General features: G+C 34.8%; 63 protein-coding genes and 1 pseudogene (1 of these 64 running past the window's edge). 16 read left to right on the forward strand and 48 right to left on the reverse strand.

What is annotated here, in order from left to right:
* Positions 1 to 176 precede the first annotated feature (176 nt).
* From DN408_RS00005 to DN408_RS00025, 5 genes and pseudogenes are all read right to left on the reverse strand, one after another.
* Positions 177 to 1214 (reverse strand): LCP family protein, encoded by a 1038-nt coding sequence (locus tag DN408_RS00005; RefSeq protein WP_002142691.1) that lies wholly within the window; start codon positions 1212 to 1214, stop codon positions 177 to 179.
* A 17-nt stretch (positions 1215 to 1231) separates the two neighbouring features.
* A complete protein-coding gene (locus tag DN408_RS00010) occupies positions 1232 to 2230 on the reverse strand; it encodes an anti-sigma factor (RefSeq protein WP_078178699.1) in 999 nt (332 codons plus the stop codon).
* A 12-nt stretch (positions 2231 to 2242) separates the two neighbouring features.
* A pseudogene (locus DN408_RS00015) lies at positions 2243 to 2775 on the reverse strand (RNA polymerase sigma factor).
* A gap of 209 nt (positions 2776 to 2984) precedes the next feature.
* Positions 2985 to 3791: an ABC transporter permease subunit gene (locus DN408_RS00020; protein WP_002087759.1), complete on the reverse strand. Its 807-nt coding sequence runs from the start codon at positions 3789 to 3791 to the stop codon at positions 2985 to 2987.
* A complete protein-coding gene (locus DN408_RS00025; protein WP_016120619.1) occupies positions 3784 to 4677 on the reverse strand; it encodes an ABC transporter ATP-binding protein in 894 nt (297 codons plus the stop codon). The genes DN408_RS00020 and DN408_RS00025 overlap by 8 nt, the downstream gene beginning before the upstream one ends.
* A gap of 164 nt (positions 4678 to 4841) precedes the next feature.
* Between DN408_RS00025 and DN408_RS00030 the strand changes: the two genes are divergently transcribed.
* Positions 4842 to 5435: a TetR/AcrR family transcriptional regulator gene (locus DN408_RS00030; protein WP_147739907.1), complete on the forward strand. Its 594-nt coding sequence runs from the start codon at positions 4842 to 4844 to the stop codon at positions 5433 to 5435.
* A gap of 95 nt (positions 5436 to 5530) precedes the next feature.
* On the opposite strand, the gene DN408_RS00035 is transcribed toward DN408_RS00030, so the two are convergent.
* Complete coding sequence (locus DN408_RS00035; RefSeq protein WP_050000648.1) at positions 5531 to 6499, reverse strand: helix-turn-helix transcriptional regulator; 969 nt, start codon at positions 6497 to 6499, stop codon at positions 5531 to 5533.
* A 59-nt stretch (positions 6500 to 6558) separates the two neighbouring features.
* Between DN408_RS00035 and DN408_RS00040 the strand changes: the two genes are divergently transcribed.
* Positions 6559 to 7002, forward strand: a complete 444-nt coding sequence (locus DN408_RS00040) for a VOC family protein (protein WP_002128490.1) — start codon at positions 6559 to 6561, stop codon at positions 7000 to 7002.
* Positions 7003 to 7058: 56 nt separating this feature from the next.
* On the opposite strand, the gene DN408_RS00045 is transcribed toward DN408_RS00040, so the two are convergent.
* The 8 genes from DN408_RS00045 to DN408_RS00080 all read right to left on the reverse strand — a co-directional run bounded on the left by DN408_RS00045 (position 7059) and on the right by DN408_RS00080 (position 18233).
* Positions 7059 to 8090, reverse strand: a complete 1032-nt coding sequence (locus DN408_RS00045; protein WP_147739908.1) for an oxidoreductase — start codon at positions 8088 to 8090, stop codon at positions 7059 to 7061.
* Positions 8091 to 8525: 435 nt separating this feature from the next.
* Positions 8526 to 10949 (reverse strand): DNA topoisomerase IV subunit A, encoded by a 2424-nt coding sequence (gene parC / locus DN408_RS00050; protein WP_002014315.1) that lies wholly within the window; start codon positions 10947 to 10949, stop codon positions 8526 to 8528.
* 1 nt (position 10950) lies between these two features.
* The gene (gene parE, locus DN408_RS00055; RefSeq protein ID WP_002014314.1) at positions 10951 to 12915 is read right to left on the reverse strand and encodes a DNA topoisomerase IV subunit B; all 1965 of its coding nucleotides are present in this window, start codon (positions 12913 to 12915) and stop codon (positions 10951 to 10953) included.
* A gap of 378 nt (positions 12916 to 13293) precedes the next feature.
* Positions 13294 to 13707 carry a CoA-binding protein gene (locus tag DN408_RS00060; protein ID WP_002014313.1) on the reverse strand — a complete coding sequence of 138 codons (414 nt, stop codon included), beginning with the start codon at positions 13705 to 13707 and terminating at the stop codon, positions 13294 to 13296.
* A 79-nt stretch (positions 13708 to 13786) separates the two neighbouring features.
* Positions 13787 to 15028: a S1C family serine protease gene (locus DN408_RS00065; RefSeq protein WP_002185182.1), complete on the reverse strand. Its 1242-nt coding sequence runs from the start codon at positions 15026 to 15028 to the stop codon at positions 13787 to 13789.
* 203 nt (positions 15029 to 15231) lie between these two features.
* Positions 15232 to 15909, reverse strand: coding sequence for a response regulator transcription factor (locus DN408_RS00070; RefSeq protein ID WP_002087776.1), 678 nt, complete (start codon positions 15907 to 15909; stop codon positions 15232 to 15234).
* Between the two features lie 18 nt (positions 15910 to 15927).
* Positions 15928 to 16380 carry an anaerobic ribonucleoside-triphosphate reductase activating protein gene (gene nrdG, locus DN408_RS00075; protein ID WP_002128495.1) on the reverse strand — a complete coding sequence of 151 codons (453 nt, stop codon included), beginning with the start codon at positions 16378 to 16380 and terminating at the stop codon, positions 15928 to 15930.
* A complete protein-coding gene (locus DN408_RS00080) occupies positions 16377 to 18233 on the reverse strand; it encodes an anaerobic ribonucleoside triphosphate reductase (protein ID WP_002167839.1) in 1857 nt (618 codons plus the stop codon). The genes nrdG and DN408_RS00080 overlap by 4 nt, the downstream gene beginning before the upstream one ends.
* Before the next feature lie 225 nt (positions 18234 to 18458).
* Here DN408_RS00080 and plsY point away from each other — a divergent pair, with 225 nt between their 5' ends.
* Positions 18459 to 19055: a glycerol-3-phosphate 1-O-acyltransferase PlsY gene (gene plsY / locus DN408_RS00085; RefSeq protein WP_002014306.1), complete on the forward strand. Its 597-nt coding sequence runs from the start codon at positions 18459 to 18461 to the stop codon at positions 19053 to 19055.
* A gap of 109 nt (positions 19056 to 19164) precedes the next feature.
* The gene (locus DN408_RS00090; protein ID WP_002033558.1) at positions 19165 to 19455 is read left to right on the forward strand and encodes a HesB/YadR/YfhF family protein; all 291 of its coding nucleotides are present in this window, start codon (positions 19165 to 19167) and stop codon (positions 19453 to 19455) included.
* 77 nt (positions 19456 to 19532) lie between these two features.
* Here DN408_RS00090 and DN408_RS00095 read toward each other — a convergent pair whose 3' ends face one another.
* Positions 19533 to 19952: an acyl-CoA thioesterase gene (locus DN408_RS00095; protein WP_002128497.1), complete on the reverse strand. Its 420-nt coding sequence runs from the start codon at positions 19950 to 19952 to the stop codon at positions 19533 to 19535.
* A 109-nt stretch (positions 19953 to 20061) separates the two neighbouring features.
* Between DN408_RS00095 and DN408_RS00100 the strand changes: the two genes are divergently transcribed.
* Entirely contained in the window at positions 20062 to 21354 is a 1293-nt protein-coding gene (locus DN408_RS00100; RefSeq protein ID WP_002066644.1) for a glycoside hydrolase family 18 protein, read from the forward strand.
* A 76-nt stretch (positions 21355 to 21430) separates the two neighbouring features.
* Here DN408_RS00100 and sspN read toward each other — a convergent pair whose 3' ends face one another.
* The 4 genes from sspN to DN408_RS00120 all read right to left on the reverse strand — a co-directional run bounded on the left by sspN (position 21431) and on the right by DN408_RS00120 (position 23522).
* Complete coding sequence (gene sspN / locus DN408_RS00105; RefSeq protein ID WP_000527988.1) at positions 21431 to 21565, reverse strand: acid-soluble spore protein SspN; 135 nt, start codon at positions 21563 to 21565, stop codon at positions 21431 to 21433.
* Between the two features lie 43 nt (positions 21566 to 21608).
* Positions 21609 to 21752 carry an FbpB family small basic protein gene (locus DN408_RS00110; RefSeq protein ID WP_002014298.1) on the reverse strand — a complete coding sequence of 48 codons (144 nt, stop codon included), beginning with the start codon at positions 21750 to 21752 and terminating at the stop codon, positions 21609 to 21611.
* A gap of 131 nt (positions 21753 to 21883) precedes the next feature.
* Positions 21884 to 22831 (reverse strand): 3'-5' exonuclease, encoded by a 948-nt coding sequence (locus tag DN408_RS00115; protein ID WP_016100849.1) that lies wholly within the window; start codon positions 22829 to 22831, stop codon positions 21884 to 21886.
* Between the two features lie 115 nt (positions 22832 to 22946).
* The gene (locus tag DN408_RS00120) at positions 22947 to 23522 is read right to left on the reverse strand and encodes a TlpA family protein disulfide reductase (RefSeq protein WP_002128499.1); all 576 of its coding nucleotides are present in this window, start codon (positions 23520 to 23522) and stop codon (positions 22947 to 22949) included.
* A gap of 481 nt (positions 23523 to 24003) precedes the next feature.
* On the opposite strand from DN408_RS00120, the gene DN408_RS00130 reads away from it, so the two are divergent.
* On the forward strand, positions 24004 to 24219 hold the full coding sequence (locus DN408_RS00130; protein WP_002121369.1) for a hypothetical protein: 216 nt from the start codon (positions 24004 to 24006) through the stop codon (positions 24217 to 24219).
* 11 nt (positions 24220 to 24230) lie between these two features.
* Positions 24231 to 24563 (forward strand): YmzC family protein, encoded by a 333-nt coding sequence (locus tag DN408_RS00135; protein ID WP_080017234.1) that lies wholly within the window; start codon positions 24231 to 24233, stop codon positions 24561 to 24563.
* Between the two features lie 22 nt (positions 24564 to 24585).
* On the opposite strand, the gene DN408_RS00140 is transcribed toward DN408_RS00135, so the two are convergent.
* Positions 24586 to 26301, reverse strand: a complete 1716-nt coding sequence (locus tag DN408_RS00140; protein WP_078178553.1) for an ABC transporter ATP-binding protein — start codon at positions 26299 to 26301, stop codon at positions 24586 to 24588.
* A gap of 69 nt (positions 26302 to 26370) precedes the next feature.
* The gene (acnA, locus tag DN408_RS00145; protein WP_002014285.1) at positions 26371 to 29094 is read right to left on the reverse strand and encodes an aconitate hydratase AcnA; all 2724 of its coding nucleotides are present in this window, start codon (positions 29092 to 29094) and stop codon (positions 26371 to 26373) included.
* A 289-nt stretch (positions 29095 to 29383) separates the two neighbouring features.
* On the opposite strand from acnA, the gene sspO reads away from it, so the two are divergent.
* Complete coding sequence (sspO, locus tag DN408_RS00150; protein ID WP_002033549.1) at positions 29384 to 29533, forward strand: small acid-soluble spore protein O; 150 nt, start codon at positions 29384 to 29386, stop codon at positions 29531 to 29533.
* A 37-nt stretch (positions 29534 to 29570) separates the two neighbouring features.
* Here sspO and pdaB read toward each other — a convergent pair whose 3' ends face one another.
* Positions 29571 to 30296 carry a polysaccharide deacetylase family sporulation protein PdaB gene (gene pdaB / locus DN408_RS00155; protein ID WP_002066634.1) on the reverse strand — a complete coding sequence of 242 codons (726 nt, stop codon included), beginning with the start codon at positions 30294 to 30296 and terminating at the stop codon, positions 29571 to 29573.
* Positions 30297 to 30342: 46 nt separating this feature from the next.
* Entirely contained in the window at positions 30343 to 30606 is a 264-nt protein-coding gene (locus tag DN408_RS00160) for a hypothetical protein (RefSeq protein WP_002014282.1), read from the reverse strand.
* A 121-nt stretch (positions 30607 to 30727) separates the two neighbouring features.
* Between DN408_RS00160 and DN408_RS00165 the strand changes: the two genes are divergently transcribed.
* The gene (locus DN408_RS00165) at positions 30728 to 30871 is read left to right on the forward strand and encodes a small acid-soluble spore protein P (protein ID WP_002128508.1); all 144 of its coding nucleotides are present in this window, start codon (positions 30728 to 30730) and stop codon (positions 30869 to 30871) included.
* A 125-nt stretch (positions 30872 to 30996) separates the two neighbouring features.
* The gene (locus tag DN408_RS00170) at positions 30997 to 31383 is read left to right on the forward strand and encodes an Hsp20/alpha crystallin family protein (protein ID WP_002066632.1); all 387 of its coding nucleotides are present in this window, start codon (positions 30997 to 30999) and stop codon (positions 31381 to 31383) included.
* Positions 31384 to 31434: 51 nt separating this feature from the next.
* Here the strand turns inward: DN408_RS00170 and DN408_RS00175 are convergent, their stop codons facing one another.
* Entirely contained in the window at positions 31435 to 32673 is a 1239-nt protein-coding gene (locus tag DN408_RS00175; protein ID WP_078178552.1) for an MDR family MFS transporter, read from the reverse strand.
* Between the two features lie 84 nt (positions 32674 to 32757).
* Positions 32758 to 33150, reverse strand: a complete 393-nt coding sequence (locus DN408_RS00180; protein ID WP_002137716.1) for a hypothetical protein — start codon at positions 33148 to 33150, stop codon at positions 32758 to 32760.
* 133 nt (positions 33151 to 33283) lie between these two features.
* Between DN408_RS00180 and DN408_RS00185 the strand changes: the two genes are divergently transcribed.
* A complete protein-coding gene (locus DN408_RS00185; RefSeq protein WP_147739909.1) occupies positions 33284 to 34486 on the forward strand; it encodes an alanyl-tRNA editing protein in 1203 nt (400 codons plus the stop codon).
* Positions 34487 to 34528: 42 nt separating this feature from the next.
* Here the strand turns inward: DN408_RS00185 and DN408_RS00190 are convergent, their stop codons facing one another.
* Entirely contained in the window at positions 34529 to 34972 is a 444-nt protein-coding gene (locus tag DN408_RS00190) for an NUDIX hydrolase (RefSeq protein ID WP_002128512.1), read from the reverse strand.
* A 104-nt stretch (positions 34973 to 35076) separates the two neighbouring features.
* Here DN408_RS00190 and DN408_RS00195 point away from each other — a divergent pair, with 104 nt between their 5' ends.
* Positions 35077 to 35658 (forward strand): DUF6434 domain-containing protein, encoded by a 582-nt coding sequence (locus tag DN408_RS00195; RefSeq protein ID WP_002128513.1) that lies wholly within the window; start codon positions 35077 to 35079, stop codon positions 35656 to 35658.
* A 7-nt stretch (positions 35659 to 35665) separates the two neighbouring features.
* On the opposite strand, the gene DN408_RS00200 is transcribed toward DN408_RS00195, so the two are convergent.
* The 6 genes from DN408_RS00200 to DN408_RS00225 form a co-directional block, all read right to left on the reverse strand.
* Positions 35666 to 36763: an acetyl-CoA C-acyltransferase gene (locus DN408_RS00200; protein ID WP_078178550.1), complete on the reverse strand. Its 1098-nt coding sequence runs from the start codon at positions 36761 to 36763 to the stop codon at positions 35666 to 35668.
* Positions 36756 to 38219 carry an acyl-CoA synthetase gene (locus DN408_RS00205; protein WP_147739910.1) on the reverse strand — a complete coding sequence of 488 codons (1464 nt, stop codon included), beginning with the start codon at positions 38217 to 38219 and terminating at the stop codon, positions 36756 to 36758. The genes DN408_RS00200 and DN408_RS00205 overlap by 8 nt, the downstream gene beginning before the upstream one ends.
* Before the next feature lie 65 nt (positions 38220 to 38284).
* Positions 38285 to 38860: a biotin transporter BioY gene (locus DN408_RS00210; RefSeq protein WP_002014265.1), complete on the reverse strand. Its 576-nt coding sequence runs from the start codon at positions 38858 to 38860 to the stop codon at positions 38285 to 38287.
* Positions 38861 to 38983: 123 nt separating this feature from the next.
* A complete protein-coding gene (locus DN408_RS00215; protein WP_002185168.1) occupies positions 38984 to 40597 on the reverse strand; it encodes a long-chain fatty acid--CoA ligase in 1614 nt (537 codons plus the stop codon).
* 169 nt (positions 40598 to 40766) lie between these two features.
* The gene (locus DN408_RS00220; protein ID WP_002185167.1) at positions 40767 to 41555 is read right to left on the reverse strand and encodes a helix-turn-helix domain-containing protein; all 789 of its coding nucleotides are present in this window, start codon (positions 41553 to 41555) and stop codon (positions 40767 to 40769) included.
* Between the two features lie 456 nt (positions 41556 to 42011).
* Positions 42012 to 42215, reverse strand: coding sequence for a hypothetical protein (locus DN408_RS00225; protein WP_002185166.1), 204 nt, complete (start codon positions 42213 to 42215; stop codon positions 42012 to 42014).
* Between the two features lie 152 nt (positions 42216 to 42367).
* Here DN408_RS00225 and DN408_RS00230 point away from each other — a divergent pair, with 152 nt between their 5' ends.
* Both DN408_RS00230 and DN408_RS00235 read left to right on the forward strand, forming a co-directional pair.
* Entirely contained in the window at positions 42368 to 43180 is an 813-nt protein-coding gene (locus tag DN408_RS00230; RefSeq protein ID WP_147739911.1) for a GNAT family N-acetyltransferase, read from the forward strand.
* A 171-nt stretch (positions 43181 to 43351) separates the two neighbouring features.
* Positions 43352 to 43555, forward strand: coding sequence for a CsbD family protein (locus DN408_RS00235; protein WP_016120632.1), 204 nt, complete (start codon positions 43352 to 43354; stop codon positions 43553 to 43555).
* Between the two features lie 88 nt (positions 43556 to 43643).
* On the opposite strand, the gene DN408_RS00240 is transcribed toward DN408_RS00235, so the two are convergent.
* From DN408_RS00240 to DN408_RS00295, 12 genes are all read right to left on the reverse strand, one after another.
* A complete protein-coding gene (locus tag DN408_RS00240; protein ID WP_002128522.1) occupies positions 43644 to 44630 on the reverse strand; it encodes a HoxN/HupN/NixA family nickel/cobalt transporter in 987 nt (328 codons plus the stop codon).
* Entirely contained in the window at positions 44617 to 45249 is a 633-nt protein-coding gene (locus DN408_RS00245) for an AmiS/UreI family transporter (RefSeq protein WP_147739912.1), read from the reverse strand. The genes DN408_RS00240 and DN408_RS00245 overlap by 14 nt, the downstream gene beginning before the upstream one ends.
* Positions 45250 to 45267: 18 nt before the next feature.
* Positions 45268 to 46089: an urease accessory protein UreD gene (locus DN408_RS00250; RefSeq protein WP_016120633.1), complete on the reverse strand. Its 822-nt coding sequence runs from the start codon at positions 46087 to 46089 to the stop codon at positions 45268 to 45270.
* On the reverse strand, positions 46086 to 46703 hold the full coding sequence (gene ureG, locus DN408_RS00255; RefSeq protein WP_000594929.1) for an urease accessory protein UreG: 618 nt from the start codon (positions 46701 to 46703) through the stop codon (positions 46086 to 46088). The genes DN408_RS00250 and ureG overlap by 4 nt, the downstream gene beginning before the upstream one ends.
* A 14-nt stretch (positions 46704 to 46717) precedes the next feature.
* Entirely contained in the window at positions 46718 to 47416 is a 699-nt protein-coding gene (locus tag DN408_RS00260) for an urease accessory protein UreF (RefSeq protein ID WP_002128524.1), read from the reverse strand.
* Positions 47394 to 47849, reverse strand: coding sequence for an urease accessory protein UreE (locus DN408_RS00265; protein WP_000582803.1), 456 nt, complete (start codon positions 47847 to 47849; stop codon positions 47394 to 47396). The genes DN408_RS00260 and DN408_RS00265 overlap by 23 nt, the downstream gene beginning before the upstream one ends.
* A gap of 18 nt (positions 47850 to 47867) precedes the next feature.
* Positions 47868 to 49580 carry an urease subunit alpha gene (ureC, locus tag DN408_RS00270; protein WP_002128526.1) on the reverse strand — a complete coding sequence of 571 codons (1713 nt, stop codon included), beginning with the start codon at positions 49578 to 49580 and terminating at the stop codon, positions 47868 to 47870.
* Between the two features lies 1 nt (position 49581).
* A complete protein-coding gene (locus tag DN408_RS00275; RefSeq protein ID WP_002128527.1) occupies positions 49582 to 49911 on the reverse strand; it encodes an urease subunit beta in 330 nt (109 codons plus the stop codon).
* Positions 49912 to 49925: 14 nt separating this feature from the next.
* The gene (locus DN408_RS00280) at positions 49926 to 50228 is read right to left on the reverse strand and encodes an urease subunit gamma (RefSeq protein WP_001241327.1); all 303 of its coding nucleotides are present in this window, start codon (positions 50226 to 50228) and stop codon (positions 49926 to 49928) included.
* A 139-nt stretch (positions 50229 to 50367) separates the two neighbouring features.
* Positions 50368 to 50619 (reverse strand): DUF2164 domain-containing protein, encoded by a 252-nt coding sequence (locus tag DN408_RS00285; protein ID WP_002087817.1) that lies wholly within the window; start codon positions 50617 to 50619, stop codon positions 50368 to 50370.
* A gap of 17 nt (positions 50620 to 50636) precedes the next feature.
* A complete protein-coding gene (locus DN408_RS00290; protein WP_002146292.1) occupies positions 50637 to 51089 on the reverse strand; it encodes a peptidoglycan recognition protein family protein in 453 nt (150 codons plus the stop codon).
* A gap of 15 nt (positions 51090 to 51104) precedes the next feature.
* Positions 51105 to 51908, reverse strand: a complete 804-nt coding sequence (locus DN408_RS00295) for a protein phosphatase 2C domain-containing protein (protein WP_078178570.1) — start codon at positions 51906 to 51908, stop codon at positions 51105 to 51107.
* Between the two features lie 143 nt (positions 51909 to 52051).
* Between DN408_RS00295 and DN408_RS00300 the strand changes: the two genes are divergently transcribed.
* A complete protein-coding gene (locus DN408_RS00300) occupies positions 52052 to 52861 on the forward strand; it encodes a YitT family protein (RefSeq protein WP_000251329.1) in 810 nt (269 codons plus the stop codon).
* Between the two features lie 21 nt (positions 52862 to 52882).
* On the opposite strand, the gene DN408_RS00305 is transcribed toward DN408_RS00300, so the two are convergent.
* Positions 52883 to 53254, reverse strand: a complete 372-nt coding sequence (locus DN408_RS00305; RefSeq protein ID WP_002128532.1) for a VOC family protein — start codon at positions 53252 to 53254, stop codon at positions 52883 to 52885.
* A gap of 236 nt (positions 53255 to 53490) precedes the next feature.
* On the opposite strand from DN408_RS00305, the gene DN408_RS00315 reads away from it, so the two are divergent.
* Positions 53491 to 55023: a BA3702 family sensor histidine kinase gene (locus DN408_RS00315; RefSeq protein WP_078178571.1), complete on the forward strand. Its 1533-nt coding sequence runs from the start codon at positions 53491 to 53493 to the stop codon at positions 55021 to 55023.
* 136 nt (positions 55024 to 55159) lie between these two features.
* On the opposite strand, the gene DN408_RS00320 is transcribed toward DN408_RS00315, so the two are convergent.
* The 3 genes from DN408_RS00320 to DN408_RS00330 form a co-directional block, all read right to left on the reverse strand.
* Complete coding sequence (locus DN408_RS00320; protein WP_033729858.1) at positions 55160 to 55954, reverse strand: phosphotransferase; 795 nt, start codon at positions 55952 to 55954, stop codon at positions 55160 to 55162.
* A 137-nt stretch (positions 55955 to 56091) separates the two neighbouring features.
* A complete protein-coding gene (locus DN408_RS00325) occupies positions 56092 to 56706 on the reverse strand; it encodes an alpha/beta hydrolase (protein ID WP_002128536.1) in 615 nt (204 codons plus the stop codon).
* A 27-nt stretch (positions 56707 to 56733) separates the two neighbouring features.
* A protein-coding gene (locus tag DN408_RS00330) for a ring-cleaving dioxygenase (protein ID WP_002167825.1) crosses the window boundary here: on the reverse strand, positions 56734 to 57671 show its 3' portion. Its footprint extends 1 nt past the window's final position; 938 of the gene's 939 nt are visible here — the last part of the coding sequence; its start codon straddles the right edge of the window (only 2 of its three bases are visible, at positions 57670 to 57671); it ends in the stop codon at positions 56734 to 56736.

Genomic DNA, 57671 nt, shown 5'->3' on the forward strand with positions numbered 1-57671 from the left:
ATTCATAAAAATTCCATATAGTTTTTTAACATCATTTATTATCGTTACATATACACTAATTTAATAGTGTTAATGATACTTTCCAATAAATAGACTGTAGATTGTCGTTAATAAATAATGTATATTCTAGAGATCTCTTTCCTACAAAAACAAAAAAAGCAGATATAACATCCGCTTTAATTTCCCTCAATTTGCTTCTCACTTAATCCAAGATGTGTTCTGAGTGTATTACTCAAATTTTGCAAGTCTTTTTTATTAGGATTATAATAATATACACGCTTCCCATTTGGGCCATTTGGTAAATATAAATCATCACCGTTCAGTTGAATCTTCTCAACTGAACAATCTAAACCATATTTATAAAAAGATAAAATATCATCCAATGCTAAATTTGTTTTAAAATCGCCATCGACGGCCTCAACCATTTTCTCCAGTTTTGTAATAGACCCTACACTTTTTAATTTACTTAAAATCGCCTCAATAACAAGTTGTTGGCGCTGTCCCCTCATTGCATCACTATCAATATGACGAGTTCTCGCCAAAGCAAGTGCTTCTTCTCCCGTTAATTTTTGAACCCCTTTTTTCAAGTGAATCGTATCAGGTTCATCTTTACTATTTTGTTCAGTAAATTCAACCGGGACATCTACCTCAACACCATCGAGCCCATCGACAATTTTAATAAATGACCCAAAATTAAATTTCACAAAATAATCTACCGGTACTTGCAGCAACTTTTCTACTGCCTCAACAGAAGCTTGTGGCCCTCCATCCTTTCCGTTTTTAACGAAACCACTTCCATATGCGTGTGTTATTTTATCTTTTTTCTTTTCGATTGGAACATATGTATAAGTATCTCTTGGTATACTGGTTAATTTCACTGTCTTATCTTCTTTATTAAACGTAGCTAACAATAATGCATCCGTATGAAATGCACCATTATAGCCCTTTTGCCGTTCTTGATTTTCATCAATCCCCATAATTAACATTGAAACGTTGTGTGTAATTGGCTTTACAGCTTTCTCACGTAAATTTGATTTTTCACCACGCGATAAGTTCAAATTAGATTTTTGTACGAGATTAGAAGTTTTCATATATACATAAGCACCATACCCCACTCCGCCAAATAGTAATACTCCTAACAATACACTTATGATCGTTGTCTTTTTATATTTTCGTTTATTTTTCTTTTCTCTTGAAGGAGAGGTATTCTCCATATAGTTCCCTCCGTTTTCTATTCATCTAATATGTTTTTCAATTTTTCATAATTAGTGCTATCCTTTTGAAATACATTCTCTTTCAATCCTTTGTTTATTTGTATCCATTCAGTCGTAATCGAATATTGAATCATACCTTCATGGAAACTAAGGAACTTCAACATAATCCCCGTATTTTTCTCTACAACCATTTCAAATTTCCCACTCAAATCTTCAGATGTACTTACAGGCATTTCTATGTTTATTACCCCTTCTATTTTGTAGCAATCGAGTCCAAGATACTTCGTTTCTTTATAACTCCAATCTTTATATCGAATTAATAGATCAGCAAATTCTGATTGAATACTGTACTTAGCGAATCCCACATATTCGTCATCATACCGTTTCTTCTCACCTGATTTTCTCAACAACCTTTCCATAGGGCTTAATTTTAATAGTTCATTATTTCTTTTTTTAGGGATCCATCTCGTCTCTTTATACGTATTATTCTTATCATTAAACTCTTTTTTTCCGTCCTCGTTATAAATAATCGTGCTTTTTTTCGATAGTTTGTCTTCTTTAGATGAAATACCACTTTGTTTCTCCGTATCAATCACATATTTATATGCTGTAGCAATTCTTGTAGAGCTAGAATATTCTTCGAATTGCCCTGAAACATTTTGGAAATGATCAATTGAATCAAGCATCTTTTGATGAATCTTCTCCTTATCTGGATAATTGACGTTCGACTTTATTTCTTCTTCATTCTCATAATCAGAAAACGCATTCTTCTTTACGTAATTAAACATCCCTCCATTTTGTGCAAAGCTCTGTATAGAAAACTCAGACATAGATACAATTGATAGCGTTAGAACAGCGGCACTAATAAACATCATATGTACTCTATAACTCTTTCTTTTTACAGGAAGATTATGAAGTGTATCATTAATTTTTTCATTTAGTGCCTGTGGCAATACGGTATTATCCTTTTCTATTCTCTTTTTTAATTTTTCATCAAATGATTTTTCTTTATCCATTTTAACCACCTCCTACTCCATCTTTAATCGCTCTTCTAATTGTTCCCTTGCACGTGACAATCTTGATTTAACCGTGCCTTTTGGAATTTCTAAAAGCGTTGCAATACTTTCTTGATTCATATCTTCATAATAATAAAGTACAGTTACAGCTCTTAGTTCTTCCGTTAAAGACTGAATAGCATTACAAAGATCAATATCTTCATATCGATCGAACGCCACCATATTACTATCATGATCCTCAATTACAATTACTTTTTTATAAGAGCGAATTATATTGTTACACTCATTTATTAAAATTCTAATTAGCCACGTTTGAAAAAACTCTTCCTTTTTCAGTTTTTTTATATTTTCATAAGCTTTTAAAATTGTTGCCTGCATTGCATCCTCTATATTCGTCTCATCACGTAACATCGCCTTCGCAATGCGATACATCTTTACTTTTTCTGTATGTATAAGTGTCATAAAGCCTCATGATTACCCTTTTTTGCTAAAGAAACATCCGTTTCTTCTTTTACAATCATCTTATATAAAGGAATTACTTTCACAATTGGTCCTCCTGTTTCAGCCTCTCTATTAATTAAACTTTACACATATTAGACGGAGTATCCTAGAAAAAGGTTCACTTCTTTTTGAATATTTCTACAAGAAAAAATGTAAACATTCCATTTTGACTATCTACTTAAATGTTTCTCTAAAAGATATCCCTTCGAATTTACAAACGAAAAAAGCCCACTAATTAAGTGGACTTTCTAATTTACAACGGTAAATCCCTCTTCCTAAACACTACAATTGCTACTATGAAGATACAAAGCGCTCCAGCAGTTAAGCCTATACTTACTGGCCATATATTATATGTTCCTTCAGCAATTTCTTTCGGACGAAACAATGTAAATAAAGATATATTTCTCATCCACTCTAACTTATCACTTAATTTCCCTACCATATCTAATACGAAAAATAAGATTGTTAAACTGGCTGAGTAGCTAAGTGCCTTTCTTTCATCATTACATATACAAGAAAAGAAAAATGAATAGGCACTAACTACTAAAAATATAAGCCCTCCGACTATGTTTATTTTCAAAAATAATTCTCGATTTAAGTTATTATCTTTTAAAAACCATTCTGCACCTAATATACCAGCTACATAAGTAACAATTACAATTATTAGTAGCCCCAATATGAGAACAGCAGCTTGTGTAATTGCAATTTGCACCCTTGATACAGGTGTTGCTAATAAATATGCCATCGCCCCTTTATCTACATGACGAGCAATTAAATGCGTTGCAACCGTGACACAAAAAATTGTTAAAATGATAATAAACAACAGGCTATAATATTCACCAGCTAAAAAATCCATTACATTTTGAATTGGGCTTTCCATTCCAACAATTTTTTTCACACTATCAGGCATGGCACTTATTAATTCATTTAAACCTTTGGCTGAAACCATCGATGGGAATATCCAAATTAATAACCATAAATAAAGAGCTGCACCAGTAGCATAGCTCAATATACTTTTTTTCGTTTCTTTCAAACTAGCTAAAAATAGTTGTTTATTCATGCTTTACCCCTTCTTTCTTCTCGTAATAATGCATAAATAAATGTTCTAAATCCGTCGCTCTCGTTTGAAGTGCAGTTACATTATAGTTTGAAAGTATTTGTAAAACAGTTTGATAGTTTCCTTGCACAATAATTGACGCCTCTCTAGCTTTCACTCCTTCAAATTGCAAATCACATTGTTTAAGAGACTCAATTTCTTCTTGAGATGATACGGTTACATCTATTACCTGTCGTCTCAAGCTTTGTAAATCATGAATATTTTCAACCGTTACAAGGCGACCATCTTTAATTATAGCCACTCTGTCACAAGTTCTCTCAATCTCAGTAAAAATGTGCGATGACATAAGGATTGTTTTTCCTCTTTGCTTTTCTTCTAATATTAAATCTATAAATACTTGCTGCATAAGTGGATCGAGTCCTGATGTCGGTTCATCTAAAATTAACACTTCTGGATCATGCATAAATGCCGCAACTATACCTACTTTTTGTTTCATTCCTTTAGACATTTTTCGAATTGGTGTTTTCACATCGAACTGCAAACGTTCTATCAATTCATCTCGTCTTTTTATATTTTTTAACCCACGCATTCCTTGCATCAAATTTAAAAACTCTAATCCATTCATTCCTTCAATAAAAGAAATCTCTCCTGGTAAATAGCCAACTTCTCTTTGAATTTTCGCAGCATCTTCCCAACAATCTAATCCGAAAATTGTCGCTTTACCAGCCGTCGGTTTTATAAATCCCATTAAATTACGAATCGTTGTTGATTTCCCAGCACCATTTGGTCCTAAGTAGCCAAAAACTTCTCCTTCTTTCACTTCAAATGTAATATCAAACAAGCCTTTTCCATTTGAAAACTGTTTTGTGACATTTTGAACTGAAATCATAAACCCACCTCATTTTTTGAAATATTTAACATGTGATATTTCAAAATTATTGTACTCCTCATCTTTCATATTCGCAACAACTTTTTGAAATATTTATACGTCCATATTTCAAAAATATTGTTTTCAATTATTTTTTCTTGTATATTTTAAATGAGGTGATTGTATTGAACGGCTTTGAAAAAGTGAAAGAAAAGAAAAAACGTGCCATTAAGGATGCGGCCTTTAAATTATTTTCAGAACGTGGATTTAATGAAGTGAAAATAGAACATATTGCAAAAAAAGCAAACGTTTCTCAAGTGACAATTTATAATCATTTCGGAAGTAAAGATGCGTTATTTAGGGAACTTATACAAGAATTTATAATATCTGAATTTCAATATTATAAAGAGCTTGCAGAAGAAAAATTAACTTTTCATGATATGATGCAAAAAATGATTGTAAGAAAAATGAATACTGGGGGGGTATTTCAGCCTGATATGTTACTACAAATGATGCAAAGAGACGAAGCGCTCCGAGAATTTATTTATAGTTATCAAAACGAAAAAATCTTGCCTTGGTATTTAGAAATATTAGAACAAGCACAGCGCAAAAATGAAATTAATCCACACCTTTCAAAAGAAATGATGTTACTTTACATTCAAATGTTCACTAAATTAGGTGATGATTTCGGGGCACAGCTTCTTGAAGGAGATCGAGAAAAACATATACAAGATGTAGTTACGATGTTTTTTTATGGACTTTCCGTCCCAGAAAAATAATTTTTTCTAAAGAACAAACAAAATCATAAAAAAGCCCTTTGGATATTTAAATCTCAAGGGCTTTTTCATGTCGAAAAGAATTATTAAAACTAACTTTATCTCAAAGAAGTTAAATGATGTTTTATAGATACTACCTTATTATAGATTAAATCTTTCAGCACGACAGGCTGAATTGAGATAATCGTTTTTCCGAAATTCAAAAAATAACTTGAAATAAAATCAATTTCTTTCTTGTTAAAATAGCCTGTTATAATGTAATTTTCTTTTTCTTTTTGTATCCTCATGGAAGGATAATTCTCTTTATCAAAAATGTCTTTTCCTTCTTGATTAACAATGACAATAAAATCAATTGCATCAGGCTTTCTGTGAAAAGTAGTAAGATAACTTAATAGTTCTTCGAGCTTTTTTGGATTAGTATTGCTTGTTTCCATAATAGAGAGAATTTTATCACATCTAATTATTTGAACATTACTTGTCTCAAAATTAAAAATTTTAGCATACCACTGTCCAAATTTAGATTCTATTCGAATAAATTGGGCGACCAATGCTTTCTCCTCATCTTTTTTCAAATATGTTAAACGATAAACCCGTTCAGCAAAAATCCCCTGTAAAAGTTCTTTTAAGAACGGACTAAAGTTACTATGATTTGTTACTTCAAAGGAAAGCGTTCGTTCCATGATTGAAATGTTTTTACTCACATTATCAGGTAATACATGTTTAAATTTATTTTCAAGCGCAATACTTTCTATATTAAATGGCTTTGTTTTGTATCCATTTAATGTAAGAATCGAAAAGTATAACGCATACATTTCATCCACACTAAAATATATTGGTGATAACACACTATTTTCTATAATTTTATAACTTCCATTTCTACCTAGTTCAGAATATATTGGTACACCTATTTCTTCTAATGATTGAATATCTCGTAGAGCGGTACTTTTAGAAATATCATATCTAACCATTAAATCTTTTAAATTAAAATATCTTTTATTATTTAAGAAAATAAGCATATCATTTATTCGTTCAGTTTTTTTCATATTTCCCTCCATAAAAGGTGTCATGTATTGAAACCTTTTTAGTCTATATTATAATTATTAACTAATAAAGGAGTTATATATTTATGACATTAGAAATAGCTATTTTTCTTTCAATGGATGGGCAAGCAAAGGAGGCAATTAATTTTTATACACGTAATTTAGAAGCCAAGAAGTTAATGATTGTTACGTATGAAGAACTGGCCAAAAGAGATAGTTCTTTTGAAATTACAAATGAAAATAAAGATCATATTGCCCACTCTGTTTTACAAATTGGGAATACAAAGCTAATGATAGCCGAAGATACAATGAACCCTACTGAACGTTATAGCGTTGGAAATAACATGTCACTTTGCATTCAAAGTGCTAATTTAGAAGAAATACAAAGATTTTATAATAATTTAATTTCCGATAAGCATGTGAAAATAATCTCTCCATTAGAAAAAAATATATTTAGTGAAGCATATGGTATTATTGAAGATCCTTTCGGCATACAAATCCAGTTAATGTATGATAAACGATTAAACTAAATAATGAGTCATATTCATATGTTCCTAATAAAAAAGACACGAAATTCGTGTCTTTTTTATTTTACCGCAATGACTCTACCCGTTTCACTACTCTCAGTCGCCAATTGAATCAATTTAATAACGTCTAAACCTTCTTGAGCAGTTACAGGTAGCTTTTCACCATTTAATATGCTATCTCGCACGCCTTTATAATACATGTCATAGCAGCCGACTTCTGTTGGAATACGATCTAAGCTTTCTTCTGTTTCTAAAGTAGCAAAATTCTCTTCAGAGTCTGCTCCATAACCATTATCCCCTGGCTTCATTCCAGTCTTTAATTGTTCTTCCTGTGAATCCATACCATATTTCACGATAGAGCCTTTATCTCCATGCAGTGTAAAATGTGGTCCAGCTTGCTTTACGTAACTGCTACTATGTAAAATAACGCGCTTCACTCCATAGTGAAGTACAACATGGAAGTAATCATCCACTTCTGCACCTGGTCGTTGCTTTATTACATCTGCGCTTATCGCATCTGGTTTCCCAAATAATGATAATGCTTGGTCAATTAAATGCGATCCTAAATCATATAATATACCTGATCCTGGTAAGTTCTTTTCTCTCCAGCGATCGCGTACATGTGGGCGGAAACGATCGAAATGCGCTTCATATGCGTATACATTCCCTATTCTTTTTTCTTGTAATAATTTCTTTATCGTTAAGAAATCATTATCCAAACGACGATTATGATACACACTTAAAACGACATTATGTCGGTTCGCTAATGAAATAAGTTCTTCTCCTTCTTCAATTGAAACAACGAATGGTTTTTCCACAACAACATGCTTACCGTGTACAATTGCTTCTTTTACATATGGAAAATGGGTTGTATTCGGCGAAGTAATGACCACTAAGTCAATATCAGCTCGATTTACTAATTCATCAATTGTACCAACAACTTCAGCATTTGTTAATGCTTGTTTCACTACTTCTTCTTTTGATGATAAAATAGCACGAATATCGTATTCTTCTATCGTTTGTAATAACGGGATGTGAAATGTTGTACTAGAAAATCCAAATCCTACAATCCCTACACCTATTTTTTTCATGTTGCCCCTCCATTTGTCCCGCTTTAACGGGCAGTAAGATTCCTAACTCAAAATTCAGCGAAAGCAAAGAAATTAGGTGAGGAATCAACTGCTCGTAAAAGCCCGATTGGTTCAACTATAATCAGTGGTAATAAAAAATTCCGATAAAGAAAATTCCCACTGATTAAAGTTTCACTTTATGAGAACGATTTCATTTCATTATTATAACAAGATTATTTTTATATACATAATGATTTGCTTAGAAAAAAGCATCTTGCTATCATTCATAGCAAGATGCTCCCTTTATCCCGCATTAACGCGCAGTAAGACTCCCACCTCAAAATAAGGCGAAGGCGAGGGAAGTTAGGCGGGAGACCAACTGCCCGTAAAAGCCCGATTGGTGAAGGCTAATAATCAGTAGGGGATGGAAAAAAAACCACTGATTAAAGTTTCACTTTATTCCGTTCTTTTCTTTGTCCACGTTTCAATTACTTCACCAGTATCATTAACATCTAGTACTAAACTACCATTACTATACCGGTCTTTATTTCGAAACGCTTTCGGATCAATTTCTTCTACAATGTGTTTCTCTGTCTTCATGTAAACTAATTCATCATCTCGAACAATTTCAATACCGACAATGCGGTACGGATTACGTTTTAACTCTTTAAAAATTACAAGGCCTCGCTTCGCCCTCGTTGATTTCTCAATTTCCGATGCCTTTATACGTTTCACAGCACCTCGCTGCGTAACGAGAATAAGTTGATCTTTTTCACCATTTAACGGTTTACCAGAAGCAACATAGTCATCTTCTTTTAAATTAATTGCTTTCACACCAGCTGCTCTGACACCAACTGGACTTACTTCTTCTTCATTGAATACAAGTGCATATGCACCATGTGTTGCAAGAACAATATCACTTGTCCCATCTGTCGCAAATATATCAACAACTTCATCATCTTTTTTCAAGTTTACAGCAACGAATGCCCGTGAATAACGCTGCACTTTATATTGGTTTAATTCTGTTTTCTTAATCATACCGTTTCGTGTAACAAATACGATAAATCGTTTTTCTTCTTCAAAATTCGGTACGACTGTTGCCCAAATTAACGATTCATCTCGCTCGAGTGAAACAAGATTCGCAACGTGTTGACCTAAATCTTTCCAACGAATTTCTGGCATTTCATACACAGGAAGATAAATATAATTTCCTTTGTTCGTAAATAAAAGAACGGTTTCTGTCGTGTTTGTATCGAAACGCTCAAGTAAGATGTCACCCTCTTTCATACCGAAGTATTTCCCGTTCGATGCATTATGCGAACGCCAACCTGTTCGTTTCACATAGCCTTCTTTCGTTACAGTAACGATGACATCTTCTTGCGGAATCATAACTTCCACATCGATTTTAATTTCTTCAATTTCCTCTTCAATTATCGCACGGCGATTATCACTATATGTTTTCTTTACTCTCTTCAAATCTGTTTTAATAACTTGAAAAAGTCTTTTTTCACTTTGTAAAATTGACTGTAACTCTATAATTTTCTTACTAAGTTCCGCTGCTTCTTGCTCTAGCGCTGTAATATCTGTATTTGTTAAACGATATAATTGCAGTGAAACAATTGCTTCTGACTGCGCCTCTGTAAATCCAAATTTCGCACTTAAATTATCTTTCGCATTACGCTTATCTTTAGACCCACGGATCGTTTCAATCACTTCATCTAAAATTGATAATGCTTTCTTTAAACCTTCTACAATATGCTGACGATTTTCTGCTTTTCTTAATTCATATTGTGAGCGTCTTGTAACAACTTCTTTCTGATGTCCAATATATGCATCCAAAATCTTAGGTAATGTCATAAGTGTCGGACGACGATTATTTATCGCTACCATATTAAAGTTGTATGGAATTTGTAAATCTGTATTTTTATATAAATAATTTAAAATACCTTCAGCATTCGCTTCTTTTTTTAATTCTACAACGATACGAAGACCTGTACGATCTGTCTCATCACGTACTTCAGCAATTCCATCTAGCTTTTTATCTATACGTAATTCATCCATTTTCTTAACAAGATTCGCTTTATTTACTTCGTACGGAATTTCTGTAATAACGATTTGTTGCTTCCCGCCACGAATCGTTTCAACCTCTGCTTTTCCGCGAATAATAATTTTACCTTTACCTGTTTCATACGCTTTTTTAATGCCATCTATCCCTTGTATAATACCACCTGTAGGGAAATCTGGTCCTTTAATAACTGTTAACAAGTCCTCCACAGAACTATTCGGTTGATCGATACGCATAATTGTAGCATCAATTACTTCTCCAAGATGATGCGGTGGAATTTCTGTTGCATAACCAGCGGAAATCCCTGTAGATCCGTTCACTAATAAGTTCGGGAACATTGCCGGTAATACAATAGGTTCTTCACTCGTATCATCAAAGTTTGACACGAATTCTACTGTTTCTTTATCAAGATCACGTAATAACTCAGATGCGATTGGTGATAAACGTGCTTCCGTATAACGCATTGCCGCTGCTGGATCCCCATCAACACTACCGTTATTTCCGTGCATTTCAACTAAAACATTACGTACTTTCCAAGTTTGACTTAAACGGACCATCGCCTCATATACAGAGGAATCACCATGTGGATGATAATTACCGATAACATTACCTACTGTTTTAGCTGATTTACGAAACGCTTTATCATGTACGTTTCCTTCTACATACATAGAATATAAAATACGTCTTTGTACCGGTTTTAAACCGTCACGCGCATCTGGAAGCGCGCGGTCTTGAATAATATATTTACTATAACGTGCAAAGCGGTCACCTAACACGTCTTCAAGCGGGAGGTCATGAAACTTCTCTGCCTGCATGTTATTCCACCTCCGTCTCCATAATCATTTCATTTTCTAAAATATTTCCTTCTTCTTGCATACCAAATTGTACATTACGCTCAATCCATTTACGGCGAGGTTCTACTTTATCCCCCATCAATGTCGTAACTCGGCGCTCAGCTCTTGATGCATCGTCAATTTTCACACGGATTAACGTACGTGTTTCAGGGTTCATCGTTGTTTCCCATAATTGATCGGCATTCATTTCGCCAAGTCCTTTATAGCGCTGCAACATGTAGCCTTTACCGACCTTTTTCGTTACATCACCTAATTCTTCATCAGACCATGCATATTCAATTACTTCACTTTTCCCTTTTCCTTTACTTACTTTATATAAAGGTGGAAGTGCGATAAATACTTTACCAGCTTCAATAAGTGGTTTCATATAACGGTAGAAGAACGTCAGTAGTAACACTTGAATATGTGCTCCATCCGTATCTGCATCGGTCATAATAACAACTTTATCGTAGTTAATATCTTCAACAGCGAACTCATTCCCTACGCCTCCGCCAATTGCGTAAATAATCGTATTGATCTCTTCGTTCTTAAAAATATCAGCAAGCTTTGCTTTTTCCGTGTTAATTACTTTACCACGTAATGGTAGTACCGCTTGGAAACGACGATCTCGCCCTTGCTTTGCTGAACCACCAGCCGAGTCACCCTCTACTAAATACAATTCGTTTTTCTGAGGATTACGTGATTGTGCAGGTGTTAACTTCCCGCTTAAAGTACCTTCTGATTTTTTCTTCTTCTTACCAGTACGCGCTTCTTCTCTCGCTTTACGAGCAGCCTCACGTGCTTGTGCTGCTTTAATTGCCTTTCTCACAAGAAGTGTAGCTACATCCGGGTTTTCTTCTAAAAAGTAAGCTAAATGCTCAGATACAATTGCATCAATTGAAGAACGAGCTTCACTTGTACCTAGTTTCCCTTTCGTTTGCCCTTCAAACTGGAGTACGTCTTCTGGTACACGTACAGAAACAATCGAAGCTAATCCTTCTCGAATATCTGTACCCTCTAAATTTTTGTCTTTTTCTTTTAATAAAGAAACTTTACGAGCATACTCATTGAACACACGTGTCATTGCTGTTTTAAATCCAGCTTCGTGTGTACCACCGTCTTTTGTACGTACATTATTTACAAACGAAAGAATGTTTTCTGAGTAACCATCATTAAACTGAAACGCTAACTCTGCTTCAATTCCATTTTGCTCACCCGAGAAATATACAACTGGATGAATCGAATCTTTCTCTTCGTTTAAGTATGAAACGAAAGCCTCAATTCCTGTTTCATAATGAAACACATCTTCTAAATCATTACGTTCATCTTTTATCGAGATTTTCATTCCTTTTAATAAGAATGCAGATTCACGTAATCTCTCACATAATGTTTCATAATTATAATTTGTTGTGCTGAAAATAGTTGTATCTGGTTTGAAGTGCATCGTTGTACCAGACTCTTTCGTTTTCCCGATTTTCTCTAACGTCGTTGCAGGAGTACCACCATTTTCAAAGCGTTGTTCATAAATGCTACCATCTCGCTTAATCGTTACTACTAGCCATTCTGATAAGGCGTTTACAACTGATGCCCCAACACCGTGTAAACCACCACTCGTTTTATAGCCTCCTTGGCCAAACTTACCACCAGCATGAAGTACAGTTAAAATAACTTCAGGTGTCGGCTTTCCAAGCTTATGCATTCCCGTAGGCATTCCTCGCCCTTTATCAATTACGCTAATACTATTATCTTTATGTATTACGACAGAAATTTCGTCGCCAAATCCCGCTAATGCTTCATCAACGGAGTTATCTACTATTTCATATACTAAATGATGCAATCCACGGCTATCCGTACTCCCGATATACATACCCGGGCGTTTTCGAACGGCTTCAAGTCCTTCTAACACTTGGATTGCATCTTCATTATATTGGAACTGATGCTTCGCCAAACTCCTTGCCCCTTTCCTAATCAAATCAGAACATATGTTTCTATTATAGAATAACGCCTCGACTATAGTTTTGGCAAGTTATCTTATCTCTTTTATATACTATTTTCAATAGAAAAATCCTTGTTTTTTTTCACAAGGATTCCTCTAGGCTACTATTTCAGAAAAATAATCGTTTGTCAACGAGAAATGGATATGTATTCCAACATTATACATTCCAAACCTTTATCATGATCCAAATGATCAATATCCAAAATGGGATAACAAGTAACAATCCCCAAAAACAGCCTTTAAAAAATCTCATGATGAACACCTCGTTCATCCGCCCTACTTATGTAAAAAGTGAGGGCTGAATCAATCTTTCTATCTTTAAAATCTATACTATTTTGTCATTACATGCTCTACTTTAATGCAACGATCCATTATTACTGTGTAGCCTTTTTCTTGTAAAAGTTTATATGTATCTTCATCTTGTACTCCTAATTGTGCCCAGAAAACATCTGCATCAATCTCTACAAACTCTTTCGCAACATCCTTTAAAAATTCTGAGCGACGAAACACATTTACAATATCAACATGTTCTTTAATATCCGTCAGTGAAGAAACTGCCTTTTCTCCGAGTACTTCATCTACTGTTGGATTTACTGGAATAATGCGGTACCCAGCATCTTGCATTGCTTTTGAAACCATATACGATGTGCGTTCTGGCTTATCTGATAATCCAACAACTGCAATCGTTTTACTTTTCTTTAATACTTCACCAATTTCCGTACGAGTTGGGTTTTCAATTATCATAATTTATCCCTCCTATTCCTTTAGTATATCCGATAAAGAAAGTCTCTTTCAACATGAAAGAGACTTTCTTTTATTCCGATTATTGATTCTTTGTAGCTGAATTATCTGCTAATGTAGCTGTTTTCGTCATTTTTTGGCCATTGCGATAGAATGTAACTTCTACTTTCTCGCCTACTTTTTTCTTTTCATATAAATATTTACGGAATTGAAGTGAATTCTCTACTTTTTGATCATCTAACGCTACTACTATATCATATTGCTCTAAACCAGCTTTTTCCGCTGGTGATATTGGATAGATTTTACCTAATACAACTCCATTTGTTACTTCTTTTGGCACTTTTAATTGATTTACTGCATAAGCTTGCACATCTTCTAATGAAACGACACCTACTCCAAGAGCTGGACGTTTCACTACTCCGTCTTTTTCAAGGGATTCAATAACTGGCTTTGCAATATTAATTGGAATAGCAAATCCAATTCCTTCAACTTCTTGTTGTGCAATTTTACTTGAATTAATCCCAATTATTTCACCGTTTTGGTTAAATAACGCACCACCACTATTACCTGGGTTAATCGCTGCATCTGTTTGAATAACTTGAGCATTCCAATCTGCACGCTTATCGCCATCAATATCTACTGGAATTTCACGTTCTTTGCTACTAATAATACCTTCTGTTACACTTCCATCAAACCCTAGTGGGTTACCGATTGCAATCGCTTTTTCACCCGCACGAAGTTTACTTGAATCACCTAAAGTGGCAACTTTATTTACATTAGATCCATCAATTTCTACAACCGCTAAATCTAACCAAGGGTCTTTCCCTACAAGCTTTGCATCTACCTTTTTACCATCACTTAGTTTTACAGCAAGTTTATTTGCTCCATCTACTACATGGTTGTTCGTTACAATATACGCTTTATTTCCTGCTTTTTTATAAATAACACCTGATCCTGAGCCAGCTTGTTGCTCTTGGCCTGTCGGTTGCATTGCAAATGGATCAACACTTTGTTGCATATTAATAACACCTACAACAACATCCTTCGCGCCTTCGATCATTCCCGGTAAATCAGTTTCATTTTTCGCTTTATTTACAACTGGAACTACAGTTCCTTCTACTTGTTTATTAGAATTGAATGACGAAACAGCTGCATCATTATTTTGCACCCATGGCATGTACGGTGCTGCAAAACTAATCGAAACCGCCCCGACTACAGCTCCAACTAAACCTGTGAAAAAATATCCTTTTTTACTACCTGATTTTTTCACTTCTCTCGTTTCACTATGCTCTTCATTCAAATTCGGTCCGTCGTAATATCCCATGTTTTATTTCCCCTCCCTGGTGAATTCGTACTTTCAGTATAGTCACATTTTGTGTCCTTCTTGTGAACTCATCGTGAAATCCAATTAAAAAAATACTCCTATCTACCATTGTAGACAAGAAAAGTATTTTTTGTACATTCCACCTACAAAGGAGAGTGTAAATTTGCTATATCCCAAAGCCGGGATGCATAGTAAATTAAAGGTTATTCTTCGAATTTGTAACCTACTCGAATAACAGTGCCGATATGTTTCGCCTTATCTCCTAGCTTATTTCGCAGTTTTTTAATATGTGTATCAACCGTTCGGTCATCACCGTAGTAATCATATCCCCATAACTGATCTAATAAATGTTGACGTGACAACACAATTCCTTTGTTCTCCATTAAATAAACAAGAAGTTCAAACTCCTTATGTGTCAATATAATTTCTTCACCATCTACTAAAACTGTTCTAGATAGTCGATTCACTTCTATTCCAGCTAAAGACATAGTATTTTCTTCTGATACTCCTACCGCTCCATCCGCACGTTTCAATAACGTCTTTGCACGAGCTACTAACACTTTCGGACTAAAAGGTTTTGTTACATACTCATCTGCACCTAGTTCAAAGCCTAGTAGTGTATCATCCTCATCAGAACGTGCTGTCAGCATAATAATTGGTACCGCTGACTCTTTTCTAATTCGTCTACAAACAGACCAACCATCTATTTCTGGTAACATAATATCTAACATAATTAAATCAATTGTATGTTCAGCAAATAATTCTAGCGCTTTTTTTCCATCTTCCGCTTCGATTACTTCAAAGCCTTCATTACGAAAATAATCACTAACAATTTCACGTAATCTTCTTTCATCTTCAACAAGTAATACTGTTTTATTCATATAACCTATCCCGCCTTTTTACTCTTTCAATCGAATAATACGTTGATTGGAGCTTCCGCGAAATGGAAGTGTTAAATCTTTTTTATCAAGTTCAAATCTTCCATCGACCAAAACATCCCCATAATGTAACAATTCTATCATATCATTATTTTGAGCACTCTGTATCTCTTCTAACCTGTAACCTGTATAAATCCATAGATTTTTTCTCAAATCCTTCACTGCTTTTGCTACTTTTTTCACTTCAGCAGCTTGAAAAAATGGATCTCCGCCTGAAAATGTTACATCGGTTAATGAATTTTTTTCAATCTCTTTCACAATTTCTTCTACCGTCATTTCAGTTCCATTGCAAACATTCCATGATTTCGGATTATGGCAACCGATACAACGATGCGGACAGCCCGCAAAAAACACGACTGTCCGCAATCCTTCTCCATCTACTACACTATCATGAATGATATTCATAACTTTCATTTATGCTTCACCCGATCCATCTCTTCACTACGTTTCGCGCTATTCCACTTTGACATATCTCCAACAAGATATCCTGTTATGCGGCGAATTCTTTCTATTTCATTCTCATCTTCATTCCCGCAACTCGGACATTCATTCCCGATAATGCCATGATAACTACAGCACTTACAACGATCAACAGGATGGTTAATTGAACCGTACCCCACTCCGTACTGCGCCATCGCTTGTACAATTTGCTTTAACGCTTTTTGATTATGCACAGCTGCACCATCTAGTTCAATGTACGTAATATGTCCGCCATTACAAAGAGCGTGGAACGGTCCTTCTAATCGAATTTTATCTATCGCTTGAATATTGTAATACACCGGTACATGGAACGAATTTGTATAATAATTATGATTTGTCACACCGCTAATTACACCAAATTCTTCTCTATCTTTTTTCACAAACTTTCCTGATAACCCTTCTGCCGGCGTTGCAATTACAGAGAAATTGAGTTGATGTTCTTCCATCGCCTTATCCATTCTCTCTCTCATAAAGGAAATAATTTCATATCCAAGCTTCCACGATTCTTCATTTTCTCCATGATGCTTTCCAGTTAACGCTACTAAACATTCTGCAAGACCGATAAAACCAAGACTTAACGTCCCTTGTTTTAAAATCGGTGCCACAGCATCTTCAGGTTGTAACGTCTCTCCACCGCGCCATACACCTTGTGAATATAAGAACTGAAAATCTCTTGCTCTCTTTGTACATTGATAAGCAAATCTCTCTAATAATTGCTTAACGCCTAAATCTAAATAATAACTTAGCGCTTCAAAAAACGCTTCTTTCGATCCACTAATTAGCCCTAATTTCACTAAATTAATAGAAGTAAACGACAGATTACCTCTTCCTATTGCCGTTTCTTCTCCATGTATATTAGACATAACACGAGTGCGACATCCCATGTAACATACTTCACTTTCAGGTCGTCCATCATAGTGCACTGCATTAAATGGAGCATCTAAAAACGAAAAGTTAGGGAATAATCGCTCAGCGGTCGTTTCTAACGCTAATTCAAATAAATCATAGTTCGGATCACACTCTTCAAAGTTCACCCCTTTTTTCATTTTGAAAATTTGAATAGGAAAAATCGGTGTTTCTCCTTTACCAAGTCCAGCTTGCGTCGCTTTTAAAAGTTGCTTAATTAAAAGTCTTCCCTCTTTCGATGTGTCTGTTCCGTAGTTAATAGAAATAAATGGTACTTGTCCCCCGCCCCTACTATGCATACTATTTGAATTATGAACGAAAGCCTCACACGCCTGATACGTATCATTTTCTGTCTCTTTCCATGCAAATTCCTCTATTTGTTCTTTCGTAAGCGGATATGACTGTAGTCGTTTTTTATGTCTCTTTACTGTTTTTCTCACATATGGAGCTAAATCAATATCAAAGAGTGCAAACGATTGACCACCGTGCTGCATATTTTGATTCGCCTGAAAAATAATTGAAGAAAGCGCCAACGCACTTTTAATGTCTTGCGGTTGTCTCATATGTCCATGTCCAGTATGAAAACCGTTAGCTAGCATTTGCGCTAACGGAATTTGCGAACAAGTCGTCGTTCCTGTTGCATAAAAATCTAAATCATGTGGATATAATATATTTTGATCTATCGCTTTTTTCACTTGATCTGATAATAATTTTTCTACTGCATAATACTTTGCGCTCTCAGATGCGAACGTTCCCATTACTCCCATTGGAGATCGACCATCTACATTTGCATTTTCCTGCATTAAATCTTGTTCATTACCGTGGATAATTGTCTCAAATACTTTCATTAATTCTTCTCCACGTACATTTTGTTTCAACATTCATAACCCTCCACCAACATGTTGTTGTCTTTTGATTAAAATCATACAACATATAGTTCTTCTGTTCCTGTGAAAAATGTAACATTCCTGTGAAAGTTTTTTTAAAAATTAATGACTTTTTCATTTATAAAAAAGAAATGTGCTCTTTACAAATGTATGGTACAATAAATGGGAAAAACTCTTTTTACCCTTTATCAACACATTTGTATAAAGGAGACTGAACTCATGGTTATTACATATCTTTTATTTATCGTTGCCTATCTACTCGGTTCGATTCCATTTGCATTAGTCGTTGGAAAAATTGGTTATGGAATCGACATTCGTGAGCATGGAAGCGGTAATCTAGGCGGAACAAATACATTCCGTACATTAGGGAAAAAAGCAGGTTTTATCGTAACAATTGCTGACATTTTAAAAGGTACATTAGCAACAGGTCTACCGATTATTTTCGGGTCAGATATTCACCCACTATGGTTTGGATTAGCCGCTGTTCTTGGACATGTCTATCCGATCTTCGCAAAATTCCGCGGGGGGAAAGCAGTTGCAACTTCTGCTGGGGTGCTATTATGCTATTCACCAGTTGTTTTTGCAATATTAGCTGTTGTCTTTTTCAGCCTTTTATTTACAACAAGATACGTATCACTTTCTTCTATGATAACAGCTGTCGTTGCTGTTATTGCATCCATTGTTAGCGGGGATAAAATCTTCATTATTGCGATGTGTTTATTAGCAGGTATGGTTATTTATAAACACCGTGCAAATATCGGACGAATTATAAATAAAACTGAACCAAAAGCAAACTTTTCAAAAAAGCAAAAATAAGATCGTAACCCACATAACGCAAAAAGAAAACGTGAAGCATATTAATAGCGTCTTTTTGCGTTATTTTTTATACTAAAAGAAAAAGCAACATAATTTGGAGGAACTATACATGAATCTTTCCGTAACAAAAGAAGCAGCACAATGGTATAAAAACGAATTAAACTTACAATCGGGTGAAACAATCCGCCTTTTCGTACAATACGGCGGTTGCAGTACTGTGCAAAAAGGACTTTCTTTAGGTATTCGTAAAGATGACCCTGCGCACCCTGCTGTTCAAACTCAAGAAGAAGGTATTAACTTCTTTATTGAAGGCGATGATGAGTGGTTCTTCGATGGACATAATTTATTAGTTACACTTAACGACGGTGATGATTTCCCTCAATTTAATTATGAAAAATAAAAAAGCGTGGCTTCTGCCACGCTTTTTTTATCCCGCTATTTGCGGGTAGTAAGACCCCCACTGATTAAAGTTTCACTTTATTTCTTTTTAATTTCCTCATATTTCGCATACCACTCAGGATATAATTTTTTAAATGATACAGGGCGGAACCCTTCTTTTTTCGCACAAATATTCGTCGTGCTTGCAGTAATACAAAGTTCGCCATCACCATTATAAATTTCATATCCATATACAACGCGGAGCGGGCTCACAGTATCAACCCACGTTTTCACAATAGCTTTTTCTCCGTAACGCATCGCTTTACGATATGAAATTTGCAAGTCTAATACAGGAGAAATAATTCCCTCTTTCTCCATTTCAACATATGAAAATCCTAATTCTTGTATAAGTTTAGTGCGCCCAAGTTCTAGCCACACTAAATAGTTTGAATGGTAAACAACACCCATCTGGTCTGTTTCCGCATAGCGGATTTCAACTTCATGTTCTGCTACAAACATTTCTATTCGCCTTCTTTCACTTCTGCTACCTTGCATACATTTAATCATAATACAGAGGAATCAAAAATAAAATAAAAACAGTGAATCTTTTACCGAAAGGGGCAAGCACATGATCCAAATTGTAACTGTTCGTAGCGGTGATAGTGTTTATGGTTTAGCATCAAAGTACGGATCTACACCTGAAGAAATTGTAAAAGACAATGGACTAAATCCAGCTGAAACACTCGTTGTTGGTCAGGCACTTATCGTTAATACAAAAGGCAATAATTATTATGTACAGCCAGGTGACAGCCTTTATCGAATTTCTCAAACGTATAACGTCCCTCTCGCCAGTTTAGCTAAAGTTAATAACCTTTCATTAAAATCTATTCTCCATGTCGGACAGCAATTATATATACCGAAAGGAACAAAACGAGCAGTAGAATCCATTGCTTATTTACAGCCTTCAACAATACCGATAAAAGAAAGTTTAGTAAATGCTACACGTGCTATTAATCCATTTTTAACATATTTAGCCTACTTCAGCTTTGAAGCAAAAAGAGACGGCACTTTAAAAGAACCGACGGAAACAGCGAAAATCGCTAATATTGCAACGCAAGGTAACACCATCCCTATGCTCGTTATTACAAATATTGAAAATGGAAATTTCAGTGCCGATCTGACCTCGGTTATTTTACGCGATGCAACAATTCAAAACAAGTTTATTACTAACATTTTGCAAACAGCTGAAAAATATGGCATGCGAGACATTCATTTCGATTTCGAGAGTGTGGCACCTGAAGATCGCGAAGCGTATAATCGTTTTTTACGAAATGTGAAAACACGATTACCTAGCGGGTACACATTAAGTACAACACTTGTACCGAAAACGAGCTCAAATCAAAAAGGGAAATTTTTTGAGGCTCACGATTATAAAGCACAAGGACAAATTGTTGATTTCGTCGTCATTATGACATACGACTGGGGTTGGCAAGGTGGACCACCGATGGCGATTTCCCCTATTGGTCCTGTAAAAGAAGTACTTCAATATGCAAAATCTCAAATGCCCCCACAAAAAATTATGATGGGGCAAAATTTATATGGATTTGATTGGAAACTCCCTTTCAAACAAGGGAACCCACCCGCAAAAGCAGTTAGCTCTGTCGCAGCTGTTGCACTTGCTCGTAAATACAATGTTCCTATCCGCTATGATTTCACAGCCCAAGCTCCACATTTTAATTACTTTGATGAAAACGGCGTACAACACGAGGTTTGGTTTGAAGATTCGAGGTCTATTCAAAGTAAATTCAATTTAATGAAAGAACAAGGCATTGGCGGTATTAGTTACTGGAAGATCGGTCTACCATTCCCACAAAATTGGCGTTTACTCGTTGAAAACTTTACAATTACGAAAAAAGGCTGACGAAAGTCCGCTTTTTAAATATTTTTATAATATTATCCAAACACACAAAAAGGAGAATGATGACATTCTCCTTTTTTTAACCGTTATCAACAATTGGTTGTTTGCCAGTTTGGTCTTGCATTTGCTTTCCTTTGTTGCCACCAGCTTTTTTCGATTGTGTTCCAATTTGATTTGGTGCAAAGTCTTTTGAATTCTTTTTCGGATTACCCATTACTATCGCCTCCTTAACACTAGTATCGTACTAGTGTTAAGAATTATTCAGCCTGCTTAAAAAGTTTCATTTCATAACGTTTTTCAATTCGTTTTTCAATTCGATCCATTGCATCACGATCGCTTAATAATTGTTGTTTATTTTCATTTACAAGTTCTTCAAACGATCTACGGCGACTTCTTCTCATGTTGCTCACCCTTTCTTCTACGCTTTCTTATTACATAGTATGAGCAAATGAAAAACTCTTTAATCAGATTTGTAAGAAAATTTTATGTTTTGATAAAAAATCCCATGCGCATATATTGCACATGGGATTTTTTACACCATCGTATTTAAATATTTTTTAATTTCTTCATCCGCATTTACTTTATTTGCTCTATATTCATCCAGCGCTCGTAATACAGAATCGTATTCTGCTACAATGTAGCTCTCTAGCTTCAAAATGTCCTCTACACTGTCAATCATAATTCTCGTGTTGCCAATCTCACTTTTCAATGCTGCCTCGTATGTTAAGCTCGTACAAATTTCTCTTACATCGTCTTCCATTTTTTCTGTTAACACATATTTCTTTCGCCCTTTGACCTTTAACCTTATAATTGGGTAAAAGGCTTTTATATCTAAATAACTCCCAACATTCATACAACGAATCCACTCAATATCACGTTTATTTCGTACAAGCATTTCTTTTACTGCTTCAAATACCGCTGTTTCATCAAGTACTTCCTTATTCGCTTTTCTTTTTCCTTCTTCTTCAACCGCTGCACATTTTTGATAAACAGCCGCACACGTAATACAGTCGTCAAATGCATTATGAGAACTTAATCGAATTCCAAGCATTCGTTTTAACGTTTCAAGTTTATGATTAGGCGCATGCTTCATATATTTTTTCGCTAAAAACACAGTATCAATAACGTTATTTTTAGGCTCAGGTAGTCCAAGCATATTTACATTACTTTTTAAAAAACGCATATCAAAAGATGCATTATGAGCGACAATAACATTTGTATGTAAAAATGCTAAAAATAAAGGTAATACTTCTTCAATCGTCGGTGCATCTGAAACACGATAATTTGTAATACCTGTTAAACTCGTTATTCGGTCCGGAATTGAACGCTCTGGATTCACATAGGAAACAAATTGATCTACTAGTTCATGATTATGATATTTCACTGCTGCGACTTGAATAATTTTATCATTATAAGGGTTAAATCCTGTTGTTTCAAAATCAATTACAACATAATCTAACGGTAAGGATATATTCCCCACTCCAAACACTCCTTTACCTCTAAACGTTTATATTTCTTTTATCATAACACGCTGCTATCACTACGTGAAAAAGAAAAGGCAGAAATGGTAACTTTCCACCTCTACCTTTTCACCGTTATTTTAATTTAGCAATCCGTTTCTCCATCTCTTTTTGCGTCATCGGTCCAATGAACTTATCTTGAATGACACCTTCTGTATCAATAAAATAAGAAGTTGGAATGGTAATTACTTTATACGCTGTTGTCACATCAATGTTCTTGTCCAATAAAATAGGAAAAGTAATTCCTTTTTCTTTAGCGAAGTTCCTTACCTTTTCTTCTCCCCCTCCTTTTTCTGAAGGAGTATAGTTTATAGCTAAAATTTCTACGTTTTCTTTATGTTCTTTATAAAAGGCCTCCATATCAGGCATTTCTTGCTGACAAGGCCCACACCACGTTGCCCAAAAGTTTAAAATAACTTTCTTTCCTTTTAAATTGGATAACTTTACATTCGTTCCATCTATCTTTGCTAATTCAAAATCTGGTGCGCTCTTTCCAATTTCAATACCGTTCCTTGCGAAAATCTCTTTCATAGCAGCTTCACTTTTGGCAGGCTTTTCTTGCATTACTTGATCCTCTTTACCAAACTGTTCATAAGCTGCATATCCCGCTAAACAAAGTAACACTACAATAATGGTAAGCTTCCGCCACATATTATATCACCCTTACGTGTTTATCTTCTTATTACATAATCACCAAAATACTATATACCTTATTTTAGCTTATACGGACAAGCTTGGAAATATTCACAGTCGAAATAGTTAGAATATTTATAGTCCAGATGAAATATTTCCCTTTTTATCATATAATTAGAAATAAATACAAAACTTGCGAGTTGATATGTATTTTACAATTACTTATCAACCCTTTCACTTTTGTTTTTTTCACTTTACCATTACTTTGTATTTTTTTTAGCACCTTACTATACAAATTCAAATGGGCTGCAATTATTATTTCTTTTACTGTTCCACTTATATTTTTCATTATCGTCTCTAAATTTAATATACACCTAGCTTTACAAAACTTAGACGCTTGGATTGTTTATAGTGCTGTTTATTCTGTACTTTCCTACATAACAGCAGCGCTAATACGAAGAAAACTGCACATGTAGAGCTTTCAAAAAGGGGGATTTTTATGAATTTATTTGAAAAAATACTATTATATATTCTTAGTTTTATATTTTCACCAATCGGGATTATCACTTGGATCATCTCGCTCTTCAGTAAAGATCCTGAAAAAAAGCAAGTGGGACGTATTTGTCTCTATATCGCTTTAATCTCATTTATCCTTTTAGCTGGTCTCGGTATTCTTAGTTTCTTCACGATGACTACCACCACTACTATACAATAGTTACAGAAAGGATGATTGTTTTGGGAGAACACCCTATTAGTAAAGAACTTCGCTATATACGCATATGTTTAGTTATTTTAGTAATCGTTCTTTTATTTTTCAACGGTGAGCGAGTCGTTGAAATTTCTACAAATCATGATTCCATAGAAAATATTTCCACCAGTAATATGACACAGATTGCTGAAAATACATTTGCTATTCAAGAATATAATCCATCACTAAGTAGCGAACGTATAGTCAAGATTTTCAAGTATAATCCGGATACAAATCAACTTACTCTAGTAAAAGAGTTTAGTACTAACGATCCTGAGTCTTATACGTATCAACTTAATAAGAGTGAATAAAGATAAGAGCGCTATGTAGCTCTTATCTTTTTATTAGCATCTCTTTAAACAATGACTTACAATTTAATAATTCTCTAGGATCCCCACATTCCACAATACTCCCATTATTCATAACAACCACCCGATCCGCTATCATCGCATTCTCTACATCATGTGTCGTCACAATTCTCGTTACATTCCCCCCTAGCCCTTTAAGCATATTCCAAACCACTTCTTGATTGCTCGGATCTAATCCCGCAGTCGGTTCATCTAAAATAATAAGATTCGGATTTGATACAATCGCTCGCAATAACGCAAGACGTTTTCTCTCTCCTCCCGAAAACTCTTCACCGCTTTTATGTAGTACAGTTTGAATCCCTTCAGGTAAATCCCTAATAATCGGCTTCACATTTACAAGTTCAATATTTTTTGCTAACTGGTTTTCTAAATACTCTTCACCGAAATACATATTCTCTTTTATTGTCGTCCGAAAGAAACGAGATTCTTGCCACACTGTAGTCATACGAGCCCCATTACCATAATAAACAATGCTACCGTTAGATGGTTTATACACACCCGTTATTAATTTTAAAAGCGTTGTTTTTCCTGCACCACTTTCTCCTACAATAATGACGAGTTCACCAGGATTAATTTGCAAATGAATATTTTTAATTCTACATCTCTCTTCGACGTTCTCTTGAAATGAAACATTTGTTAATCTCATTCCCATCGCTTTCTCTACATTTCTGTATTCAGCTCCTATATTTAAAAAACAAAAAACTCGATTTGCCGAAGCAATAGCAACTTGTGTCATCATTAATAAATCACTTGCATAACGAACAGGAAAAAATAACATCTCAATTGTAGCTAATACCGCCACAAGCGAACCGACTTCCATATCCCCTTTTATTATTTTTTTTGCTCCTATAATAAGAACAACTATATATGCTCCTGTTTCTATTACCGTTCCAACTATCCCAATACAATGTTGTATCATCGTCTTCCTTACTTCTGTTTTATAAGATTGTGCCGTCACTCCTTTAAACAAATGAATTGCCCATTTTTCTTTTTGTAAGCTACGTAAATCTTGTATACCTTTTACAAACTGTGACATCATCTCTACAACACTTGATTGATTTTTTTGAGCAATACTTGCAATATTTCTTACTTTCCCCCCCATAAGCATTGGAACAATTGCACTTAAAAATAAAAACGGGGTTATCCACCATATGAACTGTACATCGATATGTTGTAGAGCTATGAACGCACCAATAAATTGTGCAATGGCGTGGATGTATTCTATTAATATAGATCCATATAACCTTACCCAATTCGGAATATTAGAAACGACTAATGTTTCTAACTCCCCTTGTTTTACCTTCTCACTTTCTTCAAACGGTAATAAGAAAAAATGACGTAATACATCTATACGCTTCTCTCGTAATATTCGCTGACTTACTTTTGAGCTTACATAATCAAATAACAGATTGTTCACCCACATCAAAAATCGACTCCCCGCAAACAAAGCAATATATACATACGTACCTTTTAACTCCCGCTGAATAATGTTATCTACAATTAGCCCCATAAATAGCGGACGGGATAAATTTAAAATGGCAGCTACTATTCCGCTACAAATCGCACTAATTAGCAATAGCTTTTCTTGCAACAGCGGCAACATTATTCTTCTATACTCATTCATTGTCATTCCCCCAATTTTGCATAATAAAAGGAAAGGGATGAAACCAAATGGTTTCATCCCTTTCCCTCTGTACATAAAGTAAGGAAGCTAACAAATGTTAGCTTCCTTATCATTCATTTCAATTATTTAGTTTGACACTTTAGACTCTTCGATTTTCGAACGAAGAACCATTTGCAAGATACCACCGTGACGGTAGTAGTCAATTTCAACTTCACTATCGAAACGAGCTACTACTTCAAATTGCTTCTCTTTTCCTTCTGCATCGATTGCAACTACTTTTACAAGATCGCGTGGTCTAACCGTTTTGTCAATTTGAATTTCAAATGACTCGTCACCAACAAGACCTAATGTTTCAGCACTGTCGCCATCTTTAAATTGTAATGGTAATACGCCCATTAATACTAAGTTACTGCGGTGAATACGCTCGAAGCTTTCTGCGATTACTGCTTTAATACCTAATAAGTTTGTACCTTTCGCAGCCCAGTCACGAGAACTTCCCATACCGTAGTCTTTACCAGCAACAACTAGAAGGCCTGTGCCATCTTCTTTATATTTCATCGCAGCATCATAGATAGATGTTACTTCACCAGTTGGCCAATATGTTGTATATCCGCCTTCTGTTCCTGGTGCGATTTGGTTTTTAATACGGATGTTTGCAAATGTACCACGCATCATAACTTCATGGTTACCACGACGAGAACCGTAAGAGTTAAAGTCGACTGGTTGTACGCCGTTTTCTAGTAAATAACGTCCAGCTGGCGTGTGCTTACCAATTGAACCTGCTGGTGAAATGTGGTCTGTCGTTACAGAATCACCAAATTTACCAACTATGCGTAAACCTGATAACGTTTCAACTTCACCTGGCTCTTTAGATAATCCTTCGAAGAACGGTGGGTTTTGAATGTATGTTGAATCATTATCCCAAGTATATAAAGCTTCATTTGAAGTTTGGATTTCATTCCAGCGCTCATTGCTGTTAAATACTTGTGCATATTCTTTTTTGAACAATTCAGATGTAACAACACTTTGAACTACATCTTCAATTTCTTTAGCTGATGGCCAAATATCATTAAAGTAAACAGCATTACCATTTACATCTTTACCGATTTCATCATTTTTCAGGTCAATATCAACAGTACCTGCAAGTGCATATGCCACAACAAGTGGTGGTGATGCTAAGTAGTTTGCCTTTACAAGTGGGTGAATACGACCTTCAAAGTTACGGTTACCAGATAAAACAGATGTTACTAATAAATCATTTGCTGCGATTGCTTCTTCTAATTCCTCTGCTAATGGACCAGAGTTACCGATACAAGTCGTACAGCCGTAACCAACTGTTTGGAAACCTAATTGATCTAAATACGTTGTTAAACCAGACTTATCTAAGTACTCTGTAACAACTTTAGATCCTGGTGCTAACGATGTTTTTACGTAACCAGGTACTTTAAGTCCTTTTTCAATTGCTTTCTTCGCAACTAACCCTGCTCCAATTAACACGTACGGATTTGACGTATTTGTACAGCTTGTAATTGCAGCGATTGCAATTCCACCTGTTTTCATCGTTACTTCTTGATCTTTCAATGTAACTTTCACTTCTTTATCAAACTCTTGCTCATTGAATCCAAGCCCTTGTGTTCCAACTGGTGCTACAACAGCTTTATGGAACTCCTCTTTCATATTTGAAAGTGGGATTAAATCTTGCGGACGTTTCGGTCCAGAAAGATTAGATTCGATTGTATTTAAATCAATTTCAACAAGATCAGTATAAATTGGATCTTTACTGTCTGCTGTATAGAATAAGCCATTTGCTTTACAATATTCTTCAACAACGCGAATTTGCTCTTCATCTCTACCTGTTAAACGTAAGTATTCTAATGAAATATCGTCGATTGGGAAGAATCCACAAGTTGCACCGTATTCTGGTGCCATATTTGAAATTGTTGCACGGTCAGCTAAAGGCATGCTCTTTAGTCCATTACCGAAGAACTCAACAAATTTACCAACTACACCTTTTTGACGTAACACTTGTGTTACTTTTAATGCAACGTCAGTTGCTGTTGTACCACTTGGAAGTGTACCAGTTAATTTCACACCGATTACTTCAGGTACTGGGAAATATGAAGGCTGTCCAAGCATTCCTGCTTCTGCTTCAATACCACCAACGCCCCATCCAAGAACACCAATACCATTAATCATTGTTGTATGTGAGTCAGTTCCAACTAATGAATCTGGGTATGCAACTAAGTCACCTTCAGCATTTTTCACCGCATGAACAACCGGTGCTAAATATTCAAGATTTACTTGGTGTACAATACCTGTTGCTGGTGGAACTGCACGGTAGTTATCAAATGATTTCTGTGCCCAGCTTAAAAATTTATAACGTTCTTCATTACGTTTAAACTCTAAGTCCATGTTGAATGCAAGCGAGTCCGCTGTACCCGCTCTATCAACCTGTACAGAGTGGTCAATTACAAGGTCTACAGTAATTTCTGGATTAATTTTATCAGGATCTCCGCCCATATCTGCCATTGCTTTACGAAGCGAAGCCAAATCTACAACAGCTGGAACACCTGTGAAGTCTTGTAAGATTACGCGAGATGGTTTAAACGGAACATCGATATCTTGAACATCTTTCGTTCCCCATTTCGCTAAATTTGTAACATGTTCTTCTGTAATTACGCGTCCGTCTACTTGACGAAGTACAGATTCAAGTAAAACTTTCACGGAATATGGTAATTGAGATACGTTGCCAACCCCTGCGTTTTCAAGCGCTTTCAATTGATAATAATGATACGTCTTTCCATCTAGTTCAAAAGTTGCACGTGATTGAAATGGATTATGTTTGACCATTATGTTTCCCCCCTGTTAAACGTGACTAATTTGTCTGAATATAAAATGTAGACAAACTTTTCAATACCTTACGATAATATCTTATTACAACTTTCTAAATAAGTAAATAATAAGAAACTTATGGATTATCATAAGTTTTCTTTATCTTTCTAAATTTGAATAGTGTCCATGCTCTTTATTAATACTATTACTATAAAGTAAAGCACTCTTTCAGTGTTTTACTTTACGTTCATATATGCTATGAACGACTCATGGTTCGTCTATAAAAAACATTATAGAGGTGAGAAAAATGGGTAAAAGAAAAGCCAATCATATTATTTCAGGAATGAATGCTGCATCCGCCCAAGGGCAAGGAACTGGCTATAATGAAGAGTTCGCAAATGAACCTTTAACTCCGGCAGAGCGACAAAATAATAAGAAACGAAAAAAGAATCAGTAACGAAAAATCCCAAAAGGTATACCTTTTGGGATTTTCTCTAATGTTTATAACGTAACAACTCCGAAACTGTTACAAATCGATAACCCTGCTTTTTCAGTTCAGGTAAAATTTTTGCTAATGCCGCCACTGTTTGACTACGATCACTTCCCCCATCGTGCAACAGTACAATATCTCCACTTTTAGCATTTTTCACAACATGATTTACTATGGATTCTGTACCCGGATTCGCCCAATCACGAGGGTCTTGATGCCATGACCATAGAACAATTTGATACCCAGCTTTTTTTGCCGTAGTAAATACAGCATCATTAATATATCCACCTGGCGGACGGAACAATAAAGGTTCTTTCACCCATTTTTCAAAATATTTCTTTCCATTTAAAATATCATGTTCTAATTTTTCATCTGATGAATTACTCGCATACAAATGATTCATCGTATGATTTCCGATTTCATGCCCTTCTTTCAACACTTGCTTTACTAAGTACGGATTACGCTGAACTCGAAAGCCAATCATAAAAAAAGTCGCTTCCGCTTTATATTGACGTAATAACTCTAATACTTGCGGTGTATAAGTTGGGTCCGGTCCATCATCAAATGTAATTGCGATAATTTTTTCATTATTTGGCACTTCCCATGTTACATAGCCAGTTGGCTCTAGCTCTTTTCTTAACAACATTTTAGCTTCCACTTTGTCCACTTGAAATATATGTACTGCACAAATTAAAGAAAAAATTGATAGAATAATTTTTCGTTTCAGCATAGTAGCACTAAAAGTAATGAGGTTGTTGAATTCACAACAACCTTTTTCACTTTTCTATTTGATCTACATTTCGCATAATATTTTGGAGATTACTTTCATATTGCTCAAGTTGTGGACGCTGCGTTTCTGATGCTACTTCAAGTGCATTTTGAATCTGTTCGTACGCCTCTTGCACTTCTTGGCGTAACTCTTTTAAATCATGGCCGTAATTCGGGTCATTTTTCACAATATTATTGAATATATTTTCCGCTTGAACAACCCCTTGCTGCGCGGCCTGAAAAGCCTGTTGCTTATCTTTATGATATGGCATAACACTTTCCCCTTCCTATATGAGTTAGTCCTACTTATCTTTACCCATTTCTCAAAAAACATTCTCGTATAAATTCGCAAACTTCTCTCATTCTAAATAGGGAGAGGAGGTGTAAAATACAATGGGTAAAAACAAGAATCAATCTAATCGTCAAAACGAGAAAAAAGGGCAATCTTCTGGACAGCCCGAGCCTTTAAGTGGATCTCATAAAGTTAAAAACCGTAATCATTCACGTCAAAAAAATCATGCACATCATGATATGTAAAGCAAAAGTATTCACACACACTGTATCTTTCACATAAAATGTTTATATTTTTCTATTTGTTCTTCACCTCTATTTCATTCATGCATAACATAGTATGAATTGAGATTTTACGGAGGGTGTCTTTCATGGGCAAGAAAAAGAAGGATTGTCTTTTTCATGTTGATGGTTTCGAAGAATGGATGGATCAATTTTGTTCCGATTCTTATAGTAACTTTAGTTTTCCAAATCAAATTCATATTGACCTTTGTGAAACAGAACAAGAATACATTTTGGAAACAGATGTACTAAATGTAACTGAACAAGATGTACTCATTAAAAAGATGGAGACAGGCCTAAACATTTGCATACTTCATAAAAATAATTCTTTACAGCGGATAATTCCTTTACCTGCTAATATTATTTATAAGAAGATGCTAGCCTGCTTAGAGAATGGATATTTAGCCATTCATATTTCCAAAAATGAAGTTGCCAACACGCATGAAGAGAAAGTCTTTTTTCGAATTAACGATTAATATAAATACAAACATAAGCCCCAGCAACCTTTTAGTTTGCTGGGGCTTATGTTATTTCGCATGTAATTCTATTTTAGAATTTCTAATATATCTTTTTTTCATTAAGCTTTTTGTAACTAATAGGACTGGAAATGCAGTGGTTGAAAAAACAGCTAATATAAAAAATACAATAAAGCCATTTTGATATCCATAATGATCGAGAAGTATCCCGCCAAACCAAGGACCAATTACTACTCCAATTCCCGAAAAGCCCATAGCTCCAAAATATGTCCCTTTCAAATGCGAAACAGCTATCTCATCAATAAATACATCTGTCATTGAAAACATTAATACTTCTCCGAATGTAAAAATAATTGTACATATAGCAGCCCCTAACATAGATTCTACTAGTCCAAATCCAAACAATCCCCCGCTCACAAATAACGTTCCAACCATAATAGATGCTAACGGCGTATACTTTTTACACATTTGAATAACAGGGTATTGAATAACTACTACTGTAACCGCATTTAAAGTTAGCATATATGAGAACAACTTTACTCCATCTTGAAATATATGTGCGTTTGCAAAATATTGAGATAGTGTCGTCGTTAAATGTGAAAAACCACTATTACTCAAAATGATTCCGACTAAAGCAACTAAAAATACTATGTCTTTTCGCAAAATCCGAACCGCACTTAACATTGTGACCGGATTTTCTGTAGTTACTTTCTTATTATCAAGTGGATATTTCTTAAATTGAAACGCTAATATAACTGTATATAAAATGTACACTCCAGCGGCTACTAAAAAAGGAATCGTTGATTTTGCACTTCCAATCTGTAATCCAACAAGTGGACCCATCGCTACTCCAACATTTATTGCACCGTAACGCAAATTATATACGAGTAAACGATACTCTGGTTTCGTTAAATCTGATAATAAAGCTCTTGATGTCGGTTCAAAAAAAGAACGACATAATCCATTCAAAGCGTTTAATAGAAAGAAACTCAAAACATGATCTGCAACTGAAAATCCTATAAATACAAACACCCAAACAATCATGGACCATATTATAATCATCTTTCGACCAAATCGATCCGATAAATTGCCTCCAATAAAACTAGCTAACACTCCAACAAGCGCACTCGTTCCAATGATAGCACCGGTCATTCCAGCCGATACGTCTTTAACAGTCGTTAAATAAATCGCTAAAAAAGGAATGCTCATTGAAGTTGCAAACCTAGCAAATAATGTCCCTATAATGATACTCATTCCAAGTGGATGAATATTTTGTAACTTCCCCTTCATCTTTAAACCTACTCTCCCTTTTCTTACATAAAAAAAGAAAGCAAAGGATCTGCTTTCTTTTTCCTTTTTCTATACTTGAGATGTTTATACCCGAGCTGTTCTCGTTATTTCCATATCAATTCCGTATGTAAACTGTAGTTCTTTACAAACATCTTTAATCAAAATAGCTACATTATACTTTTCATTAAATTCTAAAACAATGCTTTCTACTTCTTCATATGTATACTTATATTCGCCAGTAATTACACTTTTTAAATCAAAGCATTCATTAATACAAAGCTGGACGAGTAATTGTTCATACTTCTCTATGACATCTTCTTTTTTCCAAAGTAACTCCTTTACATATAACCGATCAAATTTCACACTTTCTCGATTACAATCCGTTAAAATCCGGGTCATCTCATTTAATTCTCGATATAATTCGGAAATATTTCTGCTTAAACTAAGCAACTTATCTACGCCGTTTTCATATGGCATTTTCATTCCCCCCCGCATTTTCTTCTTATTATAGCAAGAAAATTCTAAAAAAAGTTTCTTTCTTCTGAAATATTAGGAAACTAATTTCAATTGCTTTACAATGAAACTAGCTAACACGAAAGGGGAAAGAAAATTGGAGAAAAAATTATATTACATCGACGCTTATAAGAAAGACTTTACTACTAAAGTTATAAAACAAGAGCATGATACAGAAGGAAGCTTATATGTTGTCTTAAATGAAACTGCATTTTATCCAACAGGCGGCGGACAACCACATGACACTGGAACTTTAAATGGTATTCCGGTAAGTAACGTTGAAGAAGTAAATGGAGAAATTCGTCATTTCATAATAGAACAATTACATACAGAAGAAGTAGAGGGTAAAATAGATTGGGAGCGCCGTTTTGACCATATGCAACAACATACGGCTCAGCACATTTTATCCGCTGCTTTTTGGGATCACTTTAACATACCGACGATCGGGTTCCATCTTGGAAAAGAAACTATAACCATTGATTTAGAAACTGCCAATCTTTCTACAGAAACTGTTGAGAAGGCCGCACAAATTGCTAATCAAATTGTTTTTGAAAACCACCCTATTCGTATTAAATGGATGAACTTAGAAGAGGCCAAAGCATTACCCCTTCGCAAAGAACCAACTATGACAGAAAATATACGCGTTGTTATTATCGCAAATTATGATTACAACGGCTGTGGCGGAACGCATCCGAAACACACTGGTGAAGTAGGTCCTATTCAAGTACTAGGATGGGAGCGCAATAAAGGTGGTATACGCTTAACATTTATAGCTGGTTGGCGTTCTCTTAAATTAATGGGACAACATCAACAAATATTAACCGATGTTTCTAAGCAATTGAACAGTAGCGAAACTGATATTCCAGCAAAAGTAGCACAACTTCTTACCTCTCAAAAAGAAAACGAAAAGGCAATACAAGCAATGAATGAAAAACTATTATTTGTAGAAGCAAATGAACTATTACAACAATCGGAAGAAATACATGCTGGAACACTTATCTCTCGAGCATTTACAAATCGCTCTATGCAAGAAGTCGCAAAACTAGCTGCCATTATTACAGAACAACAAGAACACGCAATTACATACTTCGTTATTGAAAATGAGGACAAATTACAATGTATTCTTGCTTGTGGTAAAGCAGTGACACTCGATATGAATGCTCTTTTAAAAGATGCCCTCCCTTCTATTGAAGGAAAAGGCGGAGGAAATAAAAAGAGTGCTCGTGGCGGTGGGAAAGCAATTATGAGTAGAGATGAGTTTTTAAATCAACTTGCTTCTTCTTTACAGTCAGCAGTGTAAAACATGTTTATGAAGGGTAGCTAACGGCTATCCTTCAATTATTTACAGGCCTATATTTTGTTTCAAGCCTTGATAACTCCCTGCACTTGCAAAACCTTCACTTATAAGAGTTATAAAAGTTTCCGAAAAACCATAATGACTTAAGTCTTTAATCACTACCATTTGTACATCATGAATTGGATTAAGATCAAATTCATTAGAAGGTAACGTAATTTCACCTTCAATCCTTTCAAGCAGAAACGTAATATGTAATAAAGATGGACTAGCATCTGGTTTATCACAAACATAGAGTAGCTTCTTAATTTTAACTTCTAATCCTGTTTCTTCTCTCATTTCTCGAATCATCGCTTCTTCTAACGTTTCACCATTCTCTACCCTTCCCCCAGGTAAAGACCAATTGCGATTAGCAACTTTTTGCTTTACTAGCAATACTTTTTCATCTTCAATTAAAATTCCCGTAACACGAACTTGCATTACACTTTCCATATGTAATCTCCTCTTCCCGTTATATTTACAAATTAATCCTTCCACAAAAAGAACATATGTTTTATAATTAAAGAAAATTATGGAAGAAAGAAGTTGTTACATCTATGCGTCCACCTTTAACAAAGTCTATATCACTTGAAGATTTCCAAAACTTTTATTGGTTAAAAGCAGAACTGCAAACATTTTGTCGTGAGCATGGTTTGTCAGCTAGTGGCTCTAAGATTGAAATAACCGAGCGTATCTCACATTATTTACATACTGGTAAAATATTAAAAAACAGCTCTAGTCAAAAGGTGAGTAAAGCTTCCCTCTCTTATAAAGAACTTTCTCTTCAAACGATTATTACTAACAATCACCGCTGTAGCGAAGATGTTCGTGCTTTTTTCAAAGAAAAAATCGGAGCAAACTTCCGCTTTACAGTAGCTCTTCAAAAATTTTTTAAAGAGAATGTTGGAAAAACATATGAAGACGCGATAACGTTTTGGTATGAAGAAAACGAACGAAAAAAAGATCCTACATACAAAACAACTATCAGCGCGCAGTTTGAATACAATCGTTTCACTCGCGACTTTTTCGAAGATCCAAATAACAAAGGGAAATCAAAAGCTGATGCTATCGCTGCTTGGAATGAAATAAAAGCAAAACCTGGTAGTAATGCTTATGTTCCTCAAAAAGTAGAAAACTAGTCCCTTTCTAGTTTTCTACTTTCTCAAATAATAGCGCAAGCCCTATTCCACCACCAATTCCTAACGTCGTAATTCCATATTTCATATGCTCTCTTTGTGCTTGATAAAACAAACGTGTCACAAGCATAGCTCCAGATGTACCGTACGGATGACCGAGCGCAATTGCTCCACCATTTACATTTAATTTTTCAAAAGGAATTTGTAACTCCTTTGCACAAGCAACAATTTTTGAAGCAAATGCTTCATTTATTTCAAAATAATCGATGTCCTCTACTTTCATATTCATTTCGTTTAATAATTTGTTCACCGCAAATATCGGACCAGTCCCTGGAAGATTTGGATCCACGCCAACTACAGCACTACGAACGAAACGAAGAACTGGCTTGTACCCTAATTTCTGTGCTTGCCCCTCTTCCATTACAAGAACAGCACATGCTCCATCATTTACACCGCACGAATTACCTGCTGTTACCGTTCCATTTTGTAAAAATACAGGTTTCGTTCTCTTAATCATTCTTTCATAATTCATTTCCCGCTTTATAGATTCATCTAATAATCCATTAAAATAATGAGGTAATATCTCTTCTTGTATATATCCTTTTTCTAATGCTTGCAGCGTTCTTTTATAGCTAAGACAAGCATATTCATCTTGTATCTCTTTTGTTATGTTATATTGCCCTGCAACATACTCAGCCGCCAATCCCATATCTGGATCCCCAATTGTTTCAGGTGAAAACCGCGCTCTATTTTGAAAAGGTGACGTACTTGTACTCTCTACGCCCCCAGCAATATAACAATTACCTGCATCCCCTTGAATAAAATGACACGCAGTACGAATTGCTTCCAATCCAGCTCCGCATTGCCGGTCAATCGTTACACCAGGTATATGATAACCAAGCCCAGCTTCTAAAGCAGATAATCTTGCAACATTACCTCCCGGTCCAACAACATTCCCTAATATAACATCGTCTATTTCTCTCTCAATTCCTTTACTTAAAAACGTAAGAAGTGGTGCTGCTAATTGCTGAACTTCATAATCTTTCAACATCCCGTTTTTTTTACCAATAGGTGTTCTTTTCGCTTCTACAATAACCGCCCTATTCATATATCTTCTCCCGGTTTTCAATCATACTTTTTGCTGCATTGCGAGCTATTTTCCCGCTATTTGTATAAGGTATTTCATCAACAAAGTACCATTCTTTCGGTATTTTAAAAGATGATAATCGTTGTAAGCAAAAACTTTTTAATTGTTGCTTTGTAGCACTTCCTTTTACGATAGCGACAGGCTTTTCACCACAGTAACTATCTTCTACACCAACCACAACTATTTCTTCAACAGCTGGATGTGTCTGTAATACCCTTTCTATTTCTTCTGGGAAAATATTGATTCCTCCAAATAAAATCATATTCTTCTCTCTACCAACAATATATATAAAGCCTTCTTCATCTTGGTAGCCCACATCCTGCACTGTCATCCAGCCACCTTCGGACAATTGCGGGATTATAGCTCCATCCGATACATAGCCCATAAAAAATTGATCACTTTTCACATACACAGTTCCTATCTCACCTGTCTGTACTTCTTCTCCTGCTTCATTACATATTCGAACTTGTACATTATGACAAGGTTTCCCTACTGAATTCGGTTTTCTTTCACTCTCTTCATCAACCAATGCCGTTACAAAGCTTAGCTCAGACGCACCATAAAACTCATATCTTTTTGCATAAGGAAACACATTCTTCATCTTCTCTTTTGCTTCAGCTTCCCATTTGGCTCCTGACGAAATAATTTTCATTTCACTTTCAATTACTTTATTTTCTTTATACAAAGACTCAAGCATTGTAGGAACTGTATACATTACAGAAATATTCTCTATCCTTATACTAGATAGCACTTGAACTGGTACAAACTTTCTCATTATGTGTACCGTTTGCCCTAAAAACAATGCACTTATTGCCCCGTATAAGAAAAGAGAATGAACAAGCGTCCCAGCTATTAAAATAGAATTTTCCTTTTTCAGATGAAAGTCATGTACATTACAATCAAAACTATGTACCCACGACTGTTGAGCACGTAAAAACGCTTTTGCTTTTCCAGTCGATCCTGATGTAAATCCCATATAAAAAGGAGCGTTTTGTACATTTTCTACAGAATGATATGCAGGAAGATAGTTCTCAATCATTTCTTTCCATTCTTCAATCTCAATAATCCTTCCTTCTTCACACGATATATCACTAAGCCTATACTGCTCCGCCACAATAATATCCGGTTTACTAATCGCTATTCTTTCTTTAAGTTCATCTCGTTTCCATTTTATATCTAGTGGCACACAAACCCATCCAGCCATAGCGGAACCCGCAAATAGTTGTAAAAATTCCATACTATTCTCTAATAAAATTGCTATCGTTTTATTCTGCGATTCTTTTTCATTCAACCAGTTTGCTACTTTACACACTGACTCAAACCATTCTTTATATGTTAATACTCTATCATTTTCTTTAATCGCTATTTTATTTGGTTGTAAAGAGGCATACTTTTTATATTCTTTTGTAATCCCCATATGAGACGTCCTTTCTTTACAAAATAATAAAAAGAAACACGCAAGTAACGTGTTTCTCCTTTTTCTTACCCCGCATTTGTAATTTTTTTATTCTTCAAAGCAGGCGTAATAATATGTTTCAATGAGCGATGTAATCTTGTCACAAGAATCGCTGCTATAGTCGCCTTTATGCAATCACCTGGTAAAAATGCGACACTTACTTTCATCGTTTCCCATACGGAAATATCCATTACGAAAGCTTGGACAATGATACCAAATACATAAACTACGAAAATACCACCAATTATATTAATACATAGTACTTTTATAATAGAAACTTCACGTAAACGCTCAATTAAATATCCAATGACAAACGCTCCAACGATATAACCAAGTAAATATCCTGCACTTGGCCCAACAAATACACCTGGTCCCCCGCGCCCACCAGCAAGTAATGGTGCTCCAACTCCAACTATAAGTAAAAAAATAAGCTGACTTAACGCACCAAGACGTGAGCCTAACAACCCACCAGCAAGCATAACACCGAGTGATTGTAATGTAATTGGAACTGGTGTAATAGCAAGAGCAATTGGAGGTATTAACCCTAACACTCCCATAATAGAACTAAATAAAGCGACGAAAACTAAGTTTTTTGTATTCATATTTGCTTCTCCTATTTGTAAACTTGAAATGGATTTTAGATAACATATTATAGGAGTTATATTATCTTTCCCTTCGACGTTTGTCAACCGTAATTAAAAATAAGTTTACAAATGAAAGTTTGGTTATTTCTCTTTATGCAAATGCTCAAGTTCTTTTCGAAGTGCCTGTTTTAAAAACTTCCCAACAGATGTTTTCGGTATTTCTTCCATAAATACAATATCATCTGGTAACCACCACTTCGCAAACTGCGGTTTTAAAAACTCATATATTTCTTCTTTTGTAACCGTACTATTTTTCTTTTGAACAACGCAGGCAACTGGGCGTTCTTGCCACTGCGGATGAGGAATTGCAACGACAGCCGCTTCAAATATAGCATCATGTGCCATTAAAGCATTTTCAAGATCCACTGAAGAAATCCATTCTCCCCCGCTTTTAATAACATCTTTCGTACGATCAACAATTTTCACGCAGCCTTCCTCATCAACTGTAACAACATCACCAGTATATAACCAACCGTCTCGGAATCCTTCGACAGTACGATCATCGTTATAATAGCTTTCAGCGATCCAAGGTGCTCGTAAACATAACTCTCCCATCTCAGTACCATCCCACTTCACTTCACCGTTTGTACCGACTACTTTCATCTCTACACCAGGGACAAGATATCCTTGTTTTGAGCGGATTTCTAATTGCTCTTCATATGATAATTCTGTTTCATAACTTTTTAAACGTGCAAGTGTTACGAGTGGGCTTGTTTCAGTCATACCATATGCATGTACGAAAGGAACATTATATTTTTGCTCAAATGCTTTAATAACGCTTTTCGGTGCAGCAGCACCACCGCATAATATTCTCGTTATACTAGATAAATCGTAACTATTATTTTCTAACTCTTGTAATACACCGAGCCAAATTGTCGGCACACCTGCTGCTATCGTTACTTTTTCAGTTTGAATCATCTCTAATAAAATTTTCGGAGTAAACATTGGTCCTGGCAGAACTTGTTTAGTTCCAAACCAAGTAGCTGCAAAAGGAAGCCCCCAAGCATTCACATGGAACATCGGTACAATTGCCATAGCCGCATCACTTTCCGATAAAGCAGCTGTATCCGCTAAACCGAGTGCCATACAATGCAATACAGTACTACGATGCGTATATACAACACCTTTTGGGTTTCCTGTAGTCGCTGACGTATAACACATACCAGCAGGTGTATTTTCATCAATATCTTTTACAAATTGGAAAGTTGGATCGCCTTCTTCTAATAGCTTTTCATAATGATATACAGGTTCTAGCGTAGTATTGGGAAGTTCATCTTTATCAGTCATAATAATGTAGGCTTGTACAGTTGATAATTGTGATTGAATATTTTCAACAAGTGGTACGAGATCTTCATCTATAAGTAGAATTCGATCTTCTGCGTGCTGAATAATGTATGAAATATGTTGAGGAGATAAACGAATATTAATTGTGTGTAAAACGGAAGCAATACCAGGAATAGCAAAATACGCTTCCACATGTCGATGATGATTCCACGCTAACGTTCCTATACGCTCGCCTTCTTTAATTCCTAATTTTTTTAACGCACTAGAAAGCCTTCTCGTCCTTTCACCTAACTGCTTATACGTTAATGTCGTAACTGTGTCATGTGTCCGTGAAACAATTTCTTTCTTTGAAAACAGTTTTTCTGCTCTTTCCATCATAGAACTAATTGTTAGCGGTACATTCATCATCATATTGGTTATATCCCCCTTTAAAGCGTTTTCATTTCTGTATATTATAACAGACTTCTACAAATAATTACGATATTTATCTGTATTTTCTGAATTATTTCTTTGGAAATAATTCTAATAAATAAAAACCATGTTTTGAATACATACGATACAAAACATGGTTCTCTCCTATTTAAAAACTATCTACCTTTTTTCTTACTTTCTTTTTTAATTTAAAAATGACACGATTACTATATTCTTTATTTTCTACTAAAATCCGATACGTCTCTAACACTCCTAAAACACGAACAAAAAGATAAAACCCGATAGCAATAAGTACAACACAATAAGGATAATACTGCACGAGCTCTCCTGAAGTAATTCGTTTTTTCTCAAATAAAAATGGTATCGCTCCTGCTGCTATGAAACAAAGTCCAACAATTACTACTGCAGCATACTTCTTTTTAATAGTCGCATATCTTTTTGTCAATTCTTTTAAAAAGTTTGGATCAAATAGTAATTCTTCTTTTTTTAATACATTGTATCGACTCTCTTCTATAGTTACAGGTACCATCATTGCTCCAATTCCAAGGACAGCAATGATAATGACAAGGAATGTAGACATTGTTGCATTTTCTTTAAATAATAAATACGGTATTGTAGATAAAATAAGCAAGCTAAATCCTAATGCGATATATTTAGAAATTTTTTGCCCATACACTATATACCCTTCCGCCATTTCCTTACTTACATAATAACCATTTTCCTTTTCATTACTTTGCTCAGCAGTTTCTTTTAATAAGTAATCAAGAGATACTTCAAATACATTTCCAATCATTATTAGTTTTTCGGTTTCAGGAAAACCTTGACCATTTTCCCATTTGCTAACCGCTTGTCTTGTTGTGTTTAATTTCTCAGCTAACGCTTCTTGAGAAAGGCCTTTTTCCTTTCTTAATTTAAAAAGCTTCTCACCAAATTCCATATGTGTGTCCCCCTTTGTTTTCTTAACTAAATTGTAGGTCAACATTGCTCTTATCTCTATCTTCCTGTGGTTGCACTTTGTCAACTTACAGTTGCGATTGTGTTATATAGCGGTTTTGTATACGATTTAGCTGTTTTTCTTCTATAATTATGGCGTTAATAAAATAATTACTCTCAATGACCAATTATAACAATTAAAGGGAATTATTGTTATAAAAAATAAAAAAACTCCTTTATTCATTTAAAGGAGTTTTCGTTATGAACCATTCTAAGATGACTACTTTTTCTTCTATATATTTTTCTGTTTCATGTAATGAATGATGAGCATCTCATAAAGTATATGTTTTTATCTCTTTTTTTAAGGCGTACTCATATATATGTAAAATGTCACTTATATTAAATTAACTTAATGTAAGATCTTTCGTATACGACGTTTTATATTACCACTTCTTAACAATCATAGCGGCTTCTGCTTAAACTTTTCATAATTCCGTACCTTTAATGAAAGGATATTCCCGCAATCTGTACAAATATAAGCATCCACTGGTGAAGATGTGAACATCGTTTCCTTTTTCCGTATCTGTGCATAACCGATAAACTCACCTTCTCCTATGTTTTGAGAACCGCAATGAGAGCATGTCTGCACGTCTTCCTGTTTCATGAGAGCACCACCTTTAATCTGTTTCTACTCCCTTCGACAGTTCACTTCCATTTACCTTCCAAAAACCTTCTTATTCTCTTACATTTCAACAGGAATCTCAGAACAAACATCGTATATGTACTATGAAATATATTTATTGACGGAGGAATCGTATGAGTACAATTATGACAGTCAATACAGCACAAGAAATTGAGAACGCAGAAATAGATATGCTTTCTTCTAGATTAGAGGCACTACAAGAAATAAGCGGAAATCCAATGCAAGTACAAATGAAAAAGTTCGAGAGTGCCACTGCCTTTTCATCAAAAATAATTGCTGGTCCTGCTTTTAATACAGTAAAGGGCATTACATTTACAAATACAGATGAGATAGATGAAATCATCGCTTATTATCAATCACTACAAATCCCTTGCCGTTTTGAAATTACACCGGCTCAAGGTACAACTGAATTATTTCAATACTTATCTCAAAAAGGTTTTTATCAATCTAGCTTCCATACCGCTTTATATAGTTTACCAAGAGAAGACTCATCGCTGCTGCCTTCTAACATTTCAGTACGCCAACTAAAAGAAAATGAATTTGATATTTTTGCAGACATATATGTACGTGGATTTAACATGCCATCCTTTACAAAAAATGGCGTTCGTCAAAATAATGAAATTCTTTACAATAAACCAGGATGGCATTTTTTCATAGCCGAAGTTCAAAACACTCCTGCTAGTATAGGGGTACTTTATATAAATAAAGGTATTTCTTCATTAGCTGCTTCTGCTACTTTGCCAGAATTTCAACGTAAAGGTTGCCATACCGCATTAATTCAAAAACGAATTGAGACCGCTCTTGCATCCAATTGCAATTTAATAGTTGGACAAGCAAGATTCGGTAGCGGCAGTCAAAATAATATGGAACGTGCCCATATGAAAATTGCTTATACAAAATCAATATGGACTGCGAAAAACATATAATTAACTTTCTTTTTCTTTCCATTACGAATGTATACATTTTATGACAATTACCTTTCTATCCTGTTATTCATTTGAATATTCAAACTAAATTTGTTACGCTATTACTAGATACATCATTCAACTTGCAATATGAAAAGAGAATTCTACTCAAACTACAAGGAGGAGAAATGTATGACTAAACATGATCATGGTTTAAAAGAAAAAGTAGAAGGTGCTATTGATAAGGTAAAGGGTGAAGTAAAGGAAGTTGTCGGGAAAGTAACGGACAATAAAAAATTACAAGCCGAGGGAAAATGGGATAAAATGAAAGGCACTGCTAAAGATACGGTTGGTAATATAAAAGAAAAAGCACATGAATATAAGGAACATAAATAATAAAAAAACACGTTAGATGCATTTTCATCTAACGTGTTTTTTATTTCAGTTTATATACATAATTAACCAAATATCACACGGTATATTTTTATTTCTCTATACTCTTTGTAAGTGGTTCTTTAAATGCATTTCTATTCCATACAGCAAAAACAATAAGAGAAATAATAAAGAATACAACAAGACATATACCCAAATAATCAAAATTAACTACCTGAATGAGATTCCAAAACGGTCCCTGTAAATTATAGCTTTCAATAAGTAAAGATAATAGTTGATAACCCCCTATTAAAAAAGCCGTTATAACAGATATTGAGGTAATTAATACGTTATATGAATTTCTAATTCGACTATTTTCCATTGCCCACTTATAATTCGTATTCATGAATGTACTATCTAATGTATCCATCAACGACATTCCTGCAGCAAACAAAATGGGAAAAGCAAATATACTTACAAGCGGGATAGATTGACTTGTTGCAGTTACTGTAGAAAGAGCAATTAATCCGATTTCACTTGCTGTATCAAAACCAAGCCCAAATAAAAAACCGATCATATACAATTGCTTTTGACTATCAATAAACCTAAATAAGCGCTGCGTGAAACGATATATAAATCCTAAGTTTTCTGGTTGCTTATCCTCTTGGCTTCGTAACACTTTAATAAGGTACAACAGATTGGTAAGCCCAATAATAATAAGAAATGTACTAGAAACAATTGTGCCGATAATACCGCCTATAGTAGAAAAACTCTCCATTCCATGTTTTGCTGTTTTTCCAATTAAAGCAATTAATACGATCATCACAAATACTACAGTAGAGTGTCCTAATGAGAAGTAAAACCCCACCCCCTGTGAGTTTTTACCTTTTTCAATTAATTTCCGAACAGTATTATCAATTGCGACAATATGATCACTATCAAACGCATGACGCAATCCTAAAGAATATGCAATAATAGCCATTCCAATTATGCTATTGCCTTTATACAGTGCAGGTAATAATAAGAGAATTCCAAGCACATGAAGAAATATAATAATAACAAAAAAATTAGTTGCTTTTTTCAGTTCACTTTTCCACATAGTTACTAACCCTTTCTACTTTAGATTGAATACTCTTGAAAAAGAAAAGTGCCATAATAAAAACTACAATCGTTATAATAGTCACTAAAATAATTACAAAATCATTTAACATACCTGTATGATTTGTAAGTGTTAACAGGGCTGGTATCGTTGCAGTAATCCAAGATTCAATGAAGCAAACAATCCCTACATAAATATGAATCTTCTTTTTCAACCCATCTTGCAGGAAAAATAAAAACCAAAGGAACGCCCAAAAGAACCAAATTATTGTACTTTGTAGACTTCCACTCTCATGTAATTGATTCGCTATTCCCATAACCGTTGCAATAATAGCAACCCAAAGAGAATAGTAACCTACACCTGAAGAATCAAGTTCTAATATATTCGTAAGGCCAACATATAAATAAGTAAAACCAAATAAAAAAATAGTTCCATTAGATAGGATAGTCCACTCATTAGATTGACTTCCTGTAAATAATAAATATAATGGTGTCAAAGTTTGTAATGCCCCTACAAATAAATTGAAGTACCCTACACTTTTGCTATCAATGAGTTTAAAAGCTGCTAGTGAATTCATAAATAGAACTGCACCGACAAATAATAATCCCACATTAGTCATAGTATCCCCTTCTCCTACTTAATATTTTCGATAGGATGTTAATTCTTCATGCAGACAATTCTCTCTAACAAAACGATGACACTGAAAAAATATAGACTCCATATCCTCTGTATTATGACTAAGTATGCGTATGACAAAGCCTTTACATGGCATAGAAGATATTCCAATCTTCATATTGTTAGTGTTAGAAAGCGAAGTTTTCAATGCTGTAATTAAATCATTTGTAATGTTCTCATTAATAACCATGAAAGTACCATAATGGGAATATTGATTTAATATTCCCATTTGATCTAACGACTCTTTGAAAGGGTTTAACAATAGATGATCGTAAACTACAAGTTTGTTTTCCATATATATTTTTGTTAGCGAATCAAAATACTGGTATGTGAACTTCTCCATATTTGGAGACCAACCAGGCGTAACTGAATCGCATAAAATCAATGTAGAATTATTTTGCATATATATATTTGTTTTTTGCTTATATGCTGCATCCTTGTACATAATCAACGGATCTGGTAAATACTCCATAACAGCATTTTCACCAATATAAACATTCAATTCTTGCAAAGCATAACTATTTGGAGTCTTGTAAACTTTCGTTGCTGATTGGCTTGTTATATATGTTTTCGCATCTTCATGAACATTTATATTTATAGAATAGAAGTCTCCTTTTAAATAACCTCCACCAGAATTCATGATATAGTAATATGCTCTACCATAATCGTCCAAATATATTGGCTGCGTTACTTTTAAGGCATCTTTATGATAAACCTTAATAGGTACCGTTTTATGTCTCTTTTCCATCACATCAATGTTTAAGACACCTGTAGGGGCTTTCATTTCTTCAATCCTTCTAACATGATGTTTTGTCGCATCCAATTTATTAATCCCTGTAAGCCTTCCTCATCCTTCAAATTTGTAAAAAAATATGGTTTATTATGTCGGTAATTTTTCGTATCCTGCTCCATAACTCCAAGATCAGCCCCTACATAAGGTGCCAAATCCGTTTTATTAATCACAAATACATCAGATTTGATCATTCCTTGTCCACCTTTACGAGGAATCTTTTCTCCTTGTGCTACATCAATAATATAAATTGAAAAATCCACTAGCTCTGGACTAAATGTGGCAGCTAAATTATCACCCCCACTTTCAATAAAAATAATATCTAAATTACTATGTCTAATCATGAGCTCTTCAATTGCTTCAAAATTCATAGAAGCATCCTCTCGAATTGCTGTATGTGGACACCCTCCTGTCTCTACACCAATAATTCTATCTTCTGGTAAAACACCCGTTTTCAATAAAATCTTTGCATCTTCTTTCGTATAAATATCGTTTGTAATTGCTGCAATTTCATAATCTGTATTTAAATATTTTGTTAACTTTTCAACTAACATTGTTTTCCCAGCACCTACGGGGCCACCAATACCAATTTTAATAGGTTTTATCATTTTATTTTTCCTCCCTATGACATGAAGACTCTTACATTTACATCTTCATGTTGCATTTGATTTATTTCGAATTCAGGATCATTCAATCCAAAATTCTCTAATGAAAGTATTTGAATTCTATCAATAGATTCACAGATCAATTCATGGCATTCTTGTAATAGTTTTTGACCATCTGTTTGTCCAAGAGGAATGGCTCTCACACCATTTTGAATTATGCTTCCAACACTTGAATATAAGAAAACTAAGAGCGTTTCTTCTATTGTCATTTTCAATTCCGCCCCTAATATTCCGTATACGATACTCGGATGACCTTGTAATTTATTACCCATAACATCTTCTTTGTATATATTTAAATTTGCAAATGAGAACAGTTCACACAATAGTTTAGAAGTACTTTTACTAATCATTCTATTTGCTCTTCTACATTCAAAAGGCAATGTTTGTGCTGTTATTAAATCATCTAAAAATGTAATTTGTTTTCCATCATTATTCTTAGTGGCTTCGTAAGTATATTTGCAAATTAAGCCGTCCGTGTGTGTTAATTGCACTTTTACATATCGATTAATCCATTTGAAAAATTCGCCTTTATTTGTAACTTGTCCCTCTTGAATAAATGTTTCTAATCCAAAAGAGTGACTAAAACTTCCTGTTGGGAAGTTCGAATCACTAATTTGGAGTAGGTTAAGTAGGTTAAATATGTTTGTGTGAAGCATGCTTGAACGGTTTGGGTAATACTCTATTTTCTTTTTGATAAGGAACACCTTCCTTTTTGAGTAAATCTTCTACTAAGTAGTCGTTCGCCAAAATCATACACCCTTCATCGAATTGTGCTGGCAAATGTCTATTTCCTAAGTTATGCGCAATAATTCCCATTTCTTTTATTGACGTTGGAGTAATTACAATTACCTCTTCTGGTAACACTTCAATATATACAATACGATGTTCATCTTCATATAAAATATCACCGTTCTTTAATGTTTCTCCATTATCTAAAGACACCCCAATTTCAAAACCAGATTCTGAATATAATTTCTGAACCCTCTTTAGTAAAAGCTCACTAGAAATCAATATTCTATCAAGATGCTTTTTTGTATTTGCAAAATCATTCATATTGCATACGTTGTTATTAATTTTTTCAATAATCATTTTATCTCCTCCGTTATATCAAAATAAAAAATATCTTTGAGCCATAGGTAATACATCTACTGCTTCACACGTAATAACTTGTCCATCAACTTTAACTTCATATGTCTGCGGATCTACTTCAATTTCTGGTGTTGCATTATTCAGCTTCATATCTTGCTTAGAAATCTCTCTCGTATTTCTAACAGGTAATACAACTTTATTTAAACCTAATTTTTCTTTAATATTATTCTCATAAGCTACTTTAGATACAAATGTAATCGAACTTGACTGTACCGCTTTTCCATATGCACCAAACATCTTTTTTTCATAATATGGTTGTGGTGTGGGGATCGAAGCATTCTCGTCTCCCATTAATGCCATCACTACCATCCCGTTTTTCAAAACCATATCTGGCTTAACACCGAAAAATTGTGGATCCCATATTACAAGGTCTGCATATTTCCCAGCTTCAATAGAGCCGACATATTCTGAAATCCCATGTGTAATAGCTGGATTAATTGTATACTTAGCTATATAGCGTTGAATTCTATTATTATCGTTATACTCTTTATCTCCCTCTAAACTACCAATCTGCTTTTTCATTTTATCGGCGGTTTGCCAATTGCGAATAATAACCTCTCCAACCCTTCCCATCGCCTGCGAGTCAGAGCTAATCATGCTGAAAACCCCTAAATCTTGCAAAATATCCTCTGCCGCAATTGTTTCTTTTCGAATCCTTGAATCCGCAAACATTACATCTTCTGGAATATTTGCTTTTAAATGATGACATACCATGAGCATATCTAAATGTTCATCCAACGTATTCACTGTATATGGCAAGGTCGGGTTCGTTGAAGAAGGTAAAATATTATTCAGTGCAGCAATCTTTATAATATCTGGTGCATGCCCACCACCAGCCCCTTCAGTGTGGTACGTATGAATAACACGATTATCAATAGCCTTTATCGTTTCTTCCACAAAACCACATTCATTTAACGTATCAGTATGAATAGCAACTTGAATATCATATTTATCAGCAATCTGTAACGAGTGATTAATTGCTGAAGAAGTCGCTCCCCAATCTTCATGAATTTTTAATCCAATAGCTCCTGCAAATATTTGTTCTTCCAGGGCAGGTAAACTTGAACTATTTCCTTTCCCTAAAAACCCAATATTTATAGGAAAAGCTTCTGCTGCCTCTAGCATTTTTCTTAAATTCCAAGATCCAGGCGTTATTGTAGTTGCCTTAGTACCCTCTGCCGGTCCTGTTCCTCCACCAATTAAAGTTGTTATACCTGAAGCTAATGCTGTATCAATTTGTTGTGGGGATATGAAATGCACGTGTGTATCAATACCTCCAGCTGTAACGATTTTTCGTTCGCCAGAAATTACTTCCGTTGATGTTCCAATGATGATATCAATATTATCCATAACTGAAGGATTACCACTCTTACCAATTGCTGAAATCTTTCCATCTTTTATACCAATATCCGCTTTATATACTCCTGTATAATCAATAATAATTGCATTCGTAATAACAACATCCACAACACCCTGTTCCCTTGTAAGTTGCGAATTTTGTCCCATACCATCCCTAATTGATTTTCCTCCACCAAAGACAGCTTCATCACCATATACGGTGTAATTTCGATCAATATGTGCGAATAATTGTGTATCCGCTAAACGAATAGAATCTCCTGTAGTTGGACCATATAAATCAGCATATTGTTTACGTGACATCTTAAAACTCATGCTATCTCCCTCTTTTTTTATAAGATTCAATATCGCCATCCACTTTATTTTTAAATCCATATACTTCTTGCTTCCCTGAGTACGGAACTAATTCAATCGTTTTTTCATCCCCAGGCTCGAATCTTACCGCTGTACCCGCTGGAATATTTAAATGTTGTCCAATTGCTACACTACGATTGAACTTTAACGCCTCATTCACTTCATAAAAGTGGTAATGGGATCCAATTTGAATCGGTCTATCTCCCTGATTTAACACCTTAACTTTCGTTTCTTTTTTATTTCCATTACATACTATGTCTTCTTTCGCAAGGATATATTGCCCTGGAATCATAACATTCACTTCCTTTAATGAATTGGTTGATGAATAGTTACTAATTTTGTTCCATCAGGAAAAGTTGCCTCAACTTGAATATCTGATATCATGTCTGCAATACCATCCATAACATCTTCAGCACTTAAAATATTTTTTCCAAGCTCCATTAATTCCGCTACATTTTTACCATCTCTTGCTCCTTCCAAAATTTCATACGTAATAATAGCGATACTTTCTGGATAGTTTAACTTAAGCCCTCTCTCCTTTCGTCGATAAGCTAAATCAGCCGCAACAACTACCAGCAGTTTATCAATTTCTCTTGGAGTTAATCTCATTACAATCTTCCTTTCTAAAATATTTTAAAACTAAGAATATTCTAAAAACAAAAGATGTACTTCCAATGTCCTTTCCGTGTTTTCTCCATGTTTTTTTCTGCTAATCAAATAAAAAAAGACTAGAATTTCTAGTCTTTTTTTATTTCCCTTCATTCTTCTCTAACACATACAAGTCTTCTTCAATATTCGTTAATTTCTCACTTACAAGCTTTCTTGCATCTCCAATTGCTTGATTGTATGCAAATGGTCCAACTAATTTAATCATTTCCTCTATTAAACGTTCTGCTTGGAAACGTCCAATTTCATCTAAATCTTCTTCAACGAAAAATTGCTGAATTTGTGCTACAAGCTCTTCTTTTTTATCAGTCGGTATTTTTATGTTCATCATCATGAGTTACTCCTCTATATTTAAGATAATACTTTTCTTAACTCTACCATAGAAAAGCGATTTCCTGGACAAGTTTTTGTAACCCCTTCTAACTCCCTATGGCCGAGTATATTCCCTTTCTCTATGGCAAACTGCTTCATAAACATTTTACATAAAGAATATAATGAATTCATTTGTGCAGTAGTTGGATCATATTTATCAAAATTTCCCGTCATACATATTCCAATTGTATTACTATTATTATCTTTCGCATGTGCTCCAATATGTAAACCTCGTCCTTCGACTACAGTTCCATCTTCTTCAATAAAATAATTGTAACCAATCCCGCTCCATCCTCTTACCTTTTGATGAAATTCGTGAGTTTTATACACATCCCAGCCATCTTCTGACGTATGGTGGATAATCAGTTTATTTACTTTTTCTAAAGGAACTAACTCATTTTGAAACGTTAAATTTGCACATTTAATTTCCATATGAACATCCTCCTCTTACAAATCGATCATAATAACTGTTTTATCATCTGGTCTTATTCTATTTTCTCCTTCTAACCTTTCAATGATTGCTACATATTCTTTTATACTATTCTTTCTTATATATGCTAAAGTTTGTTCTAACGACCATTCTGGGTGAAACAATCCGTCTGAACAAATAAAAATCCCACTTACTTCAGCTACCTGTAATTCACCATATTGTAAATAATCCATAGCTTCTTTCATCCCATTTGCAACTGAATAGCCGTTTGGCATATTTGCAAGATAGCGATTGTATTTTAACTGCTCCCGAACATCTTGAAAAACGTGTTCTTCCGGGACTGGTAATCCTTTTTTACGATCCTCTTCCCTCTTCTTTTTTGCGCGTTTACTAATTCCCTTAACTGTATCTTTCGTTAATACTCTTATCGCTCCATCCTGAAGTATTGCAACGATCATACAATCACCTAATTGTGCATATTCAAGTTTATCGCCTTCTATTTGAACTGCTGCAATACATGTACACCACAGATGGTCTTTTTTTCTCGTATCAACCTTGTACTCTAGCATCTTGTTTTGCAATAATTCATTCGCCTTTGCAACTTCACCTTGTAAACTATTGATCTCTCGTAGCGAAGTAAAATGACTTGCAAATAAATGTGAAGCGATGTATGCTCCATTATGTCCTTCTTCATCACAAAATGGAACTAACGGTGTTGCTCCATCGCATACACCGTAAATCATTTTATCTTCATTACAAAAAAATGAATCCTCACACTCTTGTTTTAAAGGACTCTTCTGTTGATACGTCGCTATCTTCATATCTGTATCCCCTCCCAATTTATCAAACACTCGAACTATTTAGATTAATCTAATTTTCCAAAATAAACTGTTTTCCCAAAAAACTTTCAATTTCATATATAATCTTGAAATAATATGATTATTTAGTGAAGGATGGGAAAGAGATGGTCAGATTTCTTGGTGTTATTTTTGGTTCTATTATTATCGCAATTGCCTTTAATCTTTTCCTTATCCCCCATAAAATTTTAAGTAGTGGAATTGGCGGAATTGCTATTATTTTAGGGATTGTAACCCCTGTAAACACAGGTATTATTAACTTTGTATTGAACTTACCTATCCTTATTTTAGGATACATAGGTCTTGGAAAAAAAGTAATTTTTAACACGGTTGTTTCTGTAATTGTATTATCTGTTGCATTATACTATGTTCCAGTAAAAGTCGTAGCAACAGATCCACTTTTATCATCTGTATTTGGCGGTGTCATCGCCGGAGCTGGTATTGGTCTTGTCTTTAACTGCCATGGTTCAACTGGTGGATTTGATATTATCGGTATGTTGTTATCTCGTAAGCGAGATATTAAACTTGGTGGATTCCTTATTGCATTAAACACTGTTGTTGTTGTCATTGCAGGATTTTTCTTCACTTGGGATGTTGCCCTTACAAGCTTACTTTCAATTTATGTAACTGGTAAAGTAATTGATGCCGTTCATACGAAACATCGTAAAGTTACACTTATGATTGTAACAAATCAAGCAGAAGAAATGAAAAAAAAGCTTCTTTCAACTGTAGTACGTGGAATTACGTTACTTGATGGTGAAGGTGCTTATTCAAACGAGAAAAAACGTGTACTTATGACAGTCGTTTCACGTGAAGAATTAGCAAGTATGAAACTAACGATTTCGGAAATTGATCCTCATGCATTCGTTAATATTACGGAGACTGTTGAAGTATTAGGATTGTTTAGAAAAGTGTAAAAAAACTAGGTGGACCTTCACCTAGTTTTTATTTTCCATAAATTCAATTCGATTTCCAAACGGATCTGACACGTAAAATCTGATTATATCTGGTCGCGCATGATCATCTATTACTTCAACATCTTGCTTTATTAACTCTTGTTTAAATTCATCAATTTTTAAAACATAAAAAGCTGGATGCGCTTTTTTAGCTGGATTAAAGTTTTGCTCAACTCCGATATGAATCTCTTGATTTCCACACTTAAACCAACACCCACCACGCTTCTTTAATTCCTCCGGCTTTGGAATTTCCTCCATTCCAATTTTATTACCATAAAATTCTCGCGCTTCTTCTTCACATCCTACGGGCGCAGCTACTTGTACATGATCAATTCCTTGAATATAATTTTTCATATTCCTTCCCCCTCTTCTAGTCTAATCGTATAACGAAAACACATTCATGTAACTTACAGAAAATTAATTAAGCAATATAAGATTCTCTTATTACTACCTTTTATACCTTCCACTAATAATAAAAAAAGAAAATTTATTCTGTAATTTCCATTTTTTATAGAAATAAACGTCACACCTATATTATAGTTATTAATAGATCCATCTTTTTTAGATGCTAATTGTACGGAGGAAATATTATGAGTCGTAAAAAATATTCATCTACTCAAAAAAAGCGTCATCCGAACGTATCTGGACGCCTGCGAAACCATATACAAAATCGTTCTTTAGCAGAAATGTATGCATCTCTTTTTGAACATAACCCTGATAGTATTATTTCATTGAATTTAGAAGGAGTTATTTTACATATTAACCCCTCTGCGGAAAGAATATTAGGTTATACTTCTAACGAATTAGAGCGAAAAACAATCACTTCTATTTTAGAAGCACATATTTCTGATCAAGTGCTACAATACATAAAAAATGCTGCAGCTGACAATCAAAAAGAGTATATCGTCTCTATTTATCATAAAGACGGATATTTACTAGATGTCGTAACAAAATTAGTTCCTATTTTTGTTAAAAACCGTTTAACAGGTGTATACGCCATTATGAAACCCCTTGAAAAATCAGAAAGAATTGAGAAAGTATTACAAGAGAGTGAGAAACGATTACGCACATTAATGAATTCAATGCCTGCATTTGTTATTTTTAAGGATCATGAAGGACGCTGGCTTGAAGCGAATGACTATGCGCTTTCTTGTTTCAATTTCCATAACGTTCCTTATCATGGAAAAAAAGATAATGAACTCATTCAATATAACGAAGCATACCGCGAATCTTTTTTGCATTGTGAAGAAGTCGATGAACTAACATGGCAAAAAGGACAAATTCTTCACGGAGAGGAATTTATTATACATAGAAATGATTTCGACTTAGTTTTAAGCATTTCAAAAGTCCCACTCTTCCATCCTGATGGCTCACGCAAAGGTCTTATAGTGATGGGAAGAGACGTTACCGAACTAAAAGAAACTGAAAAGTTATTACGGAAATCCGAAAAACTTGCAGTAGTAGGACAACTGACAGCCGGAATTGCCCATGAAATTAGAAACCCGCTCACTTCATTAAAAGGATTTTTAACGTTATTACATCCAGAAATAAATGAGGAAAATAAATGGTATGTGGACGTTATGTTGAGTGAGATTTCACAAATGGAATCTATAACAAGCCAATTTATGGCGATGTCTAAACCACAAGTGTTATCTATTCATACATGCAACGTACAAACATTAATTGAAGAAGTTGTAACTTTTATTTTACCAACAGCAGTTATGCATAGCGTTCATATCATCATGGATCATTTCGATTATATTTCTGACATTCAATGTGACAGTAATCAATTAAAACAAGTTTTGATTAACATATTAAAAAATGCAATCGAGGCGATGCCTGCTGGTGGTAACATATTCATTCAAACAGCTTCGTTAGAAAATGATTTTGTTTCAATACGCATTATGGATGAAGGTTGTGGGATTCCTGAAGAGCGCATGGCTCGTCTTGGCGAACCTTTTTATAGCTTGAAAGAAAAAGGAACTGGCCTTGGCTTAATGATGTGCTATAAAATCATTCAAGAGCATCACGGAAAATTATTCATTTCCAGTGAATTAAACATAGGAACAACTGTCGATATCCAATTACCGATTGCTACAGCTCAGCCTGTAACAAACTCTTAACTATGCTACATTAATATAGTAAAAGACATCTGTTATAAGTAGTCGGGTTATTGTGGAAAACATCTACACTAATACGTTAAAAAGCTCAAAGTCCCTATATGACTCTGAGCTTTATTTTTGTATACGATTTATTTTATTAAATCCACTCTTTTCCATGTTTACGAATAAACTGAATATCATTTTCATAATGTTCAAGATGCCCTTCATCTATCATCTTTTGGAAGTTCATATCGCCTTCTAGTGCTTTTCTTTTCATGTATTTACATAATCCTTCTAATCGTAGAAGTACCATCTCCAAATAATCCTCGGCGATGCCATCACTTTTATAGGACTCAAAAAACAATTTAACTCTTTGCTTTATGCGGTCTGCATGCTGTAATGAATTATAATAAACCGCCGCACCTGTTTCCTTATAATAAACTCTACTTAATGGGACACAAGTGTAAAGAGTATAGGCTATGTCCCAAAGTCTTGGTCCAGGACCAGCAACATCAAAATCAATAATACCTACTGGTTTTTCGTTATTAAAAATAATGTTGTATATTGCAAAATCATTGTGGCATACAACCTCTATTTTATTTGGAGTATTATCCATCGGTTTCCAATCATCTGATAACGGGAAATCACTCACAGCATCATGATAAAGACGGAGCATCTTCGCTATTTCTTTTAAAACATCATTAGACCACATGTACTCTTTTAAAGGGTAATTACCAGCTTCTCCTTCAATAAATGATAATATCTCTCTATCTTTATCATCAATACCTAAAAACTTTGGTGCATAACTAAAACCTTTGTTTTCCAAATGGTTTAATAGCTTATGAATTCGGGTACTGCCTTTCTTTAATTCTCGTCGAACAGTATCTTCCGAACGATATACGTTTGAGACATTCCCTCCCGTTAGCATTTCTTCATTTTCGTAGTTTGACATCTAATAGTCCCCCTCCATTATTCTACATTTTCTTTATATTTTAACATAACTTTCCTATTCTCTTTTAACCCCTTAAATTACAACAAAAAAATCGAGTATAAAATCTTTATGATTTTACACTCGATTTAGTCTACTATTTATGCATGTGAAAATATTTTTTCATACCATTCTGTTGCCTTCTCTACTTCATTCATCGTTAATTGATGTCCTCTATTTTCCCAATGCATTGTTACATTAGCATCTACATTTTCTAATAGCATCTTCAATTCCTCTGACTCAGAAGGTGAACAAATTGGATCATTTGTTCCAGCAGCGATAAATACGAATTTCTCTGCTAAATTAGGTAATTGTATTCCTCTTCTAGGCACCATTGGGTGATGAAGGACTGCACCTTTTAATGCATTTTCGTAATGGAATAATAAGCTCGCCGCAATATTTGCTCCATTTGAATACCCAACAGCTACGATATTATCTCTATCAAATTCATATGTTTTTGCTGCTTCATTTAAAAATTCATTTAATTCCTTCGTACGGAAAACAAGATCCTCTTCATCAAAAATACCTTCTGCTAATCGGCGGAAGAAACGAGGCATCCCATTTTCTAATACATTTCCACGAACACTTAATACAGAAGCTTCCCGATCAATTCTTTCTGCAAGCGGTAATAAATCTAATTCATTTCCTCCTGTACCATGAAGCAATAACAACACTGGTTTTGACGTATCTTTTCCTTTTTGAAAAACATGTTTCATCATATTCCTTTTCCCCTTTCAATCACTTTAATCTAGATTTCTCACTTCAAATGGTAAGAGTGTCTGTTCAATTTGTTTTCTATGTTGTTCATATCGATCCGGTAATTTTAACTCCTCACCCATCGTCTCTAAAGATTCGTCATGGGCAAAACCAGGAGGGTCTGTTGCAATTTCAAATAAGATTTCGCCGTGTTCTCTAAAATAAATTGCGTTAAAATAGTTTCGGTCTTGTACAGGGGTTACACCATATCCAAAGCGAGACACATGCTCTTTCCAGTCTAATTGATCAGCATCATCACTCGCTCTCCAAGCAATATGATGAACTGTACCAACACCCATTTGCCCACGTCCAATTGTTGATAATCTCAAATCGATAATATTTCCAATATCAGCAGAAGAACGGAACCGCATAAACTCTCCCTCTTCTCCTACTTTCTCAAGACCCATAACATGCTCTAACAATTCAGCAGTTTTTTGAGGTTGTGCAGATAAAAGAACAGCACCGCCAAATCCTTTAATTGCTACTTCTGGCGTAACTTCCCCAAAAGTCCAATTATTTAATTCGCCCTCTTCTCTTTCAACTAATTCTATATGCAAACCATGTGGATCATCAAATTCTATATACTGTTCTCCAAACCGAGTCATTTTTGTATACGGTACGTCGAATTTTTCTAATCTATTTTCCCAAAACTCCATTGTACCTTTTGGTACGACATAAGACGTAATGCCTACTTGACCGTCCCCAATAATACCTTGACGAGCACCTGCCCATGGAAAAAACGTAATAATTGTTCCAGGCTTTCCTCCTGTATTACCAAAATAAAGATGATACGTACCTGGATCATCAAAATTCACTGTTTGTTTTACTAAACGCAATCCTAATACACCTGCATAAAAATCTACATTTTCTTGTGGGTGACCTACGATTGCTGTAATGTGATGAATTCCCATCGTTTTCTTTTCCA

Origin of the sequence: Bacillus sp. AR13-1 (genome assembly GCF_008042285.1) — a bacterium.
Classification (GTDB): Bacteria; Bacillota; Bacilli; order Bacillales; family Bacillaceae_G; genus Bacillus_A; species Bacillus_A mycoides.

Coding starts and splice junctions, on each gene's coding strand:
- DN408_RS00230 (WP_147739911.1), top strand. CDS start 42,368: ATGAGTACAATTATGACAGTCAATACAGCACAAGAAATTGAGAACGCA.
- DN408_RS00025 (WP_016120619.1), bottom strand. CDS start 4,677: ATGATTTCAGTTCAAAATGTCACAAAACAGTTTTCAAATGGAAAAGGC.
- DN408_RS00260 (WP_002128524.1), bottom strand. CDS start 47,416: ATGCTTCACACAAACATATTTAACCTACTTAACCTACTCCAAATTAGT.
- DN408_RS00245 (WP_147739912.1), bottom strand. CDS start 45,249: ATGACTAATGTGGGATTATTATTTGTCGGTGCAGTTCTATTTATGAAT.
- DN408_RS00275 (WP_002128527.1), bottom strand. CDS start 49,911: ATGATTCCAGGGCAATATATCCTTGCGAAAGAAGACATAGTATGTAAT.
- parC (WP_002014315.1), bottom strand. CDS start 10,949: ATGCAGGCAGAGAAGTTTCATGACCTCCCGCTTGAAGACGTGTTAGGT.
- DN408_RS00005 (WP_002142691.1), bottom strand. CDS start 1,214: ATGGAGAATACCTCTCCTTCAAGAGAAAAGAAAAATAAACGAAAATAT.
- DN408_RS00285 (WP_002087817.1), bottom strand. CDS start 50,619: ATGATGATGAACATAAAAATACCGACTGATAAAAAAGAAGAGCTTGTA.
- DN408_RS00190 (WP_002128512.1), bottom strand. CDS start 34,972: ATGGAAAGTGTAATGCAAGTTCGTGTTACGGGAATTTTAATTGAAGAT.
- DN408_RS00095 (WP_002128497.1), bottom strand. CDS start 19,952: ATGTTTGTAGCAGAACATGAAGTTGAAATCCGCTATGCGGAAACAGAC.
- DN408_RS00225 (WP_002185166.1), bottom strand. CDS start 42,215: ATGAAACAGGAAGACGTGCAGACATGCTCTCATTGCGGTTCTCAAAAC.
- nrdG (WP_002128495.1), bottom strand. CDS start 16,380: ATGAAAGTTATGAATATCATTCATGATAGTGTAGTAGATGGAGAAGGA.
- sspN (WP_000527988.1), bottom strand. CDS start 21,565: ATGGGTAATCCGAAAAAGAATTCAAAAGACTTTGCACCAAATCAAATT.
- DN408_RS00325 (WP_002128536.1), bottom strand. CDS start 56,706: ATGAAACATGTTTTTCAAAAAGGAAAAGATACGTCAAAACCAGTGTTG.
- DN408_RS00195 (WP_002128513.1), top strand. CDS start 35,077: ATGCGTCCACCTTTAACAAAGTCTATATCACTTGAAGATTTCCAAAAC.
- DN408_RS00295 (WP_078178570.1), bottom strand. CDS start 51,908: ATGAAGATAGCGACGTATCAACAGAAGAGTCCTTTAAAACAAGAGTGT.
- DN408_RS00215 (WP_002185168.1), bottom strand. CDS start 40,597: ATGATGATGAATGTACCGCTAACAATTAGTTCTATGATGGAAAGAGCA.
- DN408_RS00045 (WP_147739908.1), bottom strand. CDS start 8,090: ATGAAAAAAATAGGTGTAGGGATTGTAGGATTTGGATTTTCTAGTACA.
- DN408_RS00160 (WP_002014282.1), bottom strand. CDS start 30,606: ATGCCATATCATAAAGATAAGCAACAGGCTTTTCAGGCCGCGCAGCAA.
- DN408_RS00010 (WP_078178699.1), bottom strand. CDS start 2,230: ATGGATAAAGAAAAATCATTTGATGAAAAATTAAAAAAGAGAATAGAA.
- acnA (WP_002014285.1), bottom strand. CDS start 29,094: ATGGTCAAACATAATCCATTTCAATCACGTGCAACTTTTGAACTAGAT.
- DN408_RS00240 (WP_002128522.1), bottom strand. CDS start 44,630: ATGTGGAAAAGTGAACTGAAAAAAGCAACTAATTTTTTTGTTATTATT.
- ureC (WP_002128526.1), bottom strand. CDS start 49,580: ATGAGTTTTAAGATGTCACGTAAACAATATGCTGATTTATATGGTCCA.
- plsY (WP_002014306.1), top strand. CDS start 18,459: ATGGTTATTACATATCTTTTATTTATCGTTGCCTATCTACTCGGTTCG.
- DN408_RS00205 (WP_147739910.1), bottom strand. CDS start 38,219: ATGGGGATTACAAAAGAATATAAAAAGTATGCCTCTTTACAACCAAAT.
- DN408_RS00175 (WP_078178552.1), bottom strand. CDS start 32,673: ATGAAGGGGAAGTTACAAAATATTCATCCACTTGGAATGAGTATCATT.
- DN408_RS00250 (WP_016120633.1), bottom strand. CDS start 46,089: ATGAAAGCCCCTACAGGTGTCTTAAACATTGATGTGATGGAAAAGAGA.
- DN408_RS00135 (WP_080017234.1), top strand. CDS start 24,231: ATGATTGTTTTGGGAGAACACCCTATTAGTAAAGAACTTCGCTATATA.
- DN408_RS00065 (WP_002185182.1), bottom strand. CDS start 15,028: ATGGGATATTACGACGGACCGAATTTGAATGAAGAGCATAGTGAAACG.
- DN408_RS00110 (WP_002014298.1), bottom strand. CDS start 21,752: ATGAGAAGAAGTCGCCGTAGATCGTTTGAAGAACTTGTAAATGAAAAT.
- pdaB (WP_002066634.1), bottom strand. CDS start 30,296: ATGCTGAAACGAAAAATTATTCTATCAATTTTTTCTTTAATTTGTGCA.
- DN408_RS00130 (WP_002121369.1), top strand. CDS start 24,004: ATGAATTTATTTGAAAAAATACTATTATATATTCTTAGTTTTATATTT.
- DN408_RS00180 (WP_002137716.1), bottom strand. CDS start 33,150: ATGCCATATGAAAACGGCGTAGATAAGTTGCTTAGTTTAAGCAGAAAT.
- DN408_RS00200 (WP_078178550.1), bottom strand. CDS start 36,763: ATGAATAGGGCGGTTATTGTAGAAGCGAAAAGAACACCTATTGGTAAA.
- DN408_RS00265 (WP_000582803.1), bottom strand. CDS start 47,849: ATGATTATTGAAAAAATTAATAACAACGTATGCAATATGAATGATTTT.
- DN408_RS00305 (WP_002128532.1), bottom strand. CDS start 53,254: ATGAAAAATTATATTCAAGGAATTGATCATGTACAAGTAGCTGCGCCC.
- DN408_RS00315 (WP_078178571.1), top strand. CDS start 53,491: ATGAGTCGTAAAAAATATTCATCTACTCAAAAAAAGCGTCATCCGAAC.
- DN408_RS00300 (WP_000251329.1), top strand. CDS start 52,052: ATGGTCAGATTTCTTGGTGTTATTTTTGGTTCTATTATTATCGCAATT.
- DN408_RS00060 (WP_002014313.1), bottom strand. CDS start 13,707: ATGATAATTGAAAACCCAACTCGTACGGAAATTGGTGAAGTATTAAAG.
- DN408_RS00290 (WP_002146292.1), bottom strand. CDS start 51,089: ATGGAAATTAAATGTGCAAATTTAACGTTTCAAAATGAGTTAGTTCCT.
- DN408_RS00165 (WP_002128508.1), top strand. CDS start 30,728: ATGGGTAAAAACAAGAATCAATCTAATCGTCAAAACGAGAAAAAAGGG.
- DN408_RS00320 (WP_033729858.1), bottom strand. CDS start 55,954: ATGTCAAACTACGAAAATGAAGAAATGCTAACGGGAGGGAATGTCTCA.
- DN408_RS00220 (WP_002185167.1), bottom strand. CDS start 41,555: ATGGAATTTGGTGAGAAGCTTTTTAAATTAAGAAAGGAAAAAGGCCTT.
- DN408_RS00280 (WP_001241327.1), bottom strand. CDS start 50,228: ATGAGATTAACTCCAAGAGAAATTGATAAACTGCTGGTAGTTGTTGCG.
- DN408_RS00210 (WP_002014265.1), bottom strand. CDS start 38,860: ATGAATACAAAAAACTTAGTTTTCGTCGCTTTATTTAGTTCTATTATG.
- DN408_RS00170 (WP_002066632.1), top strand. CDS start 30,997: ATGGGCAAGAAAAAGAAGGATTGTCTTTTTCATGTTGATGGTTTCGAA.
- DN408_RS00040 (WP_002128490.1), top strand. CDS start 6,559: ATGACATTAGAAATAGCTATTTTTCTTTCAATGGATGGGCAAGCAAAG.
- DN408_RS00035 (WP_050000648.1), bottom strand. CDS start 6,499: ATGACACCTTTTATGGAGGGAAATATGAAAAAAACTGAACGAATAAAT.
- DN408_RS00070 (WP_002087776.1), bottom strand. CDS start 15,909: ATGAATAAAACAGTATTACTTGTTGAAGATGAAAGAAGATTACGTGAA.
- DN408_RS00090 (WP_002033558.1), top strand. CDS start 19,165: ATGAATCTTTCCGTAACAAAAGAAGCAGCACAATGGTATAAAAACGAA.
- DN408_RS00020 (WP_002087759.1), bottom strand. CDS start 3,791: ATGAATAAACAACTATTTTTAGCTAGTTTGAAAGAAACGAAAAAAAGT.
- DN408_RS00120 (WP_002128499.1), bottom strand. CDS start 23,522: ATGTGGCGGAAGCTTACCATTATTGTAGTGTTACTTTGTTTAGCGGGA.
- DN408_RS00235 (WP_016120632.1), top strand. CDS start 43,352: ATGACTAAACATGATCATGGTTTAAAAGAAAAAGTAGAAGGTGCTATT.
- DN408_RS00080 (WP_002167839.1), bottom strand. CDS start 18,233: ATGTTGAAACAAAATGTACGTGGAGAAGAATTAATGAAAGTATTTGAG.
- DN408_RS00140 (WP_078178553.1), bottom strand. CDS start 26,301: ATGAAACCATTTGGTTTCATCCCTTTCCTTTTATTATGCAAAATTGGG.
- sspO (WP_002033549.1), top strand. CDS start 29,384: ATGGGTAAAAGAAAAGCCAATCATATTATTTCAGGAATGAATGCTGCA.
- ureG (WP_000594929.1), bottom strand. CDS start 46,703: ATGATAAAACCTATTAAAATTGGTATTGGTGGCCCCGTAGGTGCTGGG.
- DN408_RS00100 (WP_002066644.1), top strand. CDS start 20,062: ATGATCCAAATTGTAACTGTTCGTAGCGGTGATAGTGTTTATGGTTTA.